This is a genomic window from Pseudomonas monsensis (assembly GCF_014268495.2).
Classification (GTDB): Bacteria; Pseudomonadota; Gammaproteobacteria; order Pseudomonadales; family Pseudomonadaceae; genus Aquipseudomonas; species Aquipseudomonas monsensis.
The window spans coordinates 55466-113136 of the sequence record NZ_CP077087.1 but is presented as its reverse complement, the minus strand read 5'-3'; the positions used below and the strand labels follow the sequence as shown (position 1 = coordinate 113136).

49 protein-coding genes and 1 pseudogene (2 of these 50 running past the window's edge) are annotated in these 57671 nt (G+C 58.2%); 39 read left to right on the top strand and 11 right to left on the bottom strand.

What is annotated here, in order from left to right; genetic code table 11:
• From pstA to HV782_RS00505, 5 genes are all read left to right on the top strand, one after another.
• Positions 1–912, top strand: the 3' portion of a protein-coding gene (gene pstA / locus HV782_RS00525) for a phosphate ABC transporter permease PstA (RefSeq protein WP_186743880.1). It extends 759 nt beyond the left edge of the window; only the last 912 of its 1671 coding nucleotides appear in the window; the start codon falls outside the window, past its left edge; its stop codon occupies positions 910–912.
• 93 nt (positions 913–1005) lie between these two features.
• A complete protein-coding gene (gene pstB, locus HV782_RS00520) occupies positions 1006–1839 on the top strand; it encodes a phosphate ABC transporter ATP-binding protein PstB (RefSeq protein ID WP_123469947.1) in 834 nt (277 codons plus the stop codon).
• A 104-nt stretch (positions 1840–1943) separates the two neighbouring features.
• Entirely contained in the window at positions 1944–2705 is a 762-nt protein-coding gene (phoU, locus tag HV782_RS00515) for a phosphate signaling complex protein PhoU (protein ID WP_007954334.1), read from the top strand.
• Between the two features lie 177 nt (positions 2706–2882).
• Positions 2883–3839, top strand: a complete 957-nt coding sequence (locus tag HV782_RS00510) for a response regulator (RefSeq protein ID WP_186743883.1) — start codon at positions 2883–2885, stop codon at positions 3837–3839.
• 208 nt (positions 3840–4047) lie between these two features.
• Positions 4048–4944: a peptidoglycan DD-metalloendopeptidase family protein gene (locus HV782_RS00505; protein WP_186743885.1), complete on the top strand. Its 897-nt coding sequence runs from the start codon at positions 4048–4050 to the stop codon at positions 4942–4944.
• Positions 4945–5115: 171 nt separating this feature from the next.
• Here HV782_RS00505 and HV782_RS00500 read toward each other — a convergent pair whose 3' ends face one another.
• The 3 genes from HV782_RS00500 to phoB form a co-directional block, all read right to left on the bottom strand.
• Entirely contained in the window at positions 5116–6456 is a 1341-nt protein-coding gene (locus tag HV782_RS00500) for a hemolysin family protein (RefSeq protein WP_123469940.1), read from the bottom strand.
• 123 nt (positions 6457–6579) lie between these two features.
• Positions 6580–7866, bottom strand: a complete 1287-nt coding sequence (gene phoR, locus HV782_RS00495; RefSeq protein ID WP_189655731.1) for a phosphate regulon sensor histidine kinase PhoR — start codon at positions 7864–7866, stop codon at positions 6580–6582.
• Positions 7867–8003: 137 nt separating this feature from the next.
• Complete coding sequence (phoB, locus tag HV782_RS00490; protein ID WP_007896474.1) at positions 8004–8693, bottom strand: phosphate regulon transcriptional regulator PhoB; 690 nt, start codon at positions 8691–8693, stop codon at positions 8004–8006.
• Positions 8694–8844: 151 nt separating this feature from the next.
• Here phoB and HV782_RS00485 point away from each other — a divergent pair, with 151 nt between their 5' ends.
• On the top strand, positions 8845–9228 hold the full coding sequence (locus HV782_RS00485) for a COG4315 family predicted lipoprotein (RefSeq protein ID WP_128613625.1): 384 nt from the start codon (positions 8845–8847) through the stop codon (positions 9226–9228).
• A 114-nt stretch (positions 9229–9342) separates the two neighbouring features.
• Here HV782_RS00485 and ubiA read toward each other — a convergent pair whose 3' ends face one another.
• Together ubiA and HV782_RS00475 are read right to left on the bottom strand one after the other, a co-directional pair.
• Positions 9343–10233, bottom strand: coding sequence for a 4-hydroxybenzoate octaprenyltransferase (gene ubiA, locus HV782_RS00480; protein ID WP_186743887.1), 891 nt, complete (start codon positions 10231–10233; stop codon positions 9343–9345).
• Entirely contained in the window at positions 10233–10793 is a 561-nt protein-coding gene (locus HV782_RS00475) for a chorismate--pyruvate lyase family protein (protein WP_123469934.1), read from the bottom strand. Before HV782_RS00475 ends, ubiA begins: the two co-directional genes overlap by 1 nt.
• Before the next feature lie 200 nt (positions 10794–10993).
• Between HV782_RS00475 and HV782_RS00470 the strand changes: the two genes are divergently transcribed.
• The 3 genes from HV782_RS00470 to HV782_RS00460 all read left to right on the top strand — a co-directional run bounded on the left by HV782_RS00470 (position 10994) and on the right by HV782_RS00460 (position 12796).
• A complete protein-coding gene (locus HV782_RS00470; RefSeq protein ID WP_053148867.1) occupies positions 10994–11161 on the top strand; it encodes a rubredoxin in 168 nt (55 codons plus the stop codon).
• A 20-nt stretch (positions 11162–11181) separates the two neighbouring features.
• Positions 11182–12330: an NAD(P)/FAD-dependent oxidoreductase gene (locus HV782_RS00465; protein WP_123469933.1), complete on the top strand. Its 1149-nt coding sequence runs from the start codon at positions 11182–11184 to the stop codon at positions 12328–12330.
• 190 nt (positions 12331–12520) lie between these two features.
• Complete coding sequence (locus tag HV782_RS00460) at positions 12521–12796, top strand: HU family DNA-binding protein (protein WP_003213368.1); 276 nt, start codon at positions 12521–12523, stop codon at positions 12794–12796.
• Between the two features lie 86 nt (positions 12797–12882).
• Here HV782_RS00460 and HV782_RS00455 read toward each other — a convergent pair whose 3' ends face one another.
• From HV782_RS00455 to tssI, 5 genes are read right to left on the bottom strand one after another with little or no spacing between them, the layout of a single operon-like run.
• Positions 12883–15219, bottom strand: a complete 2337-nt coding sequence (locus HV782_RS00455) for a lipase family protein (protein WP_186743890.1) — start codon at positions 15217–15219, stop codon at positions 12883–12885.
• Positions 15216–16052, bottom strand: a complete 837-nt coding sequence (locus tag HV782_RS00450) for a hypothetical protein (RefSeq protein WP_186743892.1) — start codon at positions 16050–16052, stop codon at positions 15216–15218. The genes HV782_RS00455 and HV782_RS00450 overlap by 4 nt, the downstream gene beginning before the upstream one ends.
• Positions 16049–16840, bottom strand: a complete 792-nt coding sequence (locus tag HV782_RS00445) for a hypothetical protein (protein ID WP_186743894.1) — start codon at positions 16838–16840, stop codon at positions 16049–16051. Before HV782_RS00445 ends, HV782_RS00450 begins: the two co-directional genes overlap by 4 nt.
• Positions 16837–17685, bottom strand: a complete 849-nt coding sequence (locus tag HV782_RS00440; protein ID WP_186743896.1) for a DUF4123 domain-containing protein — start codon at positions 17683–17685, stop codon at positions 16837–16839. The genes HV782_RS00445 and HV782_RS00440 overlap by 4 nt, the downstream gene beginning before the upstream one ends.
• Entirely contained in the window at positions 17682–19706 is a 2025-nt protein-coding gene (tssI, locus tag HV782_RS00435) for a type VI secretion system tip protein TssI/VgrG (protein ID WP_128615649.1), read from the bottom strand. Before tssI ends, HV782_RS00440 begins: the two co-directional genes overlap by 4 nt.
• 715 nt (positions 19707–20421) lie before the next feature.
• On the opposite strand from tssI, the gene tssA reads away from it, so the two are divergent.
• The 23 genes from tssA to HV782_RS00320 all read left to right on the top strand — a co-directional run bounded on the left by tssA (position 20422) and on the right by HV782_RS00320 (position 48250).
• Complete coding sequence (tssA, locus tag HV782_RS00430) at positions 20422–21984, top strand: type VI secretion system protein TssA (protein ID WP_186743906.1); 1563 nt, start codon at positions 20422–20424, stop codon at positions 21982–21984.
• 32 nt (positions 21985–22016) lie between these two features.
• The gene (gene tssB, locus HV782_RS00425) at positions 22017–22520 is read left to right on the top strand and encodes a type VI secretion system contractile sheath small subunit (RefSeq protein ID WP_003229587.1); all 504 of its coding nucleotides are present in this window, start codon (positions 22017–22019) and stop codon (positions 22518–22520) included.
• Positions 22521–22548: 28 nt separating this feature from the next.
• Positions 22549–24024 (top strand): type VI secretion system contractile sheath large subunit, encoded by a 1476-nt coding sequence (gene tssC / locus HV782_RS00420; RefSeq protein ID WP_123469922.1) that lies wholly within the window; start codon positions 22549–22551, stop codon positions 24022–24024.
• 9 nt (positions 24025–24033) lie between these two features.
• On the top strand, positions 24034–24441 hold the full coding sequence (gene tssE / locus HV782_RS00415; protein WP_122594477.1) for a type VI secretion system baseplate subunit TssE: 408 nt from the start codon (positions 24034–24036) through the stop codon (positions 24439–24441).
• Between the two features lie 11 nt (positions 24442–24452).
• The gene (locus HV782_RS00410) at positions 24453–24977 is read left to right on the top strand and encodes a PAAR domain-containing protein (RefSeq protein WP_186743908.1); all 525 of its coding nucleotides are present in this window, start codon (positions 24453–24455) and stop codon (positions 24975–24977) included.
• 1 nt (position 24978) lies between these two features.
• Positions 24979–25656, top strand: a complete 678-nt coding sequence (locus HV782_RS00405) for a DUF6695 family protein (protein WP_202894568.1) — start codon at positions 24979–24981, stop codon at positions 25654–25656.
• Positions 25653–26018 carry a hypothetical protein gene (locus tag HV782_RS00400; RefSeq protein ID WP_123469918.1) on the top strand — a complete coding sequence of 122 codons (366 nt, stop codon included), beginning with the start codon at positions 25653–25655 and terminating at the stop codon, positions 26016–26018. Before HV782_RS00405 ends, HV782_RS00400 begins: the two co-directional genes overlap by 4 nt.
• A 236-nt stretch (positions 26019–26254) precedes the next feature.
• Entirely contained in the window at positions 26255–28042 is a 1788-nt protein-coding gene (gene tssF / locus HV782_RS00395) for a type VI secretion system baseplate subunit TssF (protein ID WP_123469916.1), read from the top strand.
• Positions 28006–29013 carry a type VI secretion system baseplate subunit TssG gene (tssG, locus tag HV782_RS00390; RefSeq protein ID WP_123469914.1) on the top strand — a complete coding sequence of 336 codons (1008 nt, stop codon included), beginning with the start codon at positions 28006–28008 and terminating at the stop codon, positions 29011–29013. The genes tssF and tssG overlap by 37 nt, the downstream gene beginning before the upstream one ends.
• An 11-nt stretch (positions 29014–29024) precedes the next feature.
• On the top strand, positions 29025–31682 hold the full coding sequence (gene tssH / locus HV782_RS00385) for a type VI secretion system ATPase TssH (protein WP_123469912.1): 2658 nt from the start codon (positions 29025–29027) through the stop codon (positions 31680–31682).
• Between the two features lie 10 nt (positions 31683–31692).
• Positions 31693–33213, top strand: a complete 1521-nt coding sequence (locus HV782_RS00380; protein ID WP_186743911.1) for a sigma-54 interaction domain-containing protein — start codon at positions 31693–31695, stop codon at positions 33211–33213.
• 93 nt (positions 33214–33306) lie between these two features.
• Positions 33307–33447: a hypothetical protein gene (locus HV782_RS00375; RefSeq protein WP_003229566.1), complete on the top strand. Its 141-nt coding sequence runs from the start codon at positions 33307–33309 to the stop codon at positions 33445–33447.
• 18 nt (positions 33448–33465) lie between these two features.
• Entirely contained in the window at positions 33466–34662 is a 1197-nt protein-coding gene (gene tagH / locus HV782_RS00370; RefSeq protein WP_123469908.1) for a type VI secretion system-associated FHA domain protein TagH, read from the top strand.
• A 5-nt stretch (positions 34663–34667) separates the two neighbouring features.
• Positions 34668–35168 (top strand): type VI secretion system lipoprotein TssJ, encoded by a 501-nt coding sequence (tssJ, locus tag HV782_RS00365; protein WP_123469906.1) that lies wholly within the window; start codon positions 34668–34670, stop codon positions 35166–35168.
• 2 nt (positions 35169–35170) lie between these two features.
• Complete coding sequence (gene tssK, locus HV782_RS00360) at positions 35171–36502, top strand: type VI secretion system baseplate subunit TssK (protein WP_123469904.1); 1332 nt, start codon at positions 35171–35173, stop codon at positions 36500–36502.
• 5 nt (positions 36503–36507) lie between these two features.
• Positions 36508–37383, top strand: a complete 876-nt coding sequence (gene icmH, locus HV782_RS00355; RefSeq protein WP_016985783.1) for a type IVB secretion system protein IcmH/DotU — start codon at positions 36508–36510, stop codon at positions 37381–37383.
• A 13-nt stretch (positions 37384–37396) separates the two neighbouring features.
• A complete protein-coding gene (gene tssM, locus HV782_RS00350) occupies positions 37397–40936 on the top strand; it encodes a type VI secretion system membrane subunit TssM (protein ID WP_186743919.1) in 3540 nt (1179 codons plus the stop codon).
• Positions 40936–41664 (top strand): PP2C family protein-serine/threonine phosphatase, encoded by a 729-nt coding sequence (locus tag HV782_RS00345; RefSeq protein WP_003229555.1) that lies wholly within the window; start codon positions 40936–40938, stop codon positions 41662–41664. Before tssM ends, HV782_RS00345 begins: the two co-directional genes overlap by 1 nt.
• Positions 41661–42662, top strand: coding sequence for a serine/threonine-protein kinase (locus HV782_RS00340; protein WP_186743921.1), 1002 nt, complete (start codon positions 41661–41663; stop codon positions 42660–42662). The genes HV782_RS00345 and HV782_RS00340 overlap by 4 nt, the downstream gene beginning before the upstream one ends.
• A gap of 28 nt (positions 42663–42690) precedes the next feature.
• Positions 42691–44994 (top strand): type VI secretion system Vgr family protein, encoded by a 2304-nt coding sequence (locus HV782_RS00335; RefSeq protein WP_186743923.1) that lies wholly within the window; start codon positions 42691–42693, stop codon positions 44992–44994.
• Positions 44991–46574: a hypothetical protein gene (locus tag HV782_RS00330; RefSeq protein WP_186743926.1), complete on the top strand. Its 1584-nt coding sequence runs from the start codon at positions 44991–44993 to the stop codon at positions 46572–46574. Before HV782_RS00335 ends, HV782_RS00330 begins: the two co-directional genes overlap by 4 nt.
• Before the next feature lie 6 nt (positions 46575–46580).
• Complete coding sequence (locus HV782_RS00325) at positions 46581–47531, top strand: PoNe immunity protein domain-containing protein (protein WP_186743928.1); 951 nt, start codon at positions 46581–46583, stop codon at positions 47529–47531.
• Positions 47532–47827: 296 nt separating this feature from the next.
• Positions 47828–48250: a hypothetical protein gene (locus tag HV782_RS00320; protein ID WP_186743930.1), complete on the top strand. Its 423-nt coding sequence runs from the start codon at positions 47828–47830 to the stop codon at positions 48248–48250.
• A gap of 84 nt (positions 48251–48334) precedes the next feature.
• Here the strand turns inward: HV782_RS00320 and HV782_RS00315 are convergent.
• A pseudogene (locus tag HV782_RS00315) lies at positions 48335–48720 on the bottom strand (DUF6124 family protein).
• 629 nt (positions 48721–49349) lie between these two features.
• Between HV782_RS00315 and HV782_RS00310 the strand changes: the two are divergent.
• From HV782_RS00310 to HV782_RS00280, 7 genes are all read left to right on the top strand, one after another.
• Positions 49350–49853 (top strand): hypothetical protein, encoded by a 504-nt coding sequence (locus HV782_RS00310; protein ID WP_225931045.1) that lies wholly within the window; start codon positions 49350–49352, stop codon positions 49851–49853.
• Between the two features lie 288 nt (positions 49854–50141).
• The gene (locus tag HV782_RS00305; protein ID WP_186743934.1) at positions 50142–50753 is read left to right on the top strand and encodes a hypothetical protein; all 612 of its coding nucleotides are present in this window, start codon (positions 50142–50144) and stop codon (positions 50751–50753) included.
• Positions 50754–50924: 171 nt separating this feature from the next.
• Positions 50925–51674: a lysozyme inhibitor LprI family protein gene (locus HV782_RS00300; RefSeq protein WP_225931044.1), complete on the top strand. Its 750-nt coding sequence runs from the start codon at positions 50925–50927 to the stop codon at positions 51672–51674.
• Between the two features lie 197 nt (positions 51675–51871).
• Positions 51872–52999: a lysozyme inhibitor LprI family protein gene (locus HV782_RS00295; protein WP_186743936.1), complete on the top strand. Its 1128-nt coding sequence runs from the start codon at positions 51872–51874 to the stop codon at positions 52997–52999.
• 46 nt (positions 53000–53045) lie between these two features.
• Positions 53046–54413: a lysozyme inhibitor LprI family protein gene (locus tag HV782_RS00290; RefSeq protein WP_186744119.1), complete on the top strand. Its 1368-nt coding sequence runs from the start codon at positions 53046–53048 to the stop codon at positions 54411–54413.
• Between the two features lie 204 nt (positions 54414–54617).
• Positions 54618–56012: a TIGR01777 family oxidoreductase gene (locus tag HV782_RS00285; protein WP_186743938.1), complete on the top strand. Its 1395-nt coding sequence runs from the start codon at positions 54618–54620 to the stop codon at positions 56010–56012.
• A gap of 9 nt (positions 56013–56021) precedes the next feature.
• Positions 56022–57671 carry the 5' portion of an alpha/beta fold hydrolase gene (locus tag HV782_RS00280; RefSeq protein WP_186743940.1) on the top strand. Its footprint extends 801 nt past the window's final position, so the window shows 1650 of its 2451 coding nt (coding positions 1–1650); the start codon lies at positions 56022–56024; its stop codon lies beyond the right edge, outside the window.

Below are 57671 nucleotides of genomic sequence, written 5' to 3'. Positions count from 1 at the left end.
AACGGCAAGGAAATCGAAATCAGCCTCGGCAAAGTGGTTCACGCCTACCAGCCGAACGCCATGGGCACTTTCAGCAAGATCGGTTTCTACTTCAGCAAGGTCTGGGAATTCCTCTCCGACGACCCGCGTGAAGCCAACACCGAAGGCGGGATCTTCCCGGCGATTTTCGGCACCGTGATGATGACCCTGATCATGGCGATGATCGTGACCCCGTTCGGCGTGCTGGCGGCGGTGTACCTGCGTGAATACGCCAAGCAGAACACTCTGACGCGGATCATCCGTATCGCGGTGAACAACCTCGCCGGCGTTCCGGCGATCGTTTACGGCGTGTTCGGTCTGGGCTTCTTCGTCTACGTGCTGGGTGGTTCGGTCGACCGTCTGTTCTTCCCCGAAGCATTGCCGGCGCCGACCTTCGGTACACCGGGTCTGCTCTGGGCGTCGTTGACCCTGGCGCTGCTGGCCGTACCGGTGGTGATCGTGGCGACCGAGGAAGGTCTGGCGCGTATCCCGCGTACCGTTCGTGAAGGCTCGCTGGCACTGGGTGCAACCAAGGCCGAGACGCTGTGGAAGATCGTTCTGCCGATGGCCAGCCCGGCGATGATGACCGGCATGATCCTCGCCGTGGCTCGCGCCGCCGGTGAAGTGGCGCCGTTGATGCTGGTGGGTGTGGTGAAACTGGCACCGTCGCTGCCGGTGGACGGCAACTACCCGTATCTGCACCTGGACCAGAAAATCATGCACCTGGGCTTCCATATTTATGACGTCGGCTTCCAGAGCCCGAACGTCGAGGCGGCACGTCCGCTGGTGTATGCCACCGCGCTGTTGCTGGTGCTGGTGATCGCCACGTTGAACCTGTCGGCGGTGTATATCCGCAACCACCTGCGCGAAAAATACAAAGCACTGGATAGCTAAAGCTATTAGCCACAAGCGGCGAGCTACAAGCCGCTTTTGCTCAAACTTGCAGCTTGCAGCTAGAAGCTTGCAGCTACGAACGGAGTGAGAACCATGCAGCACGAAACACACACCCACGGCATCAACATGTCTGCCCTGGGTCGCGACAAGCAGAGCCTCAACCTCGAACAGGAAACCGTGGCCATCGAAGTGCCGGGCCTGAGCCTGTTCTACGGTGAGAAGCAAGCCCTGTTCGACGTCAGCATGAACATCCCGAAACAGCGCGTGACCGCCTTCATCGGCCCGTCGGGCTGCGGCAAATCCACGCTGCTGCGTACCTTCAACCGTATGAACGACCTGGTTGACGGCTGCCGTGTCGAAGGCGCGATCAACCTGTACGGCAACAACATCTACCGCAAGGGTGAAGACGTTGCCGAGCTGCGTCGTCGCGTTGGCATGGTGTTCCAGAAGCCCAACCCGTTCCCCAAGACCATCTACGAAAACGTGGTCTACGGTCTGCGCATTCAGGGCATCAACAAGAAGCGCATTCTCGACGAAGCGGTCGAGTGGGCGTTGAAAGGCGCGGCGCTGTGGGACGAAGTGAAGGATCGCCTGCACGAGTCGGCACTGGGTCTGTCCGGTGGTCAGCAACAGCGTCTGGTGATTGCCCGTACCATCGCGGTTGAGCCGGAAGTGTTGCTGCTCGACGAACCGTGCTCGGCCCTCGACCCGATCTCGACCCTGAAAGTCGAAGAGCTGATCTACGAGCTGAAGTCCAAGTTCACCATCGTCATCGTGACCCACAACATGCAGCAGGCTGCACGGGTGTCCGACTACACGGCGTTCATGTATATGGGCAAACTGGTGGAATTCGGCGACACCGACACGCTGTTTACCAATCCGGCGAAGAAGCAGACCGAAGACTACATCACCGGTCGCTACGGCTAGCCGTACAGCTGCAAGCCGCAAGAAAGATGCGGTGCGATATCAGGACTTATACATAACTGCTTGAAGCTTGCAGCTTGAAGCTTGCAACTTTCGCGGAGCGAACAATGATTTCTAAAGAAGGTCTTACCCATCACATTTCCGCGCAGTTCAACGCCGAACTGGAAGAAGTGCGCAGCCACCTGCTGGCTATGGGCGGGCTGGTCGAGAAGCAGGTCAATGACGCGGTCACCGCGCTGATCGAGGCCGATTCCGGCCTGGCTCAGCAGGTGCGCGAGATCGACGACCAGATCAACCAGATGGAACGCAACATCGACGAAGAATGCCTGCGCATTCTCGCCCGTCGGCAGCCGGCGGCGTCCGACCTGCGCTTGATCATCAGCATCTCCAAGTCGGTGATCGACCTGGAGCGCATCGGTGACGAAGCGACCAAGATCGCCCGTCGCGCCATCCAGCTGTGCGAGGAAGGCGAAGCGCCACGCGGTTACGTCGAGGTTCGCCACATCGGCGACCAGGTGCGCAACATGGTGCGTGATGCGCTGGACGCGTTTGCCCGTTTCGACGCCGATCTGGCGTTGTCGGTGGCGCAATACGACAAGATCATCGACCGCGAATACAAGACCGCGCTGCGCGAGCTGGCGACCTACATGATGGAAGACCCGCGCTCTATCTCGCGGGTCTTGAGCATCATCTGGGTGCTGCGTTCGCTGGAACGCATCGGCGACCACGCACGCAACATCTCCGAATTGGTCATTTACCTGGTGCGCGGCACCGACGTGCGCCACATGGGCCTCAAACGCATGAAAGAAGAAGTTGAAGGCACAAGCGGCGAAACCGCTAATGTTCCGGGCGATGCTGACGATAAGTAAGATTGCCTGAGAAAAGCGCCCGGCCCTTTGGCCGGGCGTTTTTGTTTGTGCTTTTCATGGGCAGAACCGAATTAAAAAGCAGCACCCGCGAACGAAAAGTCCCGGCGTGACTGAAGAGTTTTGGCAATGTGCCATCAGCCAGCGTTATGCTTGCCGGGATTTTAATAGGGGTGTTGGATGAGCAAGATCAGTGTGTTGGTCGTGGACGATGCTTCGTTCATTCGTGACCTGGTGAAAAAGTGCCTGCGTAATTACTTCCCGGGGATCCGCACCGAGGACGCCGTCAACGGCAAAAAGGCTCAGGCCATGCTGGCCAGGGAAGCGTTCGACCTGGTTCTGTGCGACTGGGAAATGCCGGAAATGTCCGGTCTCGAACTGCTGACCTGGTGCCGCGAGCAAGACAACCTCAAGACCATGCCGTTCATCATGGTCACCAGCCGTGGCGACAAGGAAAACGTCGTGCAGGCGATTCAGGCCGGTGTTTCCGGCTACGTCAGCAAGCCGTTCACCAACGAGCAACTGCTGACCAAGGTCAAGCAGGCGCTGAACAAGGTCGGCAAGCTCGACACCCTGATGAACAGCGCCCCGACCAAGATGAACTCGGCGTTCGGCAACGACTCCCTGAGCGCATTGACCGGTGGCAAGCCTGCCGTGGTCGGTGGTGCTCCGGCAGCCGCTGCGGTCAACCCGTTCGCCAAGCCTGCTGCCGCTGCTCCGGCGCCTGCTGCTGCGCCGTCCCGTGGTTTGCTCAACAGCCCGCCAGTCCAGGCCCCGGCCGCCGCGAAAGCGCCGGCCGGCGGACGTGGCCAGGGTCAATTGCGTCTGCCGAGCGGCAACCAGCAATGCGTGATCAAGGCCCTGAGCATCAAGGAAGCGTTGCTGGTGGTGAAGCGCACCGACACCCTGCCGCAGATCCTCGACAGCGCCGTGCTCGACCTGGAGCAGGGCGACAACGCCGAAATCGCCCGCCTCAATGGCTACCTGCACGCCATCGTTGCCCACGAGCAGAAAGCCGACAGCGACTGGCTGCAACTGACCTTCCGCTTCGTCGACCAGGACGCGCAGAAGCTCGACTACATCTCCCGCCTGATCGCTCGCGGCACGGCACAGAAGCACTTCGTTCCGGGCGCTTGATCTTCTTCGACTGATACACCGCTATCGCGAGCAGGCTCACTCCTACATCTGGAATGCATTCCAATATAGGAGCCAGGCTGCTGGCGATGGGGTCATCAAAAGCACCATCCATCTCCCGCGCTGGCCAATTTGAAACATCTGTCGACTAGCCTGGTCTGTCTGAGCTGCTAGGCTCATTTCCAGGCCTTACTTCGACAGACTCTTGCCCATGCTCGCGCGCCTGCTGTTTTTCTGTGGTCTTTTCGTGGCCTCCACCTCGGCTGTGGCCATGACGATCTACAAATCCACCGATGCCAACGGCGTGGTCTCGTACAGCGACCGTCCGAGCAAGGGCTCGCAGGTGTTCGTGTTTCAGGACCGCATGGTCGAGCGCCTGGAGCGGCAGGTCTATCTCGACATCAAGAAGCAGAAGGGCGGTGACGTGGTGTTCGTACGCAATGATCTGTACGCGCCGGTCGAGGTGGCACTGGCGTTTACCGGCATGAGCAATGTGCGGGGCGCGCCGGCGCAAACCATCCGCAGGGTGCTGCCGGCACGCAGCAACACGCGGCTGGCGCTGCTGACGGCGATTACCGGCGGCAAGCCGTTGGTGTATACGCCGCAATTCCAGTATGCCTTGGGCGACCCCGCTGGCGCGACGCAGAGCTATCGCTATCCGCTGCCGTGGCGTGGCGGGCCGTTCCGCCTGAGTCAGGGCGCTGAAGGCCAGTACAGCCACTTCGGGCCAAAGAACCGCTATGCGATGGACATCGCCATGCCGGTCGGCACACAGATCATCGCGGCGCGGGCCGGGGTGGTGGTGAAAATCGAGAACTCACAGAGCGGGCGCGGGACGGATCCCTCCGGCAATTTCGTCCGGGTGCTGCACGATGACGGGACCATGGGCGTGTATCTGCACCTCAAGCAAGGGTCGGTAAGCGTACGCGAAGGGCAACGGGTGACCGTGGGCAGTCCGCTGGCGCTGTCGGGCAATACCGGCAACAGCAGTGGCCCGCACCTGCACTTTGTGGTGCAGCGCAACAACGGCTCGGGGCTGGTGTCGATTCCGTATCAGTTCAACCAACCGCTGGGGGCGTTGCCCAACTTTGCGTTGGGCAAGCAATAAATCCAGTGGAGATCGACGGTGGCGAGGGGATTTATCCCCGTTGGGGCGCGTAGCGGCCCTGAATCCGGCATTCGCGCAATCCCTGAGGGGATGCATTCAATGGTTTCGGGACGGCTTTGCCGTTCAACGGGGAGAGATCCCCTCGCCACAAAAGCTACCCTGCAACCGCCATCAATCCAGCATCAACACCTTGGCCAGCACAATCTTCGGCCCTTTCATCTTCTTGATGATGATCCGCAGGCCTTCGACTTCCAGCACTTCTTCCTCTTCCGGCACCCGTTTCAGGGTTTCGTAGACCAGCCCGGCGAGGGTTTCGGCTTCGATGTGGTCCAGGTCGATACCCAGCAGGCGTTCAACCTTGAACAACGGCGTATCGCCGCGCACCAGCAGCTTGCCCGGCTGATACGCCAGAATCCCGCGCTCAGCCTTGCGGTGTTCGTCCTGAATATCGCCGACCAGTACTTCCAGCACGTCCTCCATGGTCAGGTAGCCAATGATGTTGCCGTCAGCCTCCTCGACCACGGCGAAGTGCGAGCCGCCCTTGCGGAACTGCTCCAGCAGCTGCGACAGCGGCATGTGTCGCGACACACGTTCCAGCGGACGGGTCAGTTCAGCCAGGTTGAACGACTCGGGAATGTGGTCCAGCGCCGCCAGTTCCAGCAGCAGGTCCTTGATGTGCAGCAGGCCGACGAACTCCTGGCGCTCGCTGTCGTACACCGGGTAACGGCTGAACTTGTGGCGACGGAACATGGCCAGGATTTCTTTCAGCGGCGCGTTGAATTCCAGGGTGATCAGGTCTTCCCGGGAGTTGGCCCAGTCGACCACTTCCAGTTCGCCCATCTCCACCGCCGAGGCCAGCACGCGCATGCCTTGGTCGCTCGGGTCCTGGCCACGGCTGGAGTGCAGGATCAGTTTCAGTTCTTCGCGGCTGTAATGGTGTTCGTGGTGCGGGCCGGGTTCGCCCTGGCCGGCGATCCGCAGAATCGCGTTGGCGCTGGCGTTGAGCAGGTAGATCGCCGGGTACATCGCCCAGTAGAACAGGTACAGCGGCACCGCCGTCCACAGCGACAGCAGCTCGGGTTTGCGGATCGCCCACGACTTGGGCGCCAGCTCACCGACCACGATGTGCAGGTACGAGATGATGAAGAACGCGGTAAAGAACGAAATGCCTTTGACCACCTCTGGCGATTGCACGCCGACTGCGCTCAGCAACGGTTCGAGAATGTGCGCGAACGCCGGCTCACCGACCCAGCCCAGGCCCAGGGAGGCGAGGGTGATACCGAGCTGGCAGGCCGAGAGGTACGCATCGAGCTGACTGTGCACGGTGCGCAGGATGTGCCCGCGCCAGCCGTTCTTGTCGGCGATGGCCTCGACCCGGGTCGAGCGCAGTTTGACCATGGCGAATTCCGCCGCAACGAAAAAGCCGTTGAGCAAAACCAGGATCAGAGCGAAAAGAATCATGCCGAAATCGGCGAACAGTGTTGCGAGGGACAAGCCAGGGGAAGGGTCCATGATGGAGTTTTGCGGGTTCCGTGTGATTCGTAAGAGAGAAAAAATCGCGCCTGAAAGGCAGACGCAAGTCAGCCAATGTAGCGGCTGACTTGGCGATTGCCTAGTGGCGCGTGCTGACCGGCGTTACTCGGCAGTGCTGATCGCCCGTGCCTGAGCGACCTGGGCCGGGGCGAAATGGCAGGTGAACGTGCTGCCGTGACCGGGCACGCTGCTGATCTCCATCCGCGCGCGGTGGCGCAACAACACGTGTTTGACGATTGCCAGGCCCAGCCCGGTGCCGCCAGTGTTGGAGTTGCGGCTGGAGTCGACGCGATAGAAACGCTCGGTCAGGCGCGGCAGGTGTTTGCTGTCGATACCGATCCCGGAATCCTGCACGCTCAGGTGCGCGCCTTGCTCGTCGCCCCACCAGCGAATGCGGATGTTGCCTTCGGCCGGGGTGTATTTCACGGCGTTGAACACCAGGTTGGAGAAGGCGCTGCGCAGTTCCGCCTCGCTGCCCTTGAGCAGGATTCTGCCGTCGGCGTCGAGGGTGATGTTCTGGTTCTTCTGCCCGGACAGCTGTTGCGCGTCGCTCTTGATCGACTGCAACAGCGTGTCGATCTGCACTGGCTGGTTGTCCGACGGGTAATCGGTGGCTTCCAGCTTCGCCAACAGCAACAGGTCGTTGAGCAGCGTCTGCATGCGCCCGCCCTGTTGTTGCATCTGCTGCAGCGCTCGGCTCCAGCGCGGGTTCACGTCCTCGACGTTGTCGAGCAGGGTTTCCAGGTAGCCGCAGATCACCGTCAGTGGCGTGCGCAGTTCGTGGGACACGTTGGCGATGAAGTCTTTGCGCATCTGTTCCAGCTGATGGATGCGCGTGACATCGCGCACCAGCATCAGGTGTTCGTTGTTGCCGTAGCGGGTCAGGTACAGCTGAATGCGCACGCGATCGTTGGTCGGCGAGGGGATTTCCAGCGGTTCGGCGTAGCTTTCCTGCTCGAAGTACTCCTTGAAGCGCGGATGGCGTACCAGGTTGGTCACCGGTTGGCCGCTGTCCTGCGGGGTCTTGAGGCCGAGCAGGGTTTCGGCGGCACGGTTCCACCATTCCAGGTTGCCGTCGCTGTCGAGCATGATCACCGCGTCTTTCAGCGCGGCGGTGGACTCCTGCACCCGGTCGATCACCGCTTGCAGGCGCCCGCGCACCCGTTGGTCGCGGCGTTGGAGGTGGTAGATGCTGTCGAACACCTCGCCCCACAGGCCGTAGCCGTCGGGCGGTGCTTCATCGGGTTGGTGCAGGCGCAGCCATTCGTGCAGGCGCAGCAGTTGCTTGAGCGTCCAGGCCAGGTAAAGACCCAGGCCGGCAGCGAGGCTCCAGCCGTAATAGCCGCTGATCAGGCCGATCACCAGACAGGCGGTGACCAGCAACAGCATGTGGCGAATCAGGGTGCCATGCCAGTTTTGATTCACGGGGGCGTCCTTAGCCGCAGCTTCAAGTTTCAAGCTGCAAGCTACAAGTCAGAGCGGCTCGCTGTTTCTTGCCGCTTGTAGCTAGAAGCTTGCAGCTGTTTTTATGCTTTTGTGGAGAACCGGTAGCCGGTGCCGCGCACGGTTTGTACCAGATTTTCATAAGCATCGCCGAGGGCCTTGCGCAGGCGTCGGATGTGCACGTCGACGGTGCGTTCTTCAACATAGACGTTGCCGCCCCAGACCTGATCCAGCAATTGCCCGCGAGTGTAGGCGCGTTCCTGGTGGGTCATGAAGAATTGCAGCAGACGGTATTCGGTCGGGCCCATCTCGGCCGGTTTGCCGTCGATGGTCACGCGGTGGCTGATCGGGTCGAGCAGCAGGCCGCCGACTTCGATCGGCGCTTCGCCATCAGTCGGGCCGGCACGGCGCAGCACAGCCTTGAGGCGCGCGACCAGTTCGCGTGGCGAAAACGGTTTGGTGATGTAGTCATCGGCGCCGACTTCCAGGCCCTGGATCTTGTTGTCCTCTTCGCCCTTGGCGGTGAGCATGATGATCGGGATGTCCCCGGTCAGCTCGTCGCGCTTGAGGCGTCGGGCCAGCTCGATGCCGGAAGTGCCGGGCAGCATCCAGTCGAGCAGGATCAGGTCCGGTTTGCGGTCGACGATGATGGCGTGTGCCTGCTGCGAGTTCTCTGCCTCGAGGCAGTCATAGCCGGCCATTTCCAACGCAACGGCGATCATTTCGCGAATGGGCGCTTCGTCGTCGACGATCAGAATGCTCCTGCCAACCATGCCTTAATCCTCTTGTCATTTAACTGTCTTGCGCCGCATTAGATAACGGAATTATTGCAGTCGTGTGACAGTATTTTAGTCGCCCGGCGGACGGCGGGATCCTGGACTAAGCTCTAAGTCCGAATCCTGACAACCACAAAAGAAGGTTTCCATGACGCAAATGACTGCTTCTTTCAAAGCCCTGCTGATGGCTGCTGCCCTGACTCTGCCTGGACTGGCCATGGCCGCCGAACCGGCCATGATGAAGGACGGCATGATGGTCGATCACAAAGGCATGACCGTTTACACGTTCGACAAGGACGCTGGCGGCAAGTCGATGTGCAACGGTGATTGCGCGAAGAACTGGCCACCGATGATGGCGCCGGCGGGTGCCAAGGCTGAAGGCAAATGGACGGTCATCAAACGCGATGACGGGATGATGCAATACGCTTATGACGGCAAGCCGCTGTACACCTTCATGAAGGACGAAAAACCTGGAGAAATGAAAGGTGATGGCATGAAGGAGATGTGGCACGTGGTGCACGAGCACAAGTAAACGCAAATCCCCTGTGGGAGCGAGCTTGCTCGCGAAGGCGTCGTCTCAGTCAGCCTATGTGGCAACTGACCCAACGCTTTCGCGAGCAAGCTCGCTGCCACAGGTTTTTGCGGATCAGCGCAACGCGTAATCCAGCACGATCCCGACAAAAATCGCCAACCCGGCCCAGTGGTTGTGCAAAAACGCCTTGAAGCAACGCATCCGGTCGCGATCGCGGGTGTACCAGAATTCCCACGCGTAACACCCAGCCGCCGCCAACAGGCCGAGATGAAACCACGTCCCCAACTCGAACTTCGACCCCGCCAGCAGCAGGCAAGCCAATGACAGCGCCTGCAAGGTCAGGATGATGACCCGATCCGCATCGCCGAACAGAATCGCCGTGGATTTCACGCCGATCTTCAGGTCGTCGTCCCGATCGGTCATTGCGTAATAGGTGTCATAACCCACTGTCCACAACAGATTGGCGATCCACAGCAGCCACGCGGCGGCGGGCAGTTCGCCGGTTTCGGCGGTGAACGCCATCGGCATGCCCCACGAAAACGCCGCCCCCAGCACCACTTGCGGGTAATAGGTGTAGCGCTTCATGAACGGGTAGGTGAACGCCAATGCCAGGCCGCCCAGCGACAACCAGATCGTCGGTGCATTGGTGCACAGCACCAGCAGGAAGCTCACGCCCATCAGCAGCGTGAAAAACACCAGCGCCTCTTTCGAACTGATCTTGCCGCTGGCCAGCGGGCGTTGCGCGGTGCGTTTGACGTGGCCATCGACCTTGCGGTCGGCCCAGTCGTTGATCACGCAGCCACCGGCACGGGTCAGTACCACGCCGAGCACGAAAATCACGATATTGGCCAGCGAAGGCGAGCCTTTACCGGCAATCCATAGCGCCCACAGCGTCGGCCACAGCAGCAGGTAAATGCCGATCGGCTTGTCCATGCGCGTCAGCTGAATGAAATCCCAGGCGCGCGGATTCAAGCGGTTCAGGGACTTGAGCAGGCTCTGGTACATCAGCAGTTCTCCGGATGGGCGCGGGCGGCACGCCACAGGCTCGGCAGGAAAATTTCCGCGACCAGCACACTCAGGGCGCCACGGTCGAAACGCGAACGGCGGCCCCACAGTTGCGGCGCTTTCGATGCGGCTGGCAACCACGCTTCGGGGTAGTGACAGACCTCGATGGCGCGGCGCTGGAAGGCGTGATCGCAAAACAGCAGCTCACCCAGGGAGCGGCTGCCCAGTTCGTCCATGTGCAAGCCATCACCTTGCAACGCGGCGCGTGACGCCACGCTGCGGGCAAACACCCAGGCCTCGCCGTGACCGCGCAGATACACCTCACGCACCCAGCCTTCGCTGCCTTCGGCCAGATCCAGCGCGGTGCATTCGTCGCTGCGCAGAGTGTCCCAGCCTTCGAACAACGGCGTGACGCTGAAGCCGTCATCGGACAGCCGCGTCAGGCGGCGGGTCAGCGAGCCTTCGTCGAACAACCAGTCCAGGGTCAACGGATCGGGGAGGGGCGTCAGTCGGCTTTGAGTCAGCCAGAGCGGGGCCGGGCAGGCATTTGAATGTTGCACAATGAGTCATTATTGGCCGCAAATGAGGCGGCGAGCTTAACATGGCGTGCTGCGAATTTGATTGATCCGGGTCGCCGTTGCGCCGAACAGGCTTGCATCTGCCCGGCACCATCAGTACAAAACGCCCTGAGCCGGATGGCAGCGCAACCACCATCGACCGTCCGCGCCGACAAAAGCCTGAATCCTGAGGAAGTACCTGAATGAAAAAGTGGCAATGCATCGTCTGCGGCCTGATCTACAACGAAGCTGAGGGGTGGCCGGATGACGGCATTGCGCCGGGCACCCGTTGGGAAGATGTACCGGCAGACTGGCTGTGCCCGGACTGCGGCGTCGGCAAGATGGACTTCGAAATGATCGAAATCAACTGAGAAAAACCAAGGAGTAAGGTATGAACGCACCTGTCGTAATCGTAGGCACCGGGCTTGCGGGTTACAACCTGGCCCGGGAGTTTCGCAAACTCGATGGCGAAACCCCGCTGCTGCTGATTACCGCCGATGACGGCCGCTCTTACTCCAAGCCGATGCTCTCCACCGGTTTCGGCAAGAACAAGGACGCCGATGGCCTGAGCATGGCTGAACCCGGCACCATGGCCGAGCAGTTGAAGGCCGAAGTGCGCACCCATACGCGCATCAGTGGTATCGACGCCGGCCACAAGCGCCTGTGGATTGGCGAAGAGGCGGTGTACTACCGCGACCTGATCCTCGCCTGGGGTGCGGAAACCGTACGCGTGCCGATCGAGGGCGATGGCGCTGATCTGGTATTCCCGATCAATGATCTCGAGGATTACGCGCGTTTTCGTGCGGCAGCCGAAGGCAAACGGCGGGTGCTGGTGCTCGGTGCCGGGTTGATCGGCTGCGAATTCGCCAACGACCTGATCCTCGGCGGCTACGAGGTGCAGCTGGTTGCACCGTGCGAGCAAGTGATGCCGATGCTGCTGCACCCGGCCGCTGCGGCAGCCGTGCAGGCCGGGCTGGAAAGCCTGGGCGCGCGTTTCCACCTCGGTCCGGTACTGAATCGCCTGGAAAAGGACGCCGACGGGCTAAAAGCGCATCTGTCCGACGGTCAGGTGATTGCCTGCGATGTCGTGGTGTCAGCCATCGGTCTGCGCCCGCGCATTGATCTGGCAGCGGCGGCCGGGGTGCAGGTCAATCGCGGCGTCGTCGTCGACCGGTATCTGAAAACGTCCCACGCCAATATCTACGCCTTGGGCGACTGTGCCGAGGTCGATGGCCTCAATCTGTTGTACGTCATGCCCCTCATGAGTGGTGCGCGTGCGCTGGCACAAACCCTCACCGGAAACCCTGCCGCAGTGAGCTACGGCCCGATGCCGATCACCGTGAAAACCCCGGTGTGCCCGTTGGTCGTTTCACCGCCGCCACGGGGCCGCGAAGGCGTCTGGACCGTCGAAGGGCAGGGCGCCGACATCAAGGCTGTGTGTCATGGCTCCGACGGCCAGTTGCTCGGTTATGCCCTGACTGGCGCGGCGGTGATGGAAAAACTCGCCCTGAACAAACAGCTTCCGGCGCTGCTGGCGTAAATACCGGTCGTTCTGTCGGAATCACCCCGCTTTTGCCCCTACAAAGGTCGCGGGGAGACTGGCGCCGCCGGTATCCGCGTGCCATTCTCACTCACGTCTGCCGCAGAGTAGAGCCTGCGGCGCCTTGGGCGCTGTTCCAACGAGAACAGCACGGACATAACAACAAAAAACCGTCAAAGGGGCTTCACTAATGCGTAAACCAGAACTCGCCGCTGCAATCGCTGAAAAAGCAGATCTGACCAAAGAGCAGGCCAACCGCGTACTCAACGCCGTCCTCGAAGAAATCACCGGCGCTCTGCACCGCAAGGACAGCGTGACGCTGGTGGGCTTCGGCACCTTCCTGCAACGCCACCGCGGCGCCCGTACCGGCAAAAACCCGCAGACCGGCGAGCCGGTTAAAATCAAGGCCAGCAACACCGTTGCGTTCAAGCCAGGCAAATCGTTGAAAGACAGCGTTAATCCTTAATTGCGGTGAACTCTCCGAACAACGGGGAGCAGCGCAATAAAAAATGGGCACACCGATTGCGGTCGGGTGCCCATTTTTTGTGGTGATTACACAATTGAATCAATATCCAGCTGATAGGGCGCACCGACCGCGTGTCCTCCCGTCATTGCCGCGATCGCTGCATCGTGGTCCTGGGCGGCGGGAGGAATCATCGCCAGTTGTTCCTGAACGAGATTTTCCGGGTGCGCGTTCCAGCGCAGCAGGTTTTCCTGCACCCACTCGGGCTGTTCGGCGTAGCTGCCGTAGACGTCGGCCTCGGTGACTCGCTGGCCGTGCAGGGCGACCAGTCGAGCGTGGGTCATTTCTATTTTGCTGATTTCTCTGTCGAGAACTGTCGTCTTGTGGGTTCTTTCCTCGTGCCGGACATACGCGCTGGGGTGGTCTCGGAGATTGCGCTTCACGGCACTCAGTTGGTCTTTGAGATTCTTTAAAGCGCCACTCACCCATTCGAACTCCCGGTACGTCACCACAGAACGTTTGAGCTGCTGCGCCTCCTGCCAGCGGCGCAGACTGGCCCAACAGCCGGGGATGTAGCTCCCGACCATAGAGTGATCGCTCGCCGCGGCGAGCTGCTCCAGAAATGAGCCGCGCTTGGGCAAGCCATTGATATTTCGCAAGGCCTGCGCACAACCGTGATCGTTGATGAGGCTGCAGCCCGGCTGCCAGAGAATGGATGACTTGTGTTCCTTGCCAAACACCACCGGCATGAAGTGGCGTAGTTCACCGTGATGCCCGTAATCCTCACCAAAGAAGTTGGTTACGCCCCAGACCAGCAAGGCAAACCCGGCGACCGGTTGAAGGGCCAACACCACTCCGTTGGCGGTGTACATTTGCTTGGGTTCGGCATAGGTGTTCATCCAGGTGGCGGGTACGCTGGGTACCGGGTCGTTCTGGTTGACGATGCGGTGGTGGGTCAGTGACTGGGCGCTTGCGATGAAGGTGGTGTCGCCGGCGCGAGGGGCACCGTAGGTGTAGAGCACGATATCCGATGAGTATTGAGGATCGCGGCGCAGCATCTCGGACAAGATCAGTGCTATCGCCCCGCCCAGGCTGTGTCCGGTAATCAGCAGTTTTTGCCCACTGTAGAACCTCTCCAGATAGCTCACGACAAACGGGAAAACCGCTTGGGCGCCCCCGTAGAAGCCACGGTGCACCTTGCCTTCTCCTTCTTGAAAAGGCACCTGATAGGCGTCTCCATCGCGCAGGCCATCGGGCAACGTTTCGCTGGTTCCCCGGACACTGATCAATATCACCTCGTCGTGATGCGTGATAAACGCCTGAGTGTCCGTACTGTCGGCTTGTTTGCGATCATCGAAAAAGTGCAGCTTGGCCGGATGTTCCTGTTGATCCCCCAGTGCTGGATCATTCACCTCGGGGTAAAGCTGTGGATCGAACGGCACCACTTCCAGGCGTTTCGAGTAAGGCACTTCTTCATACAACGGGTAGTACTTCTTCGTTTGCGAGGCATCGACTTTCCACAACTCATCAAACTGCGGCAGTGCATGGCCGAACCAATTGCCGCTGCTGGGCTGCACGGGGAAACTCACACGGTCGGTCTTGACCGGTTGTGTGTTCGGCTCCTGGCCGAAGTCGGTGTAACTCAGGGTCGCCATCAATGACAGTTGATAGAGGTTGAGTGCGCAGAACTCGTTGCCGATCGACAGCATAGGGCGTAACGCCCGCATGGGGCGCACTTCCAGCACATGGTGCTTGTTCGGCAACAAGGCAATGCCCTTGGGTTTGGGTGGCGGCGGAGAGAAACCCAACTCGACCGTGGCCATGCTGGCCTGACTGAAGATCGCGCTCATTCCTGCGTCCGGCGCATTGCTATCAATCTGCGCGAACGTTCGGGTTTGGGGCGTGGAGCGCATGAGTTTGTGCACCACCATATTCGGCGGATCACGACGCTCTGCCAGAGGCGGCAAGTGCGCTACATGTTTGACCAGTTCGCTCACTTCAACCTGGTAATAGGCGTTGGTCCCGGCTAGGTCTTTTGCTGGATTGGCCTGGGTACGCACGCCTGATTTGGTGACGAAGCGGGTTTTCTCGGCGCGAACCTGGAGTTCGGTAATGGGGAGGGGGTAGTGCTCCCTTGTTCTTAAATCTTTATAGAGTGCTTCTGTTCCTTTAAAGGGCTGGTTGAACTTGAGTACTACCGGGCCGCAGTAATGGTCGTTCACGTTGCCGGAACCCGTGGCATCCAGTTTGCCCGTGTAAACGGTGTCCTCATAATCGATAATTTCGTACGTCAACCCCGCATAGGATTTGCCATCACCAAACTCGTCCACTAATTGAAAACTCGTCGAATGTCCGCGCATTGGGCAGGCGTGGATGTTGCCTTGCATAAAGGCAGCGACGCTCGGATCTAACGGTTCAATGCTCATGGGGTCTCGTCCTTGTTTTCCGTGCAGCCCGGATAAATAGTGCAAACCCGCTCATCCACCATCCTGAAGGTGCTGAAGTCTTTGTAATTTCCATTGCAGTAACCACGCTGATCTTCCATACCTTCACCCAAACAGCGCTTCCAGCCACCGGGAACTTCAACCCAGGTGTCACCCCAGCCGGGCCTTTCTTCATCAGCCAACTTGATCTTCAGTTTTACGGTTTTCCCCGGCAGTTGCTTCAGCGTGTATGCCGTGGAAGGACGACTCCGGGCGACATTGCCCTGCTCATCCATTTTTTTGCATCTCAACATTTTTATGAGGTAACGCTTGGGGCTGACCGTGCGAAAAAACCACATGCACTCGCCGAAGAACTCACCTGTACCGTCATCGCTGAATCTCCCTATGTGCCGCTCCAGTAACTCGTGACGCACGGCAAATGAGGCGTAGTCATAGCTGCTGTTACTTCTTCCAGGGCCAAAAACGCCAATCACCTTGATCTCCACATGATTCAGCGCCAGCGGGCAGTTGCTCACGGTTCTGTAAAGCGGGATTTCTGATGTACCTTCATATTTCATGTTGGTTTTATTGAACCCAAGCTGAGTACCTATTCCACCCGGTACCGAGCATGTCTGATCTTGGGCGGGCACGTAGGTGGCCGTCAGGTCGTACCTGAAGTTGGGCGGAAGGTCTGGAACAAAGGTGAAAGTGTTTGGTTTGCTGACAGCCGAGCAACCCACTGTCAAAGCAAGGCAAGTGCCCAATGTCAGACGTTGAAGGACTTGTTTGAAGTGCAGGAAATACACCCGCGATTGCTGTGTTTTTTGATCCCTCATGGTGATGCATCCTTGTTTTCCGTGCAGCCGGGGTAAATGGTGCAAACGCGTTCATCCACCATTCTGAAAGTGCTGAAGTCTTTGTGATTGCCGTAACAAAACGCATGTTGATCTTCGAAACTTTTCCCCATGCAGCGCTTCCAGCCGTCAGGTACTTTGACCCAGGTGTCTCCAAAGGCCGGCTTTTCCTGTTCGGACAACCTGATCCTCAGCTTTATGGTTTTCCCCGAGAGTTGTGTCAGCGTGTAAGCCGTGAACGGACGACTTCGGCCAACATTGCCCTGCGCATCCATTTTTTTGCAGGTAAGCAGCTTGATCAGGTAACGCTTAGGCCCGACGGTACGAAAAGACCACATGCACTCGCCGAAGAACTCACCTGTGCCGTCTTCGTCGAAAGTCCCCATGTGCCGTTCCAGCAACTCCGGGCGTACGGCAAATGACGCATAGTCATAGCTGCTGTTACTTCGTCCAGAGCCAAAAACACCGATGATCTTGATTTCCACTTCATTCAAGGACAGCGGGCAGCCGCTCGCGGTTTTGTACAGCTCAATTTCCGCGGTGCTGACGTATTCCATATTCGGCTTATTGAAGCTGACCCAGAAATCCGGCTTCCCCGCCACCCTGCACGTTTCACCTTCGATGGGCAGGTAGATGGCTTTAAGTTCGTACTTGAAGTTGGGCGGAAGGTCGGGAACAAAGGTGAAAGTGTTTGGTGTCCCCACAGCCGAACAACCGACGCTCAGCGCGAGGCAACTGCCAAGCGCCAGCAATCGAAATGCACCGTTCATAAACGAGCCTCTCCCTGCCAATACAGCACTTGCTGGTAGACCCGCTCAAAATGCGCCGCCGGTTCTTCTTCAGGTTTTGGCAGCCACGATTTGGGCGGCAGATACCCCGGCATCTGCAAACTCTGCATCAGCAAGAAATGCACTTGCTCCGGTGCTTGCCAGCCCCACAGGTGAGTTCGCTGAATCTGCCCCCACAACCAGTCATCCACATCCAATTGTTCCGCGAGCCTGATCAGCGCTTCGGTGTGTTGGCCCACCAGATAGCGCCGGGCGTTATCGAACAGCACGTTGGCGTAAATCAGCTCCGGTGTCGGGGTCTGTAGCCATGGCGGGTCGGCTGGCACCGGGTGTGCGCCAGGATCGGGATTGTCGGCGACCCTCCATTGCCCGTCGTGCCAGTAACAGACGCTGACCATCGGCCCCAGAAGTTCGGCGTACTGCTGCGGTTGCAGATGAGCCAGCGCGCGGCCGAGTACCCGATTGTCATGCGCGCGATAGACCGCCAGAGTTGGCCGTTCACCGGTCAGCACGCGTTCGCGCCAATGCGCCGCCAGGGTATCCAGCTCAACGTGACTGGCGCTTGCCAGCCAGCCCCAGTTGCGTTCGGGGGCGCGCAGCAAACTCTGAATCGCCGGGTCATGAATAGAGTCGATGTGAAACAGCAGCGGCCCTGCCTGCGCCAGTGCGTTTGCGGCTGTTCCTGCATACAGATTGCGATACCGTGCAACGCCCTGTTCGTCCAGCAGCGCAGCTCTTGTATCCATCTGCCCGTCGATATCGAGCATCAGATAAAGATCGCGCCCGGCCCGGTGTTGTTCGTGCAGCCATGATTCGAGCGCAGTCATGCGACTTCTCCAAGGCTGCACTGGCCAGCCAGACAGGCCTCGCAGAGCGGGCAATAGTCGGCCGCCTGCTGACGGGCGTCGCTGAGGATGGACGGCGGGGTGGCGATGGCGGGGATGGCTTGGCGGGCTTCAGCCTGCAATGGCTGCAACGGCGTGATCCCTGGCATGGGCGCACCGCCCTCGACGATGGGCACGCTACTGAAAATCCCCGCAGCGTTGATCACGAGGTGATGCCCGCCGGCCGTCAACGTCAGGCTCATGCCGGCATCAATCACCACGTTGCTGGCGCTCACATGTGCCTGTTCACCGGCCTGAATCACCAGTGCCCCGACCGACTGACTGCTGGTGCCACTGACCGTGAGCAAATCATCGGCGTTTATCACCGTGCTGCGCACGCCTTGGTGGGTGCGCAGCGCCTTGCCCTCGATCAGGGTGGTGCTGTCGTTGCCCGTCTGTTCGAAGCGGTCATGACCGATCACGCTGCGACTGTCGTTGAGGATCAGTTGCTCGATGTCGCGCTCGGCGCGCAGGTAGATTTTTTCCCTGCCGGCACGGTCTTCGATCGACAACTCGTTGTAGCCGCCATTGCGCGGCGAGCTTTGGCTGCGCAATACCGTTCGGGTCTTGTGTTCGGGCAGTTGATGGGCGACTGAGGTGACCTTGTTGGGCACGCAACCGGTGATCAGCGGTTTGTCCGGGTCGCCGTCCTGAAAGGTCACGACCACTTCCATGCCAATCCGCGGAATGGTTACCGCGCCAAAACCTTCACCCGCCCAACTGGATGCAACACGGATCCAGCAACTGCTTTTTTCGCTGCCGAGTTCGGCGCGATCCCATGGGAACTCCACGCGAACTCTGCCGTACTCGTCGCAAAAAATGTCCTCGCCAGCAGGGCCGGTGACGCGCGCGGTCTGGCAGACCAGCAGCGGCTTGCGCGGCGGCAGAGAAGGGCGGTAAGACACCTCCGCCGGCATGGCCGTGAAGGTGTTGCGATAACCTTGGGTGAAACCGTCGGCGGGTGGGGCGTCATTGCTGCCTGCTTCTTCAAGTGACTGCGGCTGCCTTCCTTCATGATGAAGACTTGCCAGTAGCCACAGCTCGTTGCAGTCCTGGCGCGGGTGTTCGGTCAGGTCGAACAGGTAGCCGCTGCGCAAGGTGCTTTGATTGCTTTTGCCTTCGATCAATAAATAGTCGCGGCGGTGCCGCTCCAGTGCCTGACGTGCCAGTTGTCTGCCGTGTTTTTCCGACGTCATCAGCAGCGGGTAGCGATAGTCCTCAAGCTCGGGTGTGAATTCGGCAGTGAAACGACTTTCAAGCAACAGGTTGGGTCGCCTCAAGTCATAGTCGCGGCGGGTGACGGTGGTGGTGCGAGTGTTGAAGCGCAGGGTCAGTTCATTGACCACCGGGTGTTCCGCGACCATGCCGCTGTCGGCCTGAAAAGGCGTCGGACCCAGTGTCGGGAAGAACACCTGACTGTCGGTGAACACCAGCAAATGCCGATCTGGCGAATGCTGGTGATGCCACGCAATTCCGTCTTCGGCGCACAGACGCTGAATGAACGCGAAATCGCTTTCGTCATACTGCGTGCAGTACTCACGCTCCGGATTGAGCGCGACGTTGAAGGTGAAGACGTCGGACTGGATGCCATGACGCTGGAGCACTTGCGCAATGATTTGCGGCACCGTCAGCTTCTGGAAAATCCGCTGGTCGTAGCTGAACTGCAAATAGTGCAACGCTGGCACCAGCGTGAGTGCATAGCGGGTCAGGCGTTTTCCGGATTCCCCGAGCATCACCTCTTCGATACGCCCGTGAATGCCTTCGCCGTTGTGGCCGAACTGCAGGAATGCCGGTTGACTGAGCAGTCGCTCCAGATCGAGGTGCGGATACTCGCTGACCAGTTCTATGCGGATGGAATAAAGCTGACTGATAGCTTCAGTGCCATCGAATGCCAGTACCTGAAAATCATGGCGAATTCCGGGAATTTGCAGGGTAAAAGGCGCGCAACTGCCCGTGCTGAACATACGCTTGTCCTTAAGCAAGGTGAGTCGATGCGCGGTGTTCGATCGTCCCTGATCGCCACGCGAAAGAATTTGCCAAGGCAAGCTAGCAATGCAGGAAATAAATTGATGTAAGAAGTATCCCTGAGGTTTGTCAGAGTATTCCGGGTGTAAAAGTGCGGGCAGAATTGAAGGAAAAGACTGTAGGGAAACACTTCAATAATTATTGAGTTGGTACGGATGTACAGTGTTCAGCAGTTCCGTATAAGTTTCAGGAATATGAACTGCCATCAAATTGATGGCACTTTTTTTGTTTGGCGTTGTCCGCGAAAAAAATATTTAGAAAAATCTGCGTTTTTCGGAAGAGTCCTACTTCTATTTTTTTCGAGAGTTGTCATGCTTGCCGCCCTGTTATGGAACGGGCGTTCGGGCCGATACGGTCAAGTTCGAGCGGGCCGCTCTGGATCAAGGGTTCTGAAGGGGTGTGGCGAATGCAGGCCATATAAATCGCTATCAGGGATTCCCCTGTCGGATATAGGGCAATCTCTTACACGCCTCAATGAACACTTCGTCTTGTTGTTTAATCGGATGCTTGCTAGTGGCCATCATAGTGATTACGATGCGCCCACTTGAAAGAGCACATCTCAATTGGATGAGTCGCTTCACCGCTCTTCGATACTGTCCAGCGCCGTGGCAACTCCAATAGGCGCATGACTGTAATCCTAATTAAAGGCCATGGATGTCCTACTCAAGCAAACTTTCCGCCCATTACCTCGAACTCGCAAAAGTCTCTGTTTCCAAAGAGAATTTCGCGGGCGAAGACGTTCGTTTTTCGAGCGAATTCGAGGCCCTGGAAAGCGAGCTGGCCAAAGCTTCGTCGATGCACGAGAGCGGGCAGATCGACTGGCTGAAAATCCGTGAAAACAGCGAAAGTCTCCTGCGCACCCAGTCCAAGGACTTGCGGGTTGGTGCCTGGCTGACCTGGTCGCTGTACCAGCGCGAGTCCTTCCCCGGGCTGCTGGCGGGCCTCGGTTTGCTGCACCACCTGTCGGAAAACAACTGGGCCGACGTTCACCCGCTCAAACCCCGTACCCGTGCCGCCGCCATCGGCTGGCTGGTGCCGCGTCTCGAGCAGGTCATCACTGAAAACATTGCGATCAAAGAGCAGTTGCCGATGTTCCGGCAGCTCTCCGAGCACCTGTCCGGTCTCGAAGCGGCCTGCGCTGAACATCTGGGCGATGATGCGCCGCTGCTGCTGCCGATCTCCCGTCGTCTGAAAACCATGATCCAGCGCGCCGCTGACAATCAGCCGGCCCCCGGCGTGGTGGGCGCGGCGGTGGCGCAGGTCAAGCAGGCTGCGAGCCAGTTGCTGACGCCCGGCGCGCCGATCGACAACGAGCGCGAGGCACACAAAGCCTTGCGCGCCCAGCAGGAAAGTGCCCGCCCGTTGTGTGCCTGGTGGCTCAAGCAGAAGGCCACCGACCTGCGCGCCCTGCGCCTGAATCGCACACTGCTGTGGATGACCATCGACGCGGTACCCGAGCGCAACGCCGAGCAGATCACCGTGTTGCGCGGCCTGCCGCTGGAGAAACTCAAGCTCTATCAGGACCGTTTCGATCAGGGCAAATACGCCGACCTGCTGGTGGAACTGGAGGCGAGCCTGGCGAAGGCGCCGTTCTGGTTCGATGGCCAGAGGATGGTCTGGGAATGTCTCCAGAACCTCAACGCCGAGTTGGCCATGCGCGAAGTGGAAATCCACTTCGCGCTTTTGATTCAGCGCCTGCCCGGCATTGTCGAGTTGCGCTTCCATGACGGCGCGCCGTTTGCCGATCCGTCCACCCGGGCGTGGATCGCCGCCAACGTCATGCCGCACCTGCAAAGCGCCAGTGCGCCGCGCAAGGTCGAAAGCGAAAACGTCGAAACCCAGCCCGCCTGGGAAAAGGCCCTTGAGGAAGTGTTGCCACTGCTGCGCAAGGAAGGCCTGAAACCGGCCGTGCAGATCCTCAAGCAGGGTTTGCAGTCGGCCCACGGTGGTCGCGAGCGCTTCTTCTGGCAGTTCGCCCTCGCGCGCCTGTGCTTCATGGCCAAGAAGTACGAACTGGCCAAGAACCAGCTCGAAACCCTCGATCAGACATTACAGGACTCAGGCCTGCACGCCTGGGAGCCCGATCTTGCATTGGAAGTGCTGCACCTGCTGCACAGTTGCTGCGAGTTGTTGCCGCAGAACCATGCAGTGCGTGAACGCAAGGAAGAGATTTATCGCAGGCTGTGCCACCTCGACCTCGAAGTGGTACTCGAATAGGCCCCAGGGCCACAACCGCAAGGAGAAAAGCCATGGCCAAAGAAGGCTCGGTAGCCCCCAAGGAACGCATCAACGTCACCTTCAAACCCGCCACCGGCGGTGCTCAGGAAGAGATTGAACTGCCGCTGAAACTACTGGCAATCGGTGACTACACCCACCGCAAGGACGATCGCAAAATCGAGGATCGCAAGCCGATCAGCATCGACAAGATGACCTTCGACGAAGTGTTGGCCAAGCAAGAACTGGGTCTGACGCTGAGCGTGCCGAACCGTCTGCAGGAAGATGGCGAGGCCGACGAGCTGGCTGTGCAACTGCGCGTCAATTCGATGAAGGACTTCAACCCGGCCAGCCTGGTCGAGCAAGTGCCTGAGCTGAAAAAACTGATGGAACTGCGCGATGCGCTGGTGGCCCTCAAAGGCCCGCTGGGTAACGCACCTGCGTTCCGTAAAGCGATCGAAGGCGTGCTCGCCGACGACGAATCCCGCGGTCGCGTACTCGGTGAGCTGGGCCTGAACGCCGCAGCCCCGGACGCCTGAGAACCCAGCAGCCAAGGAAGCCAACACAATGAGCACTAGCGCAGCACAAGAGAAAAGCGCCGACAACGGCGAGTACAGCATTCTCGACAGCATCATCGCCGAAACCCGTCTGACCCCGGACGACGAAGCCTACGACATCGCCAAGCGTGGCGTGTCGGCGTTCATCGAAGAGCTGCTCAAGCCGCAGAACAACGGTGAGCCGGTCAAGAAAGCCATGGTTGACCGCATGATCGCCGAGATCGACGCCAAGCTCAGCCGTCAGATGGACGAAATCCTCCACCACCCGGATTTCCAGGCCCTGGAATCGTCGTGGCGTGGTCTGCAGTTGCTGGTCGACCGCACCAACTTCCGCGAAAACATCAAGATCGAAATCCTCAACGTCTCCAAAGAAGACCTGCTGGACGATTTCGAAGATTCGCCGGAAGTCATGCAGTCGGGCCTGTACAAGCACATCTACACCGCTGAATACGGCCAGTTCGGTGGTCAGCCGGTTGGCGCGATCATCGCCAACTACTTCATGTCCCCAAGCTCGCCGGACGTGAAACTGATGCAATACGTGGCCAGCGTATCCTGCATGTCCCACGCGCCGTTCATCGCCGCGGCCGGTCCGAAATTCTTCGGTCTGGAAAGCTTCACCGGCCTGCCGGATCTGAAAGATCTGAAAGACCACTTCGAAGGCCCGCAATTCGCCAAATGGCAGAGCTTCCGTACTTCGGAAGACTCCCGTTACGTTGGCCTGACCGTGCCGCGTTTCCTGCTGCGTAACCCGTACGATCCGGAAGAAAACCCGGTCAAATCGTTCGTGTACAAGGAAACCGTTGCCAACAGCCACGAGCACTACCTGTGGGGCAACACCGCTTTCGCGTTCGGCACCAAGCTGACCGACAGCTTCGCCAAATTCCGCTGGTGCCCGAACATCATCGGCCCACAGAGCGGTGGCGCGGTTGAAGACCTGCCGTTGCACCATTTCGAAAGCATGGGCGAAATCGAAACCAAGATCCCTACCGAGGTTCTGGTTTCCGACCGTCGTGAATACGAACTGGCCGAGGAAGGCTTCATCTCCCTGACCATGCGCAAAGGCTCCGACAACGCGGCGTTCTTCTCCGCAAGCTCGGTGCAGAAGCCGAAGTTCTTCGGCATCAGCGCAGAAGGCAAGGCGGCAGAGCTGAACTACAAGCTCGGCACCCAACTGCCGTACATGATGATCGTCAACCGCCTGGCTCACTACCTGAAAGTGCTGCAGCGCGAGCAACTCGGTTCGTGGAAAGAACGTACCGACCTCGAGCTGGAACTGAACAAGTGGATTCGCCAGTACGTCGCCGACCAGGAAAACCCGAGCGCCGAAGTGCGTGGCCGTCGTCCGCTGCGCGCTGCGCAAGTGATCGTCAGCGACGTTGAAGGCGAGCCGGGCTGGTACCGCGTGAGCTTGAACGTGCGTCCGCACTTCAAGTACATGGGTGCCGATTTCACCCTGTCGCTGGTTGGCAAGCTGGACAAAGAGTAAGAGCGACTCATGGACGGATACGGCAGTCTTTTCGAACGCCTCAATGGCGATGCGGAACAGCGCAAGGGCAGGAGCCTCGAGGCTTCGGCCATGGCGTCGGTGGCTGCCCATCTGGCCAAAATGCTCAGCACCCGGGCCGGCAGCGTGCAAACGCTGTCCGACTACGGGTTGCCCGATCTCAATGACATGCGTCTGAGCCTGCACGACTCCCTGAGTCAGGCCCGCCTGGCCATCGAAAGCTTCATCGAAGCCTACGAGCCGCGCCTGAGCAACGTGCGTGTCATTTCCCTGCCGCGTGACCACGATCAGCTTCGCCTCGCCTTCAGCATCGAAGGCCTGCTGGAAGTTGAAGGGTTCAAGCGTCAGGTCAGTTTTTCCGCGCGCCTGGATGGCAGCGGACAAGTGAAGGTCACCTAAGGAGATCCCCGATGTCTGGCAAACCCGCAGCACGCGTATCCGACCCCACCGCTTGCCCCCTTCCTGGCCACGGTACCAACCCGATCGCCGCCGGTTCCGGCGACGTGTTCTTCGACGGCCTCGCGGCCGCCCGCCAGGGCGATGCCTCGGCGTGTGGTGGTGCGATGGTCGGCGATCTTGCGACAACCGTGTTGATCAACGGCAAACCGGCTGCGACCGTAGGTTCGGTTGGTGCTCACGGCAACAAGGTCACGGCAGGTTCCGGGACGGTGATTATCGGGAATTCGCATTCGCCCGCGCCGTTTGTGCCGCCGGTACCGCTGAATATTTTCGGATTCGATGTTCGAGTCCTGCTTTTGGACTCGGCTTCCGGCGCTCCACTAAAAAACGTTTCTTATATCGCGACCCTAGAGGATGGCTCGCAGGTGGAAGGCGTTACCGACGAGGCCGGCCTGTCTATGTCCCTGGGAAAAAAGGCTCAGTCACAAAGTGTCCAGTTCGCTGCCAAGCCGAACTGGCTTTTGCGAGGAGAATGAGATGGGGCAAGCGGCTCAAGTCACGACTGTTGTCACCACACCTGCATCTGATGTGGCACCTGTTCAAGTCTATTTGGTCGGTGACGACGACTACGTTATTCCACTTGTTTTCCCGGATTACAAAATCCACATCGACGGTTATCAGACGACCTTTTTTGGCAAGAAGATCGAAATACCTGGAGGTAAGGCCCCCTATCTCGGACATGCGGGGGTTCTTGTCATTAACGGTAAAACGGGTCAGTCAAAATATTATGAATATGGCCGATATCCGGGCCCTGGGCCCGCAGGGCGGGTGCGTGTTGGTCGGATTCCAGACGTTGTACTGAAGAGTGGAGCAATCACAGAGTCGTCTCTGAAGAAAACCTTAAGGCACATCGCGACCGAGCACGGTCAATCCGGGAATATCACGGGCGTTGTTTTGAGGGGGCATGTCTACGATCAAGCACTTGCCTGGTTGAAGGCGAAGGAGGCAGAAAACGCAGACGGCAAACGACAGGAATACGATCTTGGAAATCATAACTGCGTAACGTTTGCGACTGACTTGGCAGAGGCGGTGGGATTCTCCATTCCTTTCCGAACACGAGTTGTCGTACCAAGCGCCTACATGGCCCAGTTTCAATTCAGCGAGCCAGACCTTGATTACATTTTCGCGACCGACACGTTGGAGATAACCAAGTGAAGGTATTGAAGTGGGCTTTTATTTCCATAATTACATTGGCGTTCGTGTTGGTGATTGCAGCTTATTCGCTGCTTGAGCGTTCTGACGGAAAGGTATTGACCTTGAAAGATCATCCAAACGCTTACTGGAGTGGTGCGCAGGACGGTGGAGTTTTTTTTGAAATCACTAAATCCGACCCTCCCGCCTACTACATAGAAATTCGCTACGAGAGTGGAGATATCTGGGCTGAGGGCTGGGTAAAGCACGCCGTTAAACAGGGCGATACATTCAAGAGTCAGGATCTGCTGGGCTATGACGGCGGCGATGTCGTCTATCTGCAAGACGGAACAGTTCTGGATCTGAGTTCGGCGGCAGTGAAATGACTTGGTTGAATATGGGCTCTTTGCATGGTCTTCACAGGCCTGCTTTGGCTGATAAACGTTCGAATTCAATCACTGGATTCGCCGGCCTCATTCTGATGCTCGTTTCCTCGTACGGCTTTGCCATTCAGCAGGTTTACAACAATCGTGCGCACGTGGGATCTGCCCATGACGTACGTCGGCATTAACTGCCCTCAAATCGACAATTTTGCAAAAACTGAAGAAAGCAGGTAACCCCCGTGTCCTTTAACCACTACTACCAAAGCGAACTCACCGCACTGCGCCAACTCGGTCGCCGTTTCGCCGAGCGTAGTCCGGCGTTGGCGCCGTTTCTGGGCCAGGCCGGGCGGGACCCGGACGTGGAGCGGTTGCTGGAAGGCTTTGCGTTTCTCACCGGGCGGCTGCGGCAGAAGCTCGATGACGAATTGCCGGAACTCAGCCATTCGCTGATGCAACTGCTGTGGCCGAACTACATGCGCCCGCTGCCGGCGTTCAGCATTCTGCAGTTCGATCCGCTCAAGCGATCCGGGCCGGCGTTGCGCGTCGAGCGCGATACGCCGATTGAAAGCAAGCCGATCGAAGACGTGCGTTGCCGCTTCCGCACCTGCTATCCGACTGAGGTGCTGCCGCTGGATCTGGCTGCGCTGAACTACTCGGTGAAGGGCGACGGCTCGCTGCTCAGCCTGCGTCTGGAAATGAGCGCCGACGGCCACCTCGGTGAGCTGGAACTGAGCAAACTGCGTCTGCACTTTGCTGGTGAGCGCTACATCAGCCAGATGCTATACCTGAGCCTGCTGCGCAATCTCGAAGGCATCGAGCTGATCCCGCTCGACGGCGCCGGCAAGCCGATAGATGGTGTCGCCGGCAAGCCGATGGCGTTCAAGATTCCCGGTGACCGGGTCAAGCCGGTGGGTTTTGCCGAAGAAGAGGCGTTGATTCCATATCCGCTGAACACTTTCCGTGGCTATCGCTACCTGCAGGAATACTTCGCTTTCCAGGACAAGTTCCTGTTCGTCGACGTCAACGGTCTGGACATTCTCAAGGCGCTGCCGGAAGACACGCTCAAGCAGATGCGTGGCCTGGAACTGCGCTTCGACATTCGCAAGAGCGGCATCATGCGTATGCGTCCGACCCTGGATAACGTGAAGCTGTTCTGCACGCCGATTGCCAACCTGTTCGCCCACGACGCCCTGCCGATCCGTCTCGACGGCAAGCAGGACGAATACCTGCTGCTGCCGGCGGAATACGATCTGGAAAACTGCGGTGTGTTCTCGGTGGAAACCGTGACTGGCTGGAAGCCCGGTGGCCTTGGTTATCAGGAATACGTGCCGTTCGAATCGTTCGAGCATGACCCGAGTTTCGACGTGCCCAACAGCCGTCCGCATTACAGCATTCGCCAGCGTTCGTCCCTGCTGCACGACGGCCTCGACACCTACCTGAGCTTCGGCATCCGCCACACCGAAGCCCACGAAACCCTGTCGATCGAGCTGATGTGCACCAACCAGAACCTGCCGCGCAAGCTCAAGCTCGGCGACATCTGCCTGGCCTGCGAAGAGACCCCGGAGTTCCTCAGTTTTCGCAACATCACCCCGGCGACGTCGAGCTTCGCACCACCGCTGAACCGTGACTTCCTGTGGAAGCTGATCAGCAACATGTCGCTTAACTATCTGTCGCTGGCCGACGTCAATGCGTTGAAGGTGATTCTGGAAACCTACGACTTGCCGCGCTACTACGACCAGCACGCGGAGAAGGTCAGCAAGCGCCTGCTCGGCGGCCTCAAGCACATCAAACATCACCACGTCGACCGGCTGCACCGTGGGCTGCCGGTGCGCGGTCTGCGCACCGAACTGACCATCGACCCGGAAGGGTATATCGGCGAAGGCGACCTGTTCGTGTTCGCTTCGGTTCTTAACGAGTTTTTCGCGCTTTACGCCAGTCTCAATTCATTCCATGAGCTGCGGGTAAAAAGCACACAGGGAGAGGTGTACCAATGGACACCACGTATGGGCCTGCAGCCCCTGCTTTAAGCGGGCTGACCAAGGTAATACGCGAGTACTCGCTGTTTCAGGCCGTGCTGCTGGTGATCGACCGGCTGCGTGAGGCTCACCCGTACCTGAGCGAGGACGACTTGTACGATCATGTGGAATTCCAGGCCAACCCGAGCCTCGGTTTTCCGCGCAGCGATGTTGATCGTGTGGAGTTCTTCGAAGAGCACGGGCAGATGCGCGCGCGCATGCGTTTCAACCTGATCGGCCTGGTCGGTTCGGGCTCGCCGCTGCCGGCGTTCTATGGCGAACAAGCCTTGGGCGACAGCGAGGACGGCAACCCGACGCGCAACTTTCTCGACCTGTTCCACCATCGCCTGCAACGGCTGATGCTGCCGATCTGGCGCAAGTACCGCTATCGCGCCAGCTTCCAGAGCGGCGCGATCGACCCGTTCTCCTCGCAGTTGTTCGCGCTGATCGGTCTGGGTGGCGACGAGATCCGCAAGGCCAAGGAACTGAACTGGAAACGCCTGCTGCCGTACCTCGGCCTGCTCAGCTTGCGGGCGCACTCGGCGGCATTGATCGAAGCGGTGCTGCGTTACTACTTCAAACACGAAGACCTGGTCATCGAACAGTGCATCGAGCGCCGCGTGGAAATCCTCGACGAGCAGCGCAACCGCCTCGGGCGCGCCAACAGCCTGCTGGGTGAAGACCTGGTGCTGGGTGAGCGGGTGCGCGACCGCAGCGGCAAATTCCGCATTCACATCACCGAACTCGACTGGGAGCGATTCCACGAATTCCTGCCGATCGGGTTCGGCTACCAGCCGCTGTGCGCGCTGGTGCGGTTCACATTGCGTGACCCGCTCGATTACGACATTCGCCTGGTGCTGCGCCCGGAAGAAATCCGCGAACTGCGCATTGGTGAGAAGAACGACTGTCGTCTGGGGTGGACCAGTTGGCTGGGCTGCGAAAAAGCAGACGGCGTAGTGACCCTGGGCAGCAAAATTCATTAAGGACGTGAGCCATGATCAACGTAGACCTGCAACAACTCATTCAGGCGCTGGACGCCGAAACCCGCCGTGATCTGGAGCGTTCAGCCGAGCGTTGCGTGGCCCGTGGCGGCAGCAAGATCCTCGTCGAAGACCTGCTGCTGGGGCTGCTGGAGCGTCCTAACGGCTTGCTGTCGCGTGCGCTGCAGGATGCCGACGTCGACGCCGGCGAACTGAGCGCCGCGCTGCAGTCGCGCGTTGAGCACAGCGCTTCGCGCAACCCGGTGTTCGCCCCGGAACTGGTGCAGTGGCTGCAAGATGCGTTGCTGGTGGCCAACCTTGAACTGGGCCAGACCCAGGTCGAAGACGCCGCGCTGATCCTCGCCCTGCTGCGCAACCCGATGCGCTACGCCGGCAGTCGCTATCAGCCGCTGCTCGCGAAATTGAACATTGATCGCCTGAAGGAATTTGCCCTGTCGCAACAGGAACAACCGGCGGCTAACGGTAAACCGGCGGCGCAGGGCGAATCGCTGTTGCAGCGCTTCACCCACAACCTGACCCAACAGGCCCGCGACGGCAAACTCGACCCGGTATTGTGCCGCGATGGTGCGATCCGCCAGATGGTCGACATCCTCGCCCGCCGCCGCAAGAACAACCCGATCGTGGTCGGTGAGGCCGGTGTCGGTAAAACCGCCATCGTCGAAGGCCTGGCCTCGCGCATTGCTGCCGGTGAAGTGCCGCAGGTGCTCAAGGGCGTCGAGCTGCTGTCGCTGGACATGGGTTTGCTGCAGGCGGGTGCCAGCGTCAAAGGTGAGTTCGAACGTCGTCTCAAAGGCGTGATCGACGAGGTCAAAGCCTCGCCAAAACCGATCATTCTGTTCATCGACGAAGCCCACACCCTGATCGGTGCTGGCGGCAATGCCGGCGGTTCCGACGCAGCCAACCTGCTGAAACCGGCGCTGGCGCGGGGCGAGCTGCGTACCATCGCCGCCACCACTTGGGCCGAGTACAAGAAATACTTCGAGAAAGACCCGGCACTGGCCCGTCGTTTCCAGCCGGTGCAACTGCACGAACCGACCGTCAACGAAGCGGTGACCATCCTTCGTGGTCTGGCCCAGGTTTACGAGAAGAGCCACGGCATCTACCTGCGTGATGACGCGGTGGTCTCGGCGGCCGAATTGTCCGCACGTTATCTGGCCGGTCGCCAGCTGCCGGACAAAGCTGTCGACGTCCTCGACACCGCCTGTGCTCGCGTGCGTATCAGCCTTGCCGCTGCCCCGGAAAGCCTTGAGCGCCTGCGTGGCGAACTGGCCGAAGGTGGTCGTCAGCGTCAGGCCCTGCGTCGCGATGCCGAGGCCGGTCTGCTGATCGACCACGAAGCGCTGGATGCGCTGGAAGCGCGACTCGACGAAGCCGAAACCGAAATGGTCGCGCTGGAAAGCCTGTGGACCGAACAGAAACAACTGGCCGAGCGCCTGCTGGAACTGCGCCAGCAACTGGCCAAGGCCCGCGAAGCCGCTGCCGTTGAACCGACTGTCAGTGTTGAAGAAGACGCCGAAGGCACCGTGATCGAAACCCTCGCCGCTGAAGTCGAGGAAGGCCAGAGCGTCGAAGCGCTGGAAGCCGAACTGAATAAAACCCACAGTGCCCTGACCGCCGCACAAGTCAAAGAGCGTCTGGTCAGCTTCGAAGTCTGCCCGCGTCTGGTCGCCGAAGTGATCAGCGCCTGGACCGGTGTGCCATTGGCGCAACTGGCCCGCGAACACAACGCCAAGGTCGCCAGTTTCGCCACCGACCTGCGCACGCGCATCCGTGGTCAGGAACAAGCCGTGCACGCACTGGATCGCTCGATGCGCGCCACCGCTGCGGGCCTGAACAAACCTGATGCACCGGTCGGTGTGTTCCTGCTGGTCGGCCCGAGTGGCGTCGGCAAGACCGAAACCGCGCTGGCCCTCGCTGATCTGCTGTACGGCGGCGACCGTTTCATCACCACCATCAACATGTCCGAGTTCCAGGAGAAGCACACCGTTTCTCGCCTGATCGGTGCGCCACCGGGCTACGTCGGTTACGGCGAGGGCGGCATGCTCACCGAAGCCGTGCGGCAGAAGCCGTACTCGGTGGTGCTGCTCGATGAAGTCGAAAAGGCTGACCCGGACGTGCTCAACCTGTTCTACCAAATCTTCGACAAAGGTGTGGCCAACGACGGCGAGGGTCGCGAGATCGACTTCCGCAACACGTTGATCCTGATGACCTCGAACCTCGGTAGCGACAAGATCAGCGACCTCTGCGAAGACGGCGCACGTCCGAGCGCCGAACTGCTCGAAGAAACCATTCGCCCGGTGCTGAGCAAACACTTCAAACCGGCGCTGCTGGCGCGGATGAAAGTGGTGCCGTACTACCCGGTCGGCGGCCCGGTGCTGCGCGAGCTGATCGAGATCAAACTCGGTCGTCTCGGCGAGCGCCTGAACCGTCGTCAGCTGGATTTCAGCTGGTGCCAGAACCTCGTCGATCACCTGTCCGAGCGTTGCACGCAAAGCGAAAGCGGTGCGCGCCTGATCGACCATCTGCTCGATCAGCACGTGCTGCCGCTGGTGGCTGACCGCTTGCTCGACGCGATGGCCACCGGCGAAAGCCTCAAGCGTGTGCATGCCACGCTCGACGGCGAAGCCAGCGTGACCTGCGAGTTCGCCTGAGGTGGGTGTGATGTTCACTCAAGTGCCGCAGCCACTGGTCTACGCCGAAGCGTTGCTGGCGCAATTCGCCAGCCTGTCGCGGGCGGCGGACGGTGCTGCGTTGTTGGGTGACTTCGTGCGCGGTCTGGCCGAGCTGAGCGGGTGCGAATTGACGCAACTGTATTTGCTCGACGCCACCCACACCTGCCTGGGGATGAACGCCGAATGCCTCGACGGCGCGCTGCAACCGCGCGAAGCGGCGAGCCTGCCGGCGGACTACAACGGTGAGCAACTGCTGCAGTTCGCCCTGTGCCAGAACCGCGTGGTGTGCCTCACCGACTTGAGCGGCAGCCTGCACGAAACCAGCTTTCTGCCGGCGGCGGCTTCGCCGTGGCAGTCGCTGCTGTGCGTGCCGCTGGTCAATCAGCACAAGGCGGTGGAAGGTTTGTTGCTGTGTGCCAGCCGTCGCCGCGTTGACCTGCAAGGCTTTGCCGACTCGCTCGGGCAGCTCGGTTCGTTCGTGCTCGGCCAACTGCACTTGCTGCAGCGTCTGCGTCAGCCGCTGGCGGAATCGGCCACGGTGGCGCGCAGCGTGCCAAGCATCAGTGGTTACGGCCTGATCGGCAAAAGCGCGGCGATGCGCCAGACCCATTCGCTGATCAGCAAGGTCCTGCACAGCGCGTACACCGTGTTGTTGCGCGGCGAGACCGGCACCGGCAAGGAAGTCGTCGCCCGGGCAATTCACGATTGCGGCCCGCGTCGTTCCCAGGCGTTCATCGTGCAGAACTGCGCGGCGGTCCCGGAAAACCTGCTGGAAAGTGAACTGTTCGGCTATCGCAAAGGCGCGTTCACCGGCGCCGACCGTGACCGCGCCGGCCTGTTCGATGCGGCCAATGGCGGCACGCTGTTGCTCGACGAGATCGGCGACATGCCGTTGTCGTTGCAAGCGAAGATATTGCGCGTGTTGCAGGAAGGCGAGATCCGGCCGCTGGGTTCCAACGACACCCACAAGATCGACGTGCGCATCATCGCCGCGACGCACCGCGATCTGTCGACGCTGGTCAGCGAAGGCAAATTCCGCGAGGACCTGTATTACCGCCTCGCGCAATTCCCGATCGAGCTGCCGGCCCTGCGCCAGCGCGAAGGCGACATCCTCGAACTGGCCCAGCACTTCGCCGAGAAGACCTGCACGTATTTGCAACGCGATCCGGTGCGCTGGTCGAGCGCGGCGCTGGAACACCTGTCCGGCTACAACTTCCCCGGCAACGTGCGCGAACTCAAGGCTTTGGTCGAGCGCGCGGTGTTGCTGTGCGAAGGCGGCGAATTGCTGGCCGAGCATTTTTCCCTGCGCATGGAGCCGATGCCGGAGGACAACAGCCATCTGAATCTGCGCGAACGCCTGGAGCAGGTCGAGCGCACGCTGCTGCTCGATTGCCTGCGCAAAAACGATGGCAACCAGACCCTCGCCGCCCGCGAACTGGGCCTGCCGCGACGCACGCTGCTGTACCGCCTCGGCCGCCTGAACATCAATCTGGGAGATTTCGATGGGTAGGCAAAAGATCATCGTTTTTCCCGCAAAACCTCATTTCAGCGCCGCCCGCAAGGGTCGGCGCTTTGTGCTTTGTCTACACCTGGAGACCCTCTGATGTCTGTTCGTCACTGGCACGCTGTCCTGCTGACCCTCGTCGTTCTATGCGGCCTGGGCGGCTGTAGCGGCAACTACAAATTCAACGACAACGACTATCGCCCGTTGGGTGATCCGCAAGCGGTCAATCGCGGCAAGTGACCGCAAGGAGCATCAAACATGGAACTGGTTTTCGAAATGCTGAACACCAAGCAGTTCGTGCCCACCGAGTTGTGCCAGAAGACCTTTAAACAGGCCGGCGGCGTGATCGGGCGGGGCGAGGACTGCGACTGGATCATCCCTGACCGCAAGCGTCACCTGTCCAATCACCACGCGATTGTCAGCTACCGCGAAGGCACGTTTTTCCTCACCGACACCAGCAGCAACGGCGTGCAGGACGGTTCGAGCGGAGCACGTCTGCACAAGGGCGAGCCGGTGCGGATCGAGCACGGCAGCACTTACGTGCTCGGCGACTTCGAAATTCGCGCGCGCCTGGTGCGTGACCCGGCGACCTTCGACGGGGAAGTCGGCCGTCCGCGTGCTGCCGGCAGCATCATTCCCGATGACGCGTTCCTCGATCTCGACCCGCTCAACGCCCTCGAACAGCAAGAGCGCGTCTACTCGGAAATCGACGAGTTGCTGGCGCCGAACACCAAGCCGGAAGATTCCCGCCAGCGTGCCGACTACGCACGTATCGACATGGAAAGCCTGATGGTGCCGGAGCTGATCGCCGCGCCTGCCGAACCTGAACCCGCTCCGGCACCGAAAGCCGTCGAGCGTCAGAGCGAAGGTTTCTGGGAGCACTTCGGGGCCGCACTGGGTGTGGACGTCAAAGGCCTGAGCCACGACGAACGCGAAGCCCTGGCACTGAACGCCGCGCGCCTGCTGCGGCAGAGCATCGGCGGTTTGCAGCAGAGCCTGCGTACCCGCTCGGAGCTGAAAAACGAATTGCGTCTGGCCCAGACCACCGTGCAAGGCACCAACAAGAACCCGCTGAAGTTCGCCGTCGATCCGAGCGAAGCACTGGAGATTCTGTTGCAGCCAAGCAAACCCGGCCACCTGCCGGCCGAGCAAGCCATCTCCCGCGCGTTCCGCGATCTGCAGGCGCATCAGGTGGCACTGCTGACCGCCAGCCGCGCCGCCGTACGCGGCACGCTGGAGCACTTCTCCCCGGAACAACTGACCCTGCGTTTCGAGCGCGACAACAAGCCGTTGATCGCCACGTCGGGCGGACGCTGGAGAGCGTTCGGCCGCTACCACCAGGCACTGCGTCAGGACGATGACTGGAGCGAGCGTCTGCTGGCCCGCGACTTCGCCCAGGCCTATGAAGAACAGATCCGCCTGATCTCCACCCTCCACACCGACCACCAAGGATGATGCGCATGTCTCGCCGCTCGACCGCTTTTTTCAAGACGCTGACTGCGCTCACCATGCTGGTGCTGCTCGCCGGTTGCTCGTCGCTGTCGCCGTACTCGAAAGTGACCAAGATCAACCTGAAACTGACCGGCAGCGATCAGCTCAACCCGGACCTCAACGGCCGCCCTTCGCCAATCGTCGTGCGCCTGTTCGAACTCAAGCACCCGGTAACCTTCGAGAACGCGGATTTCTTCAGTCTCTACGAGCGCGCCAAGGAATCCCTCAACCCGGACCTGGTGGCCAGCGAAGAACTCGAACTGCGCCCGGGTGAAACCGTGGAGATGAAACTCAAGGTGGAAGAGGGCAGCGGTTATGTCGGCGTTCTCGCCGCTTACCGCGACTTGCCGGAAACCCAGTGGCGCTACACGGTGCAGATCACGCCGCTGGAAGTCACCGAAGTCGATCTGACCCTGGACCAGACCGGCATCCGCAACACTCATCAAGTGCTCGCCAAGGCGGATGACTGAACATGAATACCCATAAAGTCATTTGGCAGGAAGGCATGCTGCTGCGTCCGCAGCACTTCCAGCACAACGATCGTTATTACGATCACCAGATGAAAACCCGCACGCAATTGTTGGGTGGCTACACCTGGGGTTTCCTCAATCTGGAGATCGACCTGCAGTTCCTCAACATGGGCAAACTGGTGATCAGTGAAGCCTCGGGGATTCTGCCGGACGGCAGCCTGTTCGAACTCGGTGGCAACACCGAGCCGCTGGCCCTGGACGTACCGCCGAACACCGGCAACACGCCGATCTACCTGGCGCTGCCGCTGGTCACCGGTAACCATATCGAAGCGCGCCGTCCGGAGCAGTCCGACGTGCTGGCGCGTTACACCGCGTACGACGCCGAAGTCGCCGACTCCAACGCCGGCGACGATTCCGCCAGCCAGGTCAGCTGCGGTCGTCCGGACTTCAAACTGTTGCTCGGCGAGCAGCAGAGCGATCAGGCCTACGTGAAGCTGAAGATCTGCGACGTGCTCGATACCACGCCCGACGGCGTGATCAGCCTCGATCCGGATTTTGTGCCGACCTACATTCAGGCCCACGCCTCCAGCTACCTGCTGTCGTGCCTGAAAGAAGTCATCAGCATGCTCAACCACCGTGGCGACACGATTGCCGAGCGGATTCGCTCCAACGGCAAGGTTGGCGGTGCGGAAGTCGGCGATTTCATGATGCTGCAACTGATCAACCGCACCGAACTGCTGCTGCGTCACTACCTCGGCCTGGAGCAGGTGCACCCGGAAGAGTTGTACCGCACGCTGCTGACCATGCTCGGCGATCTGGCGACCTTCTCCGGCGAGAGCAAACGTCCGCGTCTGGACAGCCGCTACTCCCACGCCGACCAGGGCGGCAGCTTCCGCAAACTGATGGAAGCGATCCGTCAGGTGCTGTCGATGGTGCTCGAACAGCACGCCATCGAGCTGATCCTGCAAGCGCGTCAGTACGGCATCATCGTGTCGCCGTTGCACGACCACAAACTGCTCGGCTCGGCGTCGTTCGTGCTGGCGGCCAGTGCCAACTGCGACTCCGAAGAACTGCGCCACCGCTTGCCGGCGCACCTCAAGGTCGGCCCGGTGGAGCGCATTCGCCAACTGGTCAACCTGCACTTGCCGGGGATCAAGGTCAAACCATTGCCCGTCGCTCCACGGCAGATCGCGTTCCACTCGAACAAAACCTACTTCATCCTCGAACTCAGTTCCGAAGACCTGGCACAACTCGAGCGCTCCGGCGGCTTCGCGTTCCACGTGTCCGGCGAATTCGCCGAGCTTGAACTGAAATTCTGGGCCATCAGGAACTGACCGACATGATCAAGGAAACGGATTACAACCAGGACGACAAAACCGTCCTGCTCGATCGTCAGGGCCACGGACCGGCATCGAGTCCGCTGACCGACTTCGCCGCGCCGCCGCGTTTCGAGCAACTGGAAGAACGCATGATCTACGCCGCGCGCCTGCGTCCGGCGGAGGCGTTCAACATCAGCCTCAATTCGCTGGTGGCGGCCTCGTCCGAGTTGCTGTCGGAAGTGGTGCGCCTCAAGCACAGCGAAACCCGCGAAGACCTGTACGCGCTCAACGAGCGCCTGACCGCCGGGCTCAAGCTGTTTGAAGTGCGCGCCCTGCACAATGGCGCCGAAAGCAGCCAGGTGATGGCCGCCCGTTACGTGCTCTGCACCGTGGTCGACGAAGCCGTCGTGACCACGCCGTGGGGCAACGAAAGCGAATGGTCGCAGATGAGCCTGCTCAGCAGCTTCCACAACGAAACCTTCGGTGGCGAGAAGTTCTTCCAACTGCTCGATCGCTTGTCGAAGAACCCGGTCAAGCACCTGCCGATGCTTGAGCTGATGTACCTGTGCCTGTCCCTCGGTTTCGAGGGCAAGTACCGCGTGCAGGCGCGCGGCATGCTCGAACTCGAAGGCATCCGTGACGCCCTGTACCGCCAGATCCGTCAACTGCGTGGCGACGTGCCGCGAGAGCTGTCGCCGCACTGGGAAGGCCTCAACGATCAGCGTCGCAACCTGGTGCGCATCGTGCCGGCGTGGATGGTGGTGTTGTTCACTTTCGTCTGTCTGGTGGTGATGTATTCGGGCTTCGCCTGGGTCTTGGGCGAGCAGCGCGACACCGTTCTGCAACCTTATCAGCCGCTTGATCCGGCCGCGGTGCAACCGCAGTCGCAGCCGTAAACAGGGACGTGTGATGAAAAAGTTTTTCAAGAAAGTCGGCGCCTTCCTGCGCCAGACCTGGGTCTGGACCCTGCTGCTGGTGCTGTTCGTGGCGCTGCTGGTGTGGTTTGTCGGCCCGTTGTTGGCGGTCGATGACTACAAGTTCTGGGAGAGCCCGACCTCTCGCCTGTTGACCATCGCCGTGCTGTTCCTGATCTGGGGCCTGACCATGGTCTTCGTCAGCTGGCGCGCCGGTGTACGCAAGAAAGAAGTCGAAGCCACCGAAGATGGCCAGGATCGGATCCGCCGCGAAGAGCTGATCGACGACGAGGAGAAAGAGTTGAAAGCGCGTTTCAAAGACGCGCTGAAAACCCTGAAAACCTCAAGCCTGTATCGCGGCCGCAGCGAGCGCTGGCGCAACGAACTGCCGTGGTATCTGTTGATCGGCCCGCAGTCCGGCGGCAAGACCAGCCTGCTGGACTTCTCCGGTCTGGAATTCCCGATCAACAAGATCGACCGCAAGCTGACCCGCGACACCCAAGGCACTCGTCATTGCGATTGGTACTTCGCCGACCATGGTGTGCTGATCGACACCGCCGGACGTTACATGACCCAAGGCGAGAAAGACGTCGACGGCAGTGCCTGGACCACCCTGCTGGAACTGCTGCGCAAGCGTCGTCGCGGTCGTCCGTTGAACGGCGTACTGGTGACCATCCCGGTGGAAATCCTCACCGGTGGCAGCGAGCAAGACATCGACACCCTGGCGCGCCAAGTGCGTGGTCGCCTGCAAGAGATTTATCAGAAGCTGCACGTCGACGTGCCGGTGTATCTGGTACTGAGCAAGGCCGACAAACTGCTGGGCTTCGACGAGTTCTTCGATCAGCTGACCCGCGAGGAAAGCGATCAGGTGTTGGGTACCAGTTTCCGCAAGGACCAGGTTGGCACCGACGTGGCTGTGCTGCGCGGCGAGTTCGAGGAACTGCTGCGTCGCCTCAACAGCCAAGTGATCATGCGCATGCACTCCGAGCGTGACACGCAGCGCCGTGGCCGCATTCTCGACTTCCCGCATCAACTGGGGCAGATCGGCGAGCACCTGTGCCTGTTCGTCGACATGGCGTTCACCGGCAACCGTTACCAGCGGGCCACGCAACTGCGTGGTTTCTACCTGACCAGCGCACCCCACCTGGTTCAGCAAATGGACGAGACGGCTGCCGCCATCGGCGCGAATCTGGGTGTGAATGCCGGTGTGCTGCCGACCCTGCGCAGCGGTCGCTCGCGGTTCATCCACCATTTGTTCAGCCAGGTGATTTTCCCCGAGGCCGATCTGGCCGGTCTGGACAAGCGCGAACGCAGCCGCATCAACTGGGGCCAACGTGCGCTGTACGTCGGCGCATTGGCGGCACTGGCGCTGTTCGGCATGCTCTGGGCGGGCGGTTTTTCGGCCAACTATGAGCGTCTGGAAAACCTGCGCAATCTGGCGCAGAACTGGACGCAACAACGCTCGGCGCTGTCCCCGCGTGATGACGCGATGGGCGCGCTGAAAACCCTCGATACCAGCTACGCCGCGACCCAGGTGTTCCCGAAAAAGGGCGACGTGTCGTACCACGAGCGTGGCGGTCTGTATCAGGGTGAAGACGTCAATCCAGTGGTCAAAGAGGCTTACGAGCGCGAGCTTGAAAAGCAACTGCTGCCACGGGTTGCCACCCTGCTCGAAGGGCAGATCCGCGCCAACATGAAGGACCGCGACCGCCTGCTCAACAGCCTGCGCGCGTACCTGATGCTGAACATGAAGGACCGTCGCGATGCCGCGTGGCTCAAGGACTGGGTCGCCACTGACTGGTCGCAGCGCTACACCGGCAACACCGCGGTGCAGAACGGTCTGAATGCGCACCTGGAGCGTCTGCTGAAGCAGCCGTTTATCTACCCGCTGAACGAACAGTTGGTGACCCAGGCGCGTCAGGTCCTGCGCAGCGAATCGCTGGCCACCGTGGTGTATCGCATGCTCCGCGAGCAGGCGCGCAACCTGCCGGACTACCGCTTCAGCCAACACCTCGGCCCACAAGGCTCGCTGTTTATCGGCACCGAATACGTGATTCCGGGCTTCTACACGCAAACCGGTTATCAGCAGTATTTCTCGGTGCAGGGCTCGGCGCTGGTCACCGACATCCTGCGTGACAACTGGGTGCTGGGCGAAGGTGCGGGCATCAGCGACATGGACTTGCGTCGCCTGATGGTCGAGCTGGAGCAACTGTACTTCCGCGACTACGCCAACTACTGGAGCGAAGCCGTTGGCCAGGTGGCCCTGCCGCCAATCAGCGACGCCGGTGAAGGCGCCGAGCAACTGGCGGGCCTGACCTCGGCCAACTCGCCGGTGCTGGCCTTGCTCACTGAAGTACGCGAGAACACACGCTTCCCGGCCGCCGCCGATCCGGTGGATGAAGCCGGTGATGCCGCCGATGCATTGGCGGGGCAGAAGGGCAAACTGGGTAAAGTCGGCAAACTGGCCGCCGCCGCAGCGGACAAGGCTTCGGCCCTGAACGTGGCGAAGACCCTGCCGGACACCGCGAAGAAGTCGCTGCAACGCCGCTTCGAACCGCTGCATCGTCTGCTCGATGACAACAACGGCCCGGCGGCAGACCTGACCCCTGCGCTGAGCGCGCTCAACGACCTGCAGCTGCAACTGTCCGGTCTGGCCCGTTCCAGTACACCGGAACAAGCCGCGTTCGAAATGGCGAAAACCCGCATGAGCGGCCAGCGTGATGCGCTGACCAACCTGCGTGCTGCCTCGGGTCGCCTGCCGCGTCCGCTCAGCGTGTGGTTCAACGTGCTGGCCGAAGACTCGTGGCGTCTGGTGCTCAACGATGCCTACCAATACCTGAACGGCCGTTATCAGAACGAGCTGTACAGCGTGTATGGCAAAACCATCAACAAGCGTTATCCGTTCAGCGCCAGCAGCACCAGTGACGTAGCGATCAGCGATTTCCGCGAGTTCTTCCGGGCTCAAGGCACCGTCGACCGCTTCTTCGACAGCTACATGCGTCCGTTCGTCAGTGGTGATCCGGGCAACTACCGGATGCGCAGCGTCGATGGCCACAGCCTGCCGGTATCGAAGATGTACCTCGACCAGATGGCCGCCGCGCTGACGATTCGCCAGAGCTTCTTCTCGATCAACCCGGCCGAGCCGACCGTGCAGTTCAAACTGGAGCCGTACACCCTCGACCCGGCCGTGAGCCGTTCCGAGTTCAAGTTCGGCGACAAGACCATGGAGTACCGCCACGGTCCGATCCTGCCAATGTCGTTCAAGTGGCCGACCGATGCTGAAGACGGTCGCACCAGCCTGGTCATGGACAAGATGGCGGGGCGTCCGATCGGCATCGAGAAGAACTCCGGCCCATGGTCGCTGTTCCGTCTGTTCGACCTGATGCAGACCGAGTACCTGACCGGTCGCGACGTGCTGGTGCTGAAAGCCGACGTGGGTGGCCTGCGCGCCAACTACCTGCTGACCAGCCAGCGCACGCCGAATCCGTTCGACATGGGCGTGCTGCGCACCTTCCGTATGCCGGTGCAGCTCTGATGCTGGTGGCCAGTCCCTGGCGCAGCGCGGCGCGTACCGACCCGGGCAAGGTGCGGGCGCGCAACGAAGATGCCTTCCTCGACAATCCGCAGCAGGGGCTGTGGGTGGTCGCGGACGGCATGGGCGGTCATCAGGGTGGCGACATCGCCAGCCAGTTGATCGTCGCCAGCCTGGCTGAACTGCCGCAACACGAGGACTTCGACGAACGCCTCAAAGCCATCCGCCAGTGCCTGCACTGGCTGAACCGGCGTTTGGGGCAGGAGTTGACGGTCACCGCCGGGCGCCACGACAGCATCATGGGCAGCACCGTCGTGGCGCTGCTGGTGGAAGGCAATCGCGCGGCCTGCATCTGGGCCGGCGACAGCCGTTGTTACATGTGGCGTGGGCAGCGGTTGTATCAGCTGTCCAAGGATCATTCGCTGCAACAGCAACTGATCGACGAGCAACAAATGAGCGTCGAACAAGCGGCAGCGCACCCGGCGGCTCAGGCGTTGACCCGAGCCGTCGGCGCCGCCGAACAACTGACCCTGGATGTCCTCGAACTCGAGGTCTATCCGGGCGATGCGTTTTTGCTCTGCAGCGATGGTTTGTATCAGGGCCTGAGCAGCGATGCCCTCGGCAACGCCCTCAGCCTCAGCGCGCCGCACGTGGCGCTGGAACGTCTGTTCGACGGCGCCCTGCGTGGCGCCGCCCGGGACAACCTGACGGCCGTGGTGATCCGCCAATGACTGAAATCGAATCCGCAGTCGATGACTTGCTGATGAGCGAAGAGCAGGCCAACAACCTGACCTACTTCGCCTTCGCCAAGGCAAACAAAGCCGAGCCGTTGCTGGCGCCAACCAAGGCCAGCATCGGTGCACTGCCGGATGTACTCGCCGGTCGCTACCACCTCGAGCGTCTGCTCGGGGCCGGTGGCATGGGGGCGGTCTATCGGGCGCGGGATCTGCTGCACGAGCAGTTCGGCGATCCCGATCCTTACATTGCGCTGAAAATCCTCAGCGAAGAATTTGCCGAATCGCCGGACGCCAGTGCCTTGCTCTACAGCGAGTTCGCCCTGACCCGACGCCTGCGCCACGACAACGTCGTGCGTGCGCACACCTTTGAAGTCGACACCGACTGCCAGCGGGCCTTCATCACCATGGAATACATGCGTGGCCTGACCCTGGACAAATTGCTCTGCGAGCGGCCCCTCGGCCTGCCGTGGAAAGAAACGCGCGACATCGCGCTGCCGCTGCTCGACACGCTGGCCTACGCCCACCGTCGCGGCGTGCTGCACGGTGACATGAAACCGAGCAACGTCATGCTCAGCGAAGACGGCCTGCGCCTGTTCGACTTCGGTCTCGGCCAGGCAGACCAAGGCGTGCTGCCCGGTCTGCCGCACCTGAGTCGTGAGCGTTTCAACGCCTGGACCCCGGGCTACGCCGCCCCCGAACTGCTTGAGGGCCAACCGTTGTCGGCCAGCGCGGACGTGTACGGCGTGGCCTGCGTGATCTATGAACTGGCGAGCGGCAAACACCCGTTCCGCCGCTTGCCCTCGACCCAGGCCCGCGACGAGCACCTGGAGCGCGAGCTGCAAGCGCCGGCGAACCTGCCAAAACACGGCTGGCCAGCGCTAAAAACCGCGCTGAGCTTCAATGCGGCAGAGCGCACCATCACTGCCGACCAATTGCGTGACGCTTTGGGCGCCACTTCGTCCTGGTTGCAACGTCTGCGGCTTCGGGCGTAACGGACGACATTCGAACAGGGAGCACTTTATGTTCAACCCAGCTAACGAAACCCACTTCAGCCTCAAGGTCGAAGACTACGTGGGCGACCTGCAAGTGCTGTCGTTCACCGGCACCGAAGGCATCAGCCAGCCGTTTCGCTTCGACCTCGAACTGGTCAGCGAAAACCCTGATCTGGACCTGGAAAAACTCCTGCACAAGCAGGCATTTCTCGCATTCGATCCGCAAGGCTCAGGCATCCACGGCCAGATCTACCGCGTCGCCCAAGGCGATGCCGGCAAGCGCCTGACCCGCTACAAGGTCTCGCTGGTGCCGCAACTGCAATACCTGCATCACCGCACCAACCAGCGCATCTACCAGCAAATGTCGGCGCCGAAAATCATCGCGCTGATCCTCGACGAACACGGGATCAAGGGCAACGCCTACAACTTCCAGCTCAGCCAGCCGTGCCCGGATCGCGACTACTGCGTGCAGTACGACGAAACCGACCTGCATTTCGTCCAGCGCCTGTGCGAGGAGGAAGGCATTCACTACCACTTCCAGCACAGCGAAAAAGCCCACCTGCTGGTGTTCGGCGACGACCAGACCGTGTTCCCCGACCTCGGCCAGCCAACCGCGTACGTGCAAGGCAGTGGCATGGTCGCCGACGAACCGGTGATCAAAGGCTTCAAACTGCGCCTGGAAACCCGCACCAGCCGCACCACGCGCCGCGACTACGACTTCGAAAAACCGCGCCTGCAAATGGAAGCCGCCTACAAACCCGAAGGCGAGAGCACTGAGCCGGATCTCGAAGACTACGACTACCCGGGCCGTTTCATCGACCGCGCCCGTGGCAAATTCCTCAGCCAGCGCGCCCTCGAACGCCACCGCGCCGACTACCGCCAGGCCGAAGGCCGCGGCGACCAGACCAAACTGGTCAGCGGCCACTTCATGGCCATGTCCGACCACCCGCGCAGCGAGTGGAACGACCTGTGGCTGCTTACCGAAATCTTTCACGAAGGTAAGCAGCCGCAAGTTCTCGAAGAAGGCGTGACCAGCGACACCACCGACAACAAGGACGACTTCCACCAGGGCTACCGCAACACCTTCCTCGCCACCCCGTGGGACGTGTTCTACCGCCCGGCCCTCGAACACCCGAAACCACGCGTACTCGGCAGCCAGACCGCGATGGTCACCGGCCCCAAAGGCGAAGAAATCCACTGCGACCAATACGGCCGCATCAAAGTGCAATTCCACTGGGACCGCGAAGGCCTGGCCGACGACAAAACCAGCTGCTGGCTGCGCGTCTCCAGCTCCTGGGCCGGCGACCGCTACGGCGCCATCAGCATCCCGCGCGTCGGCATGGAAGTCCTCGTCACCTTCCTCGAAGGCGACCCCGACCAACCCCTGGTGACCGGTTGCCTGTACCACAAGGAAAACCCGGTGCCGTATGCACTGCCGGCGAACAAGACTCGCAGTGTGTTCAAAACGCTTAGCTCACCGGGTGGTGGCGGCTACAACGAACTGCGTATTGAAGACAAGAAAGGTGCGGAGCAGATCTACATCCACGCCCAGCGCGATTGGGATGAAAACGTTGAGCATGACCAGAAGATTCGGGTCGGTAATGAACGTCACGATACTGTCGAGAAGAACACCTATACCGAGCTGAAGGCCGAGGAACACCGCACCACCATCAGCGACCGCAAGATCGAAGCGAAGCTGGATGATCACCTGACGATTGGGCAGAACCAACACGTCAAACTCGGTACGGCGCAACTGACCAGCGTGGGGAAAGAGATTCACCTCAAGGCTGGGGACAAGATTGTTATTGAGGCGGGGACAGAGCTGACCATTCTTGGGGGTGGGAGCTTTATCAAGCTGGATGCTGGCGGCGTGACGGTGGTTGGGCCGGTGGTGAAGATCAATGCTGGAGGGGCTGCTGGAACTGGTTCAGGAATTGGTATCAAAGTTCCAGGTTTGCCCGGACTGGCTGACGCAGCGAAAGCTGGGGCGGTGCTAGAGGCGGGGAAAGCCAATCCAACGTGGCTTGAATTGAATTTGCACCAAAGCAATCTTGAACCTGTGCCAGGTGCCTCTTATCGTGTCGAGTTCGCTAATGGGTCTAGCCGTGAAGGTATCCTGGATGCTAAGGGATTCGCTCGACTGGAAGATGTTCCGCCAGGTCCAATTGAAGTTTATTACGGTGAAGATCCACGACCCTTCGACCGTGAGTCAGTCAAAGTAGTTGAGAATTCCGATGACAAGGTCAATTCAGACCTGCGAAAACTTGGGTTGGATCCCGCTCAAGTTGATTTACAAGCATTGATTGAGCAAGCCGCAGGGAGGCTGAAATGAGTGAGGATTTGCAAACGACGAATGCCGCAGGCGATGAAGATCGTAAAGCCGCATACCAAGAGGCCGCTGTTGAGCTGGCAAAAGGCATTGCTTTGGGTGCAGTGCCATTCCTGGGTCAAGCCATTGATGCTTACGATACCGTGGAGTCCTCCATTGATCTCTACAATGCTGGAACTGCAGAGGGTAAAGAGGACGCAAAGTTTGATTTGCTGATGGCTGTCATCGGTTGGATTCCCGGTCCGGGTGACGGACTCAAGAAGAGCTTGCGTATCGTCAATCGCGACCCTCAGCGTTTCGCGCCAGTACTTTTCGATCTGCTGCGTTTTGTGTTGGATGAGTGTGGTGTTAAAACGAGTCCAGAAGAACTATTAAAGCAAATTTTTGATGCTTCAACGCTGCGGGCTGAGCTAGACGAAATAATAGGTGGAGTTAAAGGGTCTTCTACATACCAAAGTTTACCTGCTTGGACTCAGTCAACTATCGTTACTGTGCTTGCTACCGCTCGCGACAATATGCCAGAAATGATAGGGATAGTAGAAAAGCGACTGTTTAAATGGAAGGGGATGCAGCGTAACTCTTCCTCAATGGCATCGGGTACAAGTAAGCCAGCTAAAGTTAAAAAACCAGCAGGCAAAGATCCCTCAGTTGCGGCACAAGGCAAGAGCGGTGCCAGTGAAACTCGGCAAAATTCTGTAGATAAAAACAAGACGGGAAAGAAGTCTTATCATATTTCAAACGAAGGTTTGGGAGTGAGTGGAGAACACATTGCCGACTATATATGTGCAGTAGAGTTCAAGTGGGGCGTGGACTGGGATGGGCATGACAAAGGATCCGATGGTAAATGGTTGGAAGGTAAACCCGGCGCAACTAAGTTTGGAAAACTTTCTCAAGGTGGCAGCCCGAAAAACAGCAATGTTCTTTATAAGCTTTCTGATCCCGCTAACGGTACAGGTATTGATGCGGTATGGAGAGCTGATCCTGCTACCAATGGAGGAAAAAAATTTGCAATTGTCGAAGCAAAAGCGAGCAAGGACGAAGATGCCCCAAAGTTTTTGAGAAAGATCAACAATACTCGAAAGCCTAGCATTAACTCAAAGCTTGGGGTTTCTGGCGAACCAAAATTAAGCGAACTTTTAGAACCTGTGGAGGACGCCCAAGGTGGCGGTAGTGCTCCCGATAAGGCTAACGGTAAAAGCGCATCGAGAGTATCTGGGAAGAAATCTACTGGTAAAGCTTCTACAAAACCCGCGAAGCCCTCAAAAGCCAAAAAGAATGACTTGATGGTACAGATGAGTAAAGAATGGATTTCCCTAAATTTGAGTAAAGCTGTGGGGGATACAATGCGCAGACAGGTGCTTGACTCTTTTTCAAGGCATTTGTTTTTTTCTCCGTTGTATCATCTTTCTGGAAGTCCAGAGGAACATGCCGCAGCTCTTCTTAGTGGGTCTCCTGAGGCTAGCCACGCAAAACATACAGCATTTCACTATGGTGAGGATGAGGTAAAGAAAGCTGTGAATAATCGAAAGAAATCGTTGGCGAAAAAACATGGTGCACTAGATTCCTTGCGGCTTGAGGCTTAAATAATTATGAATAGAAGACAGCCGTTTATTACCGAGACTTATTACAAGAACCTTGTCGGATTTTATGATTCATCGGAATCATATTGGAGTTCACATGGCTTGGAAGAGGATTCTCCTGGTCAGGAAGCATCTTTGAAGGCTTTTGAGGTCAAACAGGATTCGCTCAAGGCGTTGATAATCAGGTATACGGCCGGTGAGCCTGTTTCAGAGCTTTATGAACCGCTTGAAAGGGTCGTTCGGAGTTTCGAGATATATCAAAAGGCGTTGGCTGATTATGAAGGTGTTTCAAATATATCGCCTCTCAATCTCGAAGACTCTCCAGGCGATTTTGAAGAGTTTGTCCAAGTGGCCAGCCTTTGTATCCTGTTGCATCGCAATGATTTATTGGTCAGATTTGTACATTTGACCGATGCGGCGGGCTTTGATAGTGAAGATACGCTATACGAAGACTTATTGCGTAAGAATCTGCCAGGACGGGCTGATATAGATGAGTGGTTTCATCCAGTATATACGCAGCTGATAAGGTCAATTTATGCTTCCAGTAAGGACGGGGCATCTAAACTTTTAAATGAATATTGCTGTCAGTGGTATGAAACTTTCGGTGAACTCCAAACGAACTGGCATGACACCCATTTAAGTATCGATGGTGATGATGGTAGTTACTTTGGGTATTGGGCATTTGAAGCGGGTGCTATAGCCTTTCTGTATGGGATCGATGATAGCAAAATAGACCATATGGTTTATCCGAAGGACTTGGTTGAGTATGCTAGAAACTATACCGGTTCGAGCATCTTGCAGATTGGTCGAGTTGACTCGGGGCAGCCATGTACTAAACAAGGTTATTGGTTTACTCCTGCACAAGCTAACTCCCGCCGATACTTCAAGCAGGGCGAAATTATGCCGAATGTAGATGATTCGCGATGGGGCGATACGATTTGGTATTGGTCAGGGGAGTAGAGGTTTAATAAATTAAATGGGCACAGACCACTTTTCAGTAATTTTCAAAAAACGTGGTCTGTCCCCGGTTTCCCCTCAAGCATATTCTTCTAGATTATCCGAGAAAAAGTGATACACAGCGATTAACATTTGACTGGCGTAGAAACAGTCAGAAAGAGCCAGCCCTTGACCAAAATGGTCAAGTTATTATGATTCCGCAACCCCCGCCGCACCCACCGAAAGTCAAGAAAAAGTTTTATTTGGTGACGCATAACATTGATGTGCCATTAGTGCACCAAAAGCCATGAGGTATATAAATGAAAAAATTTCTAGCGGTGTTTTTATTCTGCTTTCCAGTCTATGCTTATTGTGAGATTAAATCAGAGTCGCTCTGTTTTGTGTCTGTGCCTGATGGGAAAATAAAATACGAGCTACGAACTTATTCTGATGATTCTACTGATTGGCGCGGAGGGTTTGTTAAATATAAACAATCAAAGCAGCCGATATCATTGGTTTTGAGCAACATCGAACGGGAGGTATTGGATCCTCAAGCAGCGGTGCAGTTGACGCGGACATGGTCCGAAGTGTTGGACGGTAAAGTAACAGGTGAATATGAAATGGTTAGCCAGGGTGGGATTATAGTTTCAATGGTATATAGAAAAGCGAATGGTAAGGAGTACTCGTTCAGGTTTGATCCAACAGTCGACGCTTCCGAAGATGGCGGGTGTGACTGGAAATAATTTTCGGAAGCTAATGCGACAAGTTTATTAATTTTGAAGGACAAGGGGGCGGATTTATTTTCTAATCCGTCCCACGGACACCTCTTACTTTTTCGCTTCCTGCCTCGTAGCAATCAACTCCTCCAGATGATCTAGCGCACGCTCTACCATGAGCTGCGCACCGTCGGCGATTCGGCTAAGGGCGAGGGCAACTGAGCGGTTCGAGCCCTCGACATCGTCCGCTAATTTGGCGGCGATGGCGCTGATGGACAGCATGTCTTCGGAGGCGTTGGCCAGGAGGGCTTCCGGGTCAATGCCGGTGGAGATGGTGAAGAGTCTGCCTTTGCGCCGTTTGGATGGATTGTCGTGGGTAGGTGGGAAGTAATGGGCGAAGGCGCGGTCGGCGGCTTCTTTGTCGAGCGTCGCAGTGTCGAGGGATTCTTCGGCGGGGGTGCCAGTATTTCTGGTGGGTTTGGCGTTACTTTGAACATAGATACACCCGATATGAGTATTTATAGGGACTGACACTCGTTCGCTTGCATTCGAATGAAGGTGGCAGCTGTACGCAGGTGTGCAAGACCGGGCATATCGGACCCGGCAGACCCCAGAGGGACCTCCCGCGCACAGCCGCCATAAATCGTCATAGCGAGCATTTGAAAGCTCGAAACTCTGGCTAGGCGTTTGTGCGGCGATATGTACCGGACTTGCACGTCCGTGTCACCGTTTTTTGCGGTGACAAATCAAGGTTAGCGGCGAACAGAGAGGTCGGATAGTTCATGGAGGGCTCGGCGTCTTGCGGGAAATGTCCGACGAACATGACAGCCGTTTAGCGGGAGACCGAAAGATCGTGACTTCTGTTTAAGTAGTCGCGACACAAAGAGGATCGGTCTGACAACAACGGCCTATCCACGTAACCGACGCCTACCGATGACAGATTTTTTGCTGGAGAAAGTCGGGATTGGAACAGCAGTGAACCCGACTCTCATAAGGAAATGAACATGTGAAATGGGGACAGACCACATTTTAGGCAATACGATCACTGGAACCATAGTTTATGGTTCCGGTCAAGTTCAAGGTGCCGTTAGGACTGGTCGTCACACATTCATTATGGAGAATTGATATGAGATTTTTTTTGTTGCTTGCATTTTTTGCGGCTACGGTCAACGCTGCCCCTATAGATGTATGTGCTCCGGCAGATGGTGCTAAATATTTTTTATCCCAGTGGACGGAAGGTGTACGTGATTTTGATTTGCTTTCTCGAATTGAAGATGAAAAATTTTCAATTGAGGAAGGAAAGGTTGTCACTAGTGAAGATATCAATGGTGACGGAGTGAAAGATTTTATTTTTCTTTCATATTCAAGTGCCGGGTCGAGCGGTGATTTTATTTATGAATTTCTAATTCAATGTCGTGGCTTTTTAAGAAACGTTGGTGGTGAGTATTTTGCTGATGTGAAGGTTCTCGATACTCATCCAAAAGATAGTCTATTTAGAGATATTAAAATCTACTCTTATAACAGGGATAAGCAAGATCAAATTATGCACAGGGATGGTAAGCCACTAACAACCTCTCACATTTGGCATTTTAACCCGGAAACTAAGCTGTATGAAGGTGAGTCACGGTAGCGCATAGAGAAAATGGACTGTTGTATTCTATGTAAATAGTTTGTGTGAAATGGGGACAGACCACGTTTTAAAAATGATCCGAAAAAACGTGGTCTGTCCCCATTTTTAGTCAAAAACAAACTGCTGGGAATTGCCGACTCTAATGACATACCAAAAATGACTCGACGTATTAGGGATGACGGTTCTTTAGTCGGGACCGATGCTGCTCACCCTTGGCCGGCTGCCGCGAACTTCTCGGCTCGTGAATAATGATAAATAATCTTCCAAGATTTTACTGAGGTCATTTGAATGATTCGCCCAATGGTGTTTTTGTTATCCATTTATAGTGGCGCTGCTTATTCGGCTTCAACTGAGCATAGCCTGATATGTAAAGAAGCTGATCAGAATGCCGATCAAGCTAGCTTGACTCTTTCTTTTGAAGGGGGAGTCTTCTCTCTTGATAATGCTGATCGCGGATGTCGGTCAGATTATGTTGCTAGAGAAGTGGCGGGGACCGAAAATATAGCAATTATATTTTCTTATCCAACCAGTGATGATATGGGTCTAAACGCTCAGGTTATGATTTTTTCTGCTGTAGCTAAAGGTGGAAAGGCCACATATATCGGAGACATTCCTGCTAGTGCTTCGGAGTTGGAGGATGGTACCTATAAAGATATTCAACAGTCCGGTGATTCAATTTACGAAAACGTTTACCGTATTGAAAGTACAAAAGTTGTGACTTTGATTCCAGGTAAAGAGCTGATCATTTCTGGCGAGCAATGTGTTTATAAGGAAGCGGGTAGCACTGTCTGTCAAAGGATGAAAGGCACCTTCAAAAAACCTGTGTGCGTCCTCAATAATGGTGAGCGCAAGGTCCTCGCGGATGCGAAGGAGTGCATGGACATGAGAGAAAGTCTTTGAGGAAAAGGGAACTGAGGAAAAGGGGACGGATTTATTTGTTGCGCTCGACCGCTTTGAATTTGGTTGAGAACTTAAATAGGTCTGGCCCGCTTGTCGGTTCTCACTCTATCTTCTGTCGCAGGCCCGTTCAGAATTGAACGGATCACTGAGTTTTTTTACGGACGCCAAGGAATGCAGATTTTCAGATTCAGCCTCATTTTTTTACTTTCAATACTGCCGCCTGTGGTCTTGGCTGAGGGCACGATGATTGCCACCATCCTTCAGGCCGACTTTTCCAAGGACCCGGAAGTCCGGTTGCTTGTCAGAGTCGTCGATGTGGGTGGCGGTTCGGATACCCCTTCCATGGCGGTTCGTAATCAATGCCTGGAGAGGAAGGTGTCCGCAGAACGTCCTGGGCCGGATCCGTGCTTTTCGATAGAGATCACTGAGAGCAAAAAGCAACGGGCCATTGTTCGGCAAACGCTATTGAATGATCCTCAGCGCACAACCGACCCTATCTATTTGGAAATTGTTTATCGCTCGGAGGTCAGCGAGAGCGATCCGACGAATCACCATCAGCGATTCGCCACACTGAAGATCGAAGAAAACGGCCTCTACAATTGGAACAATGAAAGCGAACAGGCATTGGCGGACGTTGAGTGGTTTCCCTCGGGAAATGGTGTTCTTGATCTGATGGTTCCTGACGCGGATGCATTGTTGAACTCTGTATATCGGGATCGTATGAGTCGGCTGGACGAAAGCGGTCAGAAAGCACTGAGGGAAACTCAAAGAGCCTGGATGAAATTTCGAGATGCGGAGTGCCAGTCCGACCCGAAATCGAGTAAATCAGTTTTCGGTGAGTGGTCCGATGCCTGCCTAATTCGCGCGACGATAGAGCGTGCTCGCCATTTGGCTTTGGCACCGGACAAGAGCAGACGTTGAAACGGACAAGTCGGAGCATTGGGGCGAAAGCGTCGACTTGGATGAGCATGAACAAAATTATCTTCTCTTTTTTGCGCTATTTCCTTTACGTGTGAAAGGGGACGGATTTATTTGTTGCGCCAAAATTCTTTGATTTTGAGGCGCAGCGTAAACGTATCCGTTTCGATGGTGGGAAAATTTCTTTGAAGGCTGATTCAATGAAAAATTTACATTCGCTCCTCTGCTTTTTATCGTTAACCTTTTTGCTATTCAGTTCTGCCGCATTTTCTGCGAGTTTCGACTGTCGCAAAGCTTCGACGGAAGTAGAAAGAAAAATTTGTAGTTCTCCTTCTTTGTCCGCAATGGACGAAAAACTCAGTGAGGTCTTCAAACCGATAAAACATCGGCGGGCCTTGCAAATAATCGAAAGTGACTGGCTTGAGTCAGAGCGTAATTCCTGTGAGTCAGTGGAGTGTTTAGAGGGCGCTTATATTCAGCAGATAAACTTTCTCACACCGGTTTCTATCGCGCCTAGGCCGGAACAGAAAGATATTAAGTTAATGTTGGGTGATAAACCCTACACACAGTTTGAGCGCTCATGGAAGGTCATTGATTTAGCAGGGCTTCCCAATGAAAAAGGGGCTGTCGAACGATTTTTGATCTCAGCTGAAACAATTTCAGGCATGTTGCATGTCATCGTGTTTGAGGGGCATTTTGATGCGGCGATGATTGCGTACCGGGGTAATCTATATGAGTACGTTGATCGCAACGACAGGCCGGTATTGCACACGATTGCGAAAAATATCGGTTTTGATGGTGCTCTGAGTTTGGGTTCAAACGACGAAGGGAAAAGGTTTGCGGGAATCTTTGATGGGGCGTTTTACTATCGACAGCAGCTCTCTAAGAATCAGCTGCGGGGGATGGTTTATAAGCTCGGTTCAAAATCTCCGCCAGTGGAAAGCAGTTTGCTGTTCCAGCAGTGGCCAAATACTGATGAAAATGCTGTTAGTGGTTTGACATTCGGCTGGGGTGGTGAGTATGGAAAATTGCAAGCGTACTACTCGCACACCTCAGGGTATGAAACGATAGCGCAGGCTGGTCGGCCCGAGGCCGGTTGGAATATATATGCTCCGATTTGGAGCAAGTCACGGCCGACGTTTTATTTCAAGAATGGTGATGAAACTATTTGGCGTGCCAATGTTGCGGATAAGACGTTAACAAAAATTGCGAAGGCTAGTGATGAAGGAATGATCCAGAATCCTACCCCTGTCGATATTAATGGGCGCGAAGCAGTCGTTTATCTGAATGAATCTACTCTGAAAATGGCTATCTCCCTTGAAGAATAAGCACGACTTAAAAATACACTTTCGCAAAATATTGTTGGAATTTGCCTTGAGTAAATATCTTATTCCGGTGCTGCCCGCCGTGCTGATTGGTGGTTTATCTCTGTTGGGGGGGCATGCATTTGCTGACGATGCATGTGCCAATATCACTACGAACTCGCAGAGTGAAAGATGTTCTGTGAGTGCCAAGGCTGCAGCAGATACGCAGTTGAATACCAGTTATCAAGAACTGATGGTTCGGCTCGAGGGTGGGTACCAAACTGATCCAGTTCTTGCTGCGAACCAAAAGGCAACGGTTCAGGAGGCTCAACGCGCCTGGATCAAGCTGCGCGATACCGATTGTCTGGTCGATGCGTTGGAGACGAAACCGGGCTCTTCGGCGCATGTGGCAGCGGTGAACAATTGCATCGCCAGTATGAGTCGTGACCGTTCAGTGTTTTTGGACAATATCGCGTCCGATACCGGGAGTGGCCCGACAATTGGACGTGGCTCGTGTCCTACGCAAGACTTTGCACAGTTTCTTCCAGCATTCTCCGCTAATGTCGAATCGCAGAAGCGACTAACTGCGCAGGCCGTGAAGCTATTGGTGTTGAAGGGGACGTCGGATATAGGACGGATAGTGACTCACGTCACTGCAGTGGTGGGGCGCGACATGGCGTTTCCCTTAATGGCTGCGGTGCCAGATGGGAAAGTCGAAGGAATAGAGATCGAGAAGGTGGATGACCGCCACGTTAACGTTGTGGATAAACGCGCCGGCAACAGCAATATCAAGATTTTCAACTTTTCGCGGAAGTCCTGCTGGACGCTTGATGGGGTTGAGGACTGGTCGATTCCTGATAAAGAGCTTTCTGTAGCCAGTACGCGGAAAATGAGTCGTGCGGAGAATTTCTGTTGGCAGCGCGGACAAGGATTTGCTGGCTTGGGCGGCCTTGAGCAATACCGACTGACAGGAGAACTTTTTGAGGCAACTTTGGAAAATTACCTGTGCGCGGCCGCTTCAGGTGATCCTATATCTAGTTCGGCTGCGGCCGGGCTGAGTCTGTCGGGTATGGCCCCGCAATTGGAATACGGCAAAGTTGAGGCTCTTTTCAAAGCAGCAGCCGTTGATTCGCCGAGCGGTGCTGAGTCGTTGGCTGGCTTCTATTGTTTTGGCAATGAATTGGCCGGTTCAGGACCCTGCCAGCGCCCGCTGGACGTTGAAAAAGAGTTGATTCGTGCTACCACCATGGGATCAACGCACGCATTCGTTTCGTTAGGCGATTATTGGAAAAGCGGCGATCTAGGAAAGAAAGATACTCCTCGCGCCTTGGCCTGTTATCAGCTTGCTGCCGACAAAGGTAACGACTCGGGCATCAATGCGATTAAGCGACTTCAGTCCGAAGTGGCCGAACCGATAGTGGCCAGCAGCTGCTTTTAGTGCGGTTAAGTGAAGAAGGGCGTTTATAGCGCCCGACGCCTTTTCACCTCGATGTGATCAAACGCGTTCCGCCACCATGGCTAACGCGTTTTCATATGCGCTGAGCCAGAATCCGCAGCGCTTGAACGTTTAATACTTGAGCATCTGACGACTGCGATTTTCCTTTAAACTCCCCACCCCCAAGGAATGCGCTCAGGACACGGAATGCCAGCCCCCTCGAACTCCCTTCGCCCCGCGTTAGTGCTCTGGCTATACGCCGCTGCAATCGTGCACATTCTCGCCGGTCTCACCCTGACCTGGGCCGGGCATTCCGGATTACTCGACGGCTATCTGCACAATCTCGAACTCGCATTCTGGGGCGCCGACCCGGTGCCCGCCGCCGGCCACGAACAACAAGTCTGGTGGCTCGCGCTGTTCGGCGCGACGCTGCAAAGTTATTCGTTGTACATGCTCGCGCTGGTGCACTTGGGCAATCGCTTGAAAGCCCCGGCAGTGTGGGGATGGTTGATCGCCGGCATCCTGTTATGGGCGCCGCAGGACATGTGGCTCTCGGCGCAACAACAGGTCTGGTCGCATCTGTGGCTCGATGGTTTTGCGTTGCTGGTGTTGTTGCCACCGCTATTCTGGCTCTATCGCAATGACCGTAGAAAATCCCCTTCAGTAAAGACTCCGAGCCAATCCAACCCGTTTGCCGGTGGCGCTTTCAAACGCGTGCTGATCACCGGCGGCACCGGGTTTATCGGTGAAGCCTTGGTCAACCAACTGCTCGACGCCGGCCACTCGGTCAGCGTACTGACGCGCGATCCGTTGAACGCGGCCAATCTATTCAACGGCCGCGTCCGCTGCGTGCATTCGCTCAGCGAACTCAGTCACGACGAATCCTTCGACGTAGTGATCAATCTCGCCGGCGCCCCCGTCGCCGGCCCACGCTGGAGTCCCAAGCGTCAGGCCCAACTGCTCGCCAGTCGAGTCGGCACCACCGAAGCGCTGATGACCTGGCTGAAGAACACCAAGCACAAACCCACGCTATGGATTCAAGCCTCAGCCATCGGCTTCTACGGCGTGCGCGATGCCAGCGAAAACCTCGACGAATACGCCAGCAAGGGCGACGGCTTCATGGCCGAACTCTGCGCACGTTGGGAAGCCGCCGCGCAACCGGCCACTGAGTTTGGCGTGCGTCAGGTGGTGCTGCGTCTCGGTGTGGTCTTCGGCCCGGGCGGTGCGTTGACGCCGTTGCTGATTCCGTTTCGCCTGGGCTTCGGCGGACGCATGGGCGATGGTCGCCAGATCATGAGCTGGGTGCATCGCGACGATGTGCTTCAGGTGATCGCGCGGGCTTTCAACGACGACAGTTTGTGCGGCACCTACAACATGGTCGCGCCCGAAACGGTCAGTCAGGCAGCGTTCGCCGAGCAGGCCGGCAAGGTCCTCAAGCGTCCGGTGTGGTTGCACATTCCCGCCGCGCCAGTGCGTGCAATGGCGGGGGAGATGGCGCAGTTGTTCTTCGACGGTCAGCGCGTGGTGCCGCAGCGTTTGACCGAGGCTGGCTACACATTCCGTTATCCAACCCTCGACGCTGCTCTGCGCGATCTGACCTGAGGATCGTCCATGAGCAAGCCCTTGATGTATCTGCTGGCCGGCAACGGCAGCGCCGCCGATTGGTGGGATGACGCGCTGCCGCACTTTCAGCGCTACGACGTGGTGCCGCTGGAGTTGCCGGGCTTCGGCGCCAATCCGCAGCCGCCCTGCGAGGATCTCGCGGACTACGCGCAGACTTTGCTGGCGATGACGCAGCAGGGCAGCGCGATCATGGCGGTCGGGGTCAATGCGTTGCTGGTGCTGCACGCGTTGCAACGGCGGCCGGGACACTTTTCTCGCAGTGTTTTGCTTGCGCCGGTCGGAGCGTTTTTGTGGCAGCGGCGCTTGCCGGCACTGATGTCGCCGCTGCCGATCCGCAAGACCATCCACTGGCTGCTGTCGAACAAGCCCACGCTGTTCGCGCGCAAGTTTTCCAACCAGACCTGGACACCCGCGCAGTACCAGCGCATGGGCGCCGGCTATGCGCGCTGCCGTGCGTTTGTGCCGCATTGGGATCTGATCCGCGCCGATACCGCGTTGCCACTGCTGGAGTGGATCACCGATCCGGTCGAGTTGGTCTGGGGCGATCAAGATGCGGTGCTCGGCATCGAGCAAGCGGCGGCATGGTCGGCGATTCTCGCCCGCGCTGATCTGACCATCAACCTGAAACCCGGTTGGGGTCATTACCCGTGGATCGACTCGCCCGCGCAGTTCGCGCAGTGGCTGGAGTCGGGCGAGCGCGGGTTTGTCGCGCACACCAAGGGTGGGCGGTTGCGCCTGGCTGAACTGGCGCGGCAAGCGGTGCCGGCGGCGCTGACAGTCAGCGATTGCACCGACTCGCGTCTGCCGGCATTTCTCGCTGGCCAACCTGATGTGACCTGGGCGGTGCGCTCCTCCAGTTATGGCGAGGATCAGGCCGATTCGGCGAATGCCGGTTTGAGCACGACCTATCTGCGCGAGCCGTCCGCCAATGTGCCGAAACGTATCGCCGAACTGACGGCCGAAGGCGTCGAGGAAGTGGTGGTGCAGCGCTTCATCACGCCGGTCGTTTCCGGGATCGCTTTTGTGCGACATCTCTCGGTAGAGCTGGAGTGGGTTGAAGGCCATCTCGAATCGCTGGCCGACGGTCACGTCAGCCCCTCACGGGCAACGCTTTCGCGGCTCGGCGATGCGTGGCGCAGCGGCACGTTGACGCCGTCCCACGGTTTGACCGAAGACCTGCTCTGGCGCTTTCTGCAAGACGTGTTGCGCGTGTTTCACTACGTGCCCGGCGACGTCGAATGGGCTTGGGACGGCGCGCAACTGTGGCTGCTGCAATACCGGCCGATCAGCGATTACGGCTGGCGCCGCCACCTGACCGCCGCCAATATCGCCGAGATCCTGCCGCCGCAACCGAGCGTGCTGGTGGAATACGCCCAACGCCGCGCGGCAGCGAGTATCCCGGCGATCATGGCGCGCTGGGATGCTCGAGTGTTGCAGGACAATGAGCCGTTCACCGCCGTGTTCGGCGGCGCGTCCTACATCAACAATGACCTGTTCCTCGCAAGGCTGGCCGACTGGGGCATCAGCGCCGATAACTACGCCGGTGAAGTCGGCGGCGCGACGCCGCATCTGCCGTGGCAACCGCTGAAGATGCTGCGTTCGTTGCCGCTGTTCCTGCGTATGCAGCGCATTGCCCGA

Bases quoted from the DNA above. Each gene is read 5' to 3' on its own strand.
- pstB (WP_123469947.1), top strand. From the start codon at position 1,006: ATGCAGCACGAAACACACACCCACGGCATCAACATGTCTGCCCTGGGT.
- phoU (WP_007954334.1), top strand. From the start codon at position 1,944: ATGATTTCTAAAGAAGGTCTTACCCATCACATTTCCGCGCAGTTCAAC.
- HV782_RS00510 (WP_186743883.1), top strand. From the start codon at position 2,883: ATGAGCAAGATCAGTGTGTTGGTCGTGGACGATGCTTCGTTCATTCGT.
- HV782_RS00505 (WP_186743885.1), top strand. From the start codon at position 4,048: ATGCTCGCGCGCCTGCTGTTTTTCTGTGGTCTTTTCGTGGCCTCCACC.
- HV782_RS00500 (WP_123469940.1), bottom strand. From the start codon at position 6,456: ATGGACCCTTCCCCTGGCTTGTCCCTCGCAACACTGTTCGCCGATTTC.
- phoR (WP_189655731.1), bottom strand. From the start codon at position 7,866: ATGCTGTTGCTGGTCACCGCCTGTCTGGTGATCGGCCTGATCAGCGGC.
- phoB (WP_007896474.1), bottom strand. From the start codon at position 8,693: ATGGTTGGCAGGAGCATTCTGATCGTCGACGACGAAGCGCCCATTCGC.
- HV782_RS00485 (WP_128613625.1), top strand. From the start codon at position 8,845: ATGACGCAAATGACTGCTTCTTTCAAAGCCCTGCTGATGGCTGCTGCC.
- ubiA (WP_186743887.1), bottom strand. From the start codon at position 10,233: ATGTACCAGAGCCTGCTCAAGTCCCTGAACCGCTTGAATCCGCGCGCC.
- HV782_RS00470 (WP_053148867.1), top strand. From the start codon at position 10,994: ATGAAAAAGTGGCAATGCATCGTCTGCGGCCTGATCTACAACGAAGCT.
- HV782_RS00465 (WP_123469933.1), top strand. From the start codon at position 11,182: ATGAACGCACCTGTCGTAATCGTAGGCACCGGGCTTGCGGGTTACAAC.
- HV782_RS00460 (WP_003213368.1), top strand. From the start codon at position 12,521: ATGCGTAAACCAGAACTCGCCGCTGCAATCGCTGAAAAAGCAGATCTG.
- HV782_RS00455 (WP_186743890.1), bottom strand. From the start codon at position 15,219: ATGAGCATTGAACCGTTAGATCCGAGCGTCGCTGCCTTTATGCAAGGC.
- HV782_RS00450 (WP_186743892.1), bottom strand. From the start codon at position 16,052: ATGAGGGATCAAAAAACACAGCAATCGCGGGTGTATTTCCTGCACTTC.
- HV782_RS00445 (WP_186743894.1), bottom strand. From the start codon at position 16,840: ATGAACGGTGCATTTCGATTGCTGGCGCTTGGCAGTTGCCTCGCGCTG.
- HV782_RS00440 (WP_186743896.1), bottom strand. From the start codon at position 17,685: ATGACTGCGCTCGAATCATGGCTGCACGAACAACACCGGGCCGGGCGC.
- tssI (WP_128615649.1), bottom strand. From the start codon at position 19,706: ATGTTCAGCACGGGCAGTTGCGCGCCTTTTACCCTGCAAATTCCCGGA.
- tssA (WP_186743906.1), top strand. From the start codon at position 20,422: ATGTCCTACTCAAGCAAACTTTCCGCCCATTACCTCGAACTCGCAAAA.
- tssB (WP_003229587.1), top strand. From the start codon at position 22,017: ATGGCCAAAGAAGGCTCGGTAGCCCCCAAGGAACGCATCAACGTCACC.
- tssC (WP_123469922.1), top strand. From the start codon at position 22,549: ATGAGCACTAGCGCAGCACAAGAGAAAAGCGCCGACAACGGCGAGTAC.
- tssE (WP_122594477.1), top strand. From the start codon at position 24,034: ATGGACGGATACGGCAGTCTTTTCGAACGCCTCAATGGCGATGCGGAA.
- HV782_RS00410 (WP_186743908.1), top strand. From the start codon at position 24,453: ATGTCTGGCAAACCCGCAGCACGCGTATCCGACCCCACCGCTTGCCCC.
- HV782_RS00405 (WP_202894568.1), top strand. From the start codon at position 24,979: ATGGGGCAAGCGGCTCAAGTCACGACTGTTGTCACCACACCTGCATCT.
- tssG (WP_123469914.1), top strand. From the start codon at position 28,006: ATGGACACCACGTATGGGCCTGCAGCCCCTGCTTTAAGCGGGCTGACC.
- tssH (WP_123469912.1), top strand. From the start codon at position 29,025: ATGATCAACGTAGACCTGCAACAACTCATTCAGGCGCTGGACGCCGAA.
- HV782_RS00380 (WP_186743911.1), top strand. From the start codon at position 31,693: ATGTTCACTCAAGTGCCGCAGCCACTGGTCTACGCCGAAGCGTTGCTG.
- HV782_RS00375 (WP_003229566.1), top strand. From the start codon at position 33,307: ATGTCTGTTCGTCACTGGCACGCTGTCCTGCTGACCCTCGTCGTTCTA.
- tagH (WP_123469908.1), top strand. From the start codon at position 33,466: ATGGAACTGGTTTTCGAAATGCTGAACACCAAGCAGTTCGTGCCCACC.
- tssJ (WP_123469906.1), top strand. From the start codon at position 34,668: ATGTCTCGCCGCTCGACCGCTTTTTTCAAGACGCTGACTGCGCTCACC.
- tssK (WP_123469904.1), top strand. From the start codon at position 35,171: ATGAATACCCATAAAGTCATTTGGCAGGAAGGCATGCTGCTGCGTCCG.
- icmH (WP_016985783.1), top strand. From the start codon at position 36,508: ATGATCAAGGAAACGGATTACAACCAGGACGACAAAACCGTCCTGCTC.
- tssM (WP_186743919.1), top strand. From the start codon at position 37,397: ATGAAAAAGTTTTTCAAGAAAGTCGGCGCCTTCCTGCGCCAGACCTGG.
- HV782_RS00345 (WP_003229555.1), top strand. From the start codon at position 40,936: ATGCTGGTGGCCAGTCCCTGGCGCAGCGCGGCGCGTACCGACCCGGGC.
- HV782_RS00340 (WP_186743921.1), top strand. From the start codon at position 41,661: ATGACTGAAATCGAATCCGCAGTCGATGACTTGCTGATGAGCGAAGAG.
- HV782_RS00335 (WP_186743923.1), top strand. From the start codon at position 42,691: ATGTTCAACCCAGCTAACGAAACCCACTTCAGCCTCAAGGTCGAAGAC.
- HV782_RS00330 (WP_186743926.1), top strand. From the start codon at position 44,991: ATGAGTGAGGATTTGCAAACGACGAATGCCGCAGGCGATGAAGATCGT.
- HV782_RS00325 (WP_186743928.1), top strand. From the start codon at position 46,581: ATGAATAGAAGACAGCCGTTTATTACCGAGACTTATTACAAGAACCTT.
- HV782_RS00320 (WP_186743930.1), top strand. From the start codon at position 47,828: ATGAAAAAATTTCTAGCGGTGTTTTTATTCTGCTTTCCAGTCTATGCT.
- HV782_RS00310 (WP_225931045.1), top strand. From the start codon at position 49,350: ATGAGATTTTTTTTGTTGCTTGCATTTTTTGCGGCTACGGTCAACGCT.
- HV782_RS00305 (WP_186743934.1), top strand. From the start codon at position 50,142: ATGATTCGCCCAATGGTGTTTTTGTTATCCATTTATAGTGGCGCTGCT.
- HV782_RS00300 (WP_225931044.1), top strand. From the start codon at position 50,925: ATGCAGATTTTCAGATTCAGCCTCATTTTTTTACTTTCAATACTGCCG.
- HV782_RS00295 (WP_186743936.1), top strand. From the start codon at position 51,872: ATGAAAAATTTACATTCGCTCCTCTGCTTTTTATCGTTAACCTTTTTG.
- HV782_RS00285 (WP_186743938.1), top strand. From the start codon at position 54,618: ATGCCAGCCCCCTCGAACTCCCTTCGCCCCGCGTTAGTGCTCTGGCTA.